Source organism: Cypionkella sp., assembly GCF_034376685.1.
Taxonomy (GTDB): Bacteria; Pseudomonadota; Alphaproteobacteria; order Rhodobacterales; family Rhodobacteraceae; genus Cypionkella.
In genome coordinates this window covers 1-57,007 of record NZ_JAXMJJ010000092.1, presented here as the reverse complement: position 1 = coordinate 57,007, position 57,007 = coordinate 1, and the positions used below count along the sequence as shown (strand labels likewise).

Here is a 57,007-nt window from a genome sequence, read left to right as displayed (position 1 = left end):
AAAGCGTGGTCCTCCCTTGCCCATCGCATTGGCCGCGGCCTGCGCTATGGGCTGGTGGATGCCGCCAAGACCACCTCAGGCGTCCCGCTTTTGCGTTGAAACCTCGCCCGCCCAGCGGTTCAGCCACGCCAATCCCGCCAAGCACAGACCAAGCCCCAAGAAGCTGACCACCCGTGTCAGGCCAGTCAGCCCTGCTGCATCCAGCAGGAACACCTTGGCAATCGTCAGGCCAATCACCGCCATCGCCACCCGCCGCAACGTGCCAGAGCGCCGCGCAATCGCTTGATACAAAAGCCCTGCCCCCAGCAGCATCAGCGCGAGGGTATAGCTGTAAAGCTCGCCCTGCACGACACCGTAAGCGCCCAGCCAATCGCCCTGCCAGAACCGCCGGATTTCCAGCCCGAGATACAACGCCAGCAGCGCCAGCCCCACCACAAGGAACGGCAAACGCAGCCGTCCCAGTCCCGGCAGCTTCCACACCGCCACAAGCAGCATCAGCCCCGGCACGCCGTAAGCCAACAGCAAGGTATCCAACAGCAACGGCCCCAGCACCAATGCACCGGTGGATTCGGCGGAATAGCTGAACAGCGGATTGAACGGCCCCACCGCCAGCGCCAAAGCCCCCGCGGCCAGCAGCCCCGCCACCAACGCAATCGCTTGGCGCAACCGCAGCAGCACCCCGCCCAACCGCGCGCGGTAAATCTGCATCAACATCAGCACCAGCCACGGCAGCGCATTCAGGCTCATTGACCAATAGGTGTCATAATTACCAAACGCGCCTTCCGGCAAAACCCAGCGCGTGATCAACACGTTGGCGAGGATCGCCCCCAACCCCGCCGCCGCCGATTCCAAGACACCCTTCGGCAAGATCCGCCCCTCGGGCAAGATCCGCAATGCCGCCAGCAGCGCCACAATCACGCCGACAAACGCCAGCACCACTTGCCCCAAAGGTGCCTCAAATGCCCAATCGAGCCCCGGATCGGCCAACAAGCGATAGCCCAGAACCGCCACAGCAACCTGAATGAACCAGCCCATTTCCGGCAGTTTGAACCGCCGATCCAACCCCGCCGCGACCAGCGCCAGAGCCGCCAAAGCCAAGGTCAGCGCGGTATGCGTGGTGACCAGAAACAGCGCCAAAGCGATCAGCGACAGCGCCGACAGCGTGGCATAGGCCGGGCGGCGGCGATCCGGCCCGCGCGCGAACAGCACCGCCAGCCCAACCATACCCACTGCCACCGCCATCACATGCAGCGCCCACGGATAGGCCCCGATCACCCGCTCGGGTATCCACAACAGCGCCAAAATCGCTACCGCCACCGGGGCCACCAGCGCCGCCGCCGCCCCGTGCAGCAGCGCGAGCACGCCTTCCTGACGCGATCTCCAAGCAAACGCCGCCGACATCAGCGCCGCCATCCCGACCAACAGCGTGATCGTCATCGGCGCGGCCACCTCGGCTGCCCGATCCGCCGCCCCCAGAAATTCCCAGAACATCGGCATCTGCGCCGATGCGATCTGCACCAGCATCAGCCAGAACCCCACCGCTGGCACAAAACCCAGATCGGCCAGCCCCTCGGCTTTCTCAGCCCACAAAACATAGGCCAGCGCCAACAGCGCAAGCCCGCCCAGTGCCAGCATCGCCTCGGCCCCGGTCGCGCCCGCCAACAGCACCAGCCCCAGTGTCGAGGCCAAAGCCGCCCCCGCCGCCAGCATCACCGGGAACGGCGGCCTGACTTTGCCCAACATCCCTGCCATCAGCATCGATGGCCCGTCTTGCCGAGGCACCAGCCCACGCTCTGGAATAGCCACCGCCAGCAATGCCAGCCCCAGCAACAGCGTCACCCAGCCCGGCACCCCCGCGCCCGCCACCATCGACATCCAGCCGCCCGCATAGCCCAACACCAGCGCCAGCACGGAAAGCCAAGCCCAGCGCCGCAAGGTGTCCACCCCCAGCCCCAAAGCCGCGATCAGCGCAAAATAGCCATACAGCCAAGGTGCCGCCTCTGCGCCGCCCGCCACCACAAACGGCGCCGCAAACGCGCCCAACAGGCCCACCGCGATCAGCAACGGCCCATAGAACCAGCCCAACACCAGCGCCAGCACCGCCGTCGCCACCAGCCCGGCAAACGCCATCTGCGGCCCGATCAGCCCATACATCAGCCGCGCCGACAGCACGGCGGCGAATACCGACACCAGCCCCGCCCCCGCGAAAACCGACGGCAGATAGGCGGTCGAGACATCCTCGCCATCGCCCGAACGCCGCCGCAGCCATTCCCCCGCGCCGATCAGGCACAGCCCAAAGGTGATCCCCGCCAGCACCCGCAGCCCCGGCGGCAACAGCCCGTTTTCAATGCCATATTGCACGAAAAATACCCCGGCCAACGCCAGCGAGGCCGCCGAGATCGCATAAACCCAATTTTCCTTCAGCCAATCCGCCAGCCGTGCAACCACGCTTGGCCCCGCAGGCATCCGCGCCGCCAGAGGCGCTGGTGCTACAGGTGTCGCGGCCACACCGCGCGCCGCCGCCGCCCGCTCCCACGGCGTCATCGGTCTGACGGATTCAACACCCGCAGGCGCATCCGCTTCGGCATCCACAACCGCCGCCTCGGCGTCAAACTCAACGGGCTCCGCTTCATTCAGAACCGGATCAACCGCCGCAGTCTCTGCGATCCCTGCGGCAAACCCGTCCGGCACCGGCGCTTGCGCCACATCCACCGCGCCCACCATCGCCTGCAAGCGCTTGCCCTGCTCGGCCAACTGCCGTTCCAGCACGCCCACCCGGCTGCGCAACCCACTTTGCCCGATCAGCAGCACGATAATCAGCACCGGAATGGCAAGCGCCACCAAGGCCAGCAGAACCAGCAACCCGTCCATCCGCGATCCCTCACACGTTTTCGTTACATTAGCCCCAGCAAGCCGCTCTGCACAGTGGGGAATATCGCACCCGATAAGGCCTTGCCGTCGCAGCAATTACCCGCACAAATAGCCGCATGAGCAGCCAATCCCGCCCGCTAACCATCGGCATCGTCGGCGCAGGCATCGGCGGTCTCGCCGCCGCCGCCCTCTGCGCGCAATCCGGCCATCACGTCACGCTGATCGAGCGTTTTGCCACCCCGCGCGCCTTGGGGTCCGGCCTTGTGCTGCAACCCGTAGGTCTGGCCGTGCTGGACGAAATCGGTGCCGATGCCCGCACCTTGGGCGCAAATATCACCCAAATGCTCGGCCATGCCGGACGACGCAAAGTGCTGGACGTTGCCTACAAACCCGACGCCCCCGGCCTTGCGATCCACCGCGCCAGCCTGTTTTCGCTACTGTGGAGCGCCGCCACCGCCGCAGGCATCACCTTGGAAACCGGGTCGGCCTGCATTGACGCGCCCCTCACCCACAACAAGCGCTTGATCATCCGAGACAATGCCGACCCGCTCGGCCCGTTCGATCTGGTGATCGACGCCTCGGGTGCAGGCTCGAAACTCTCCCCGATGCAGGCCCGCCCGCTGGGCTATGGCGCGGTCTGGGGCACCGTGCCGTGGCCGGACGATACCGATCTGCCGCGCGATCACCTCAGCCAGCGCTACCAAGCCGCCCGCCACATGGCAGGCGTGCTGCCAATCGGCCAACTTCCGGGCAACCCCACACCCCACGCCGCCGTGTTCTGGTCACTGCCCCGCGCGGCGCTAGACGATTGGCCAAACCAAGATCTGAGCCAATGGAAAGCCGAAGTCACCCAACTCTGGCCGCAAATGGCCTCGTTCCTGACCACACTGCACAGCCCTGCCGACCTCACCCCCGCCCGCTACAGCCACGGCACCCTGCGCCGCCCCTATACCGAAGCCCTCGCCTACATCGGTGATTCCGCCCACCGCGCCAGCCCGCAACTTGGCCAAGGCGCCAACATGGCGCTGCTCGACGCCTTCGCCTTGCGCGAAGCGCTAAAACTCCCGCTGCCCGAGGCCCTGCCCCGCTACGCCCAGATGCGTCGATGGCATGTCCGCGCCTATCAAGCCATGTCCGCCGCCTTCACGCCGATGTATCAATCCGGCAGCACCACTCTGCCCCTGTTGCGCGATCACCTGCTGGCCCCGATGGCCACGCTTTGGCCGATCAACCGGATGCTGACGGCACTGGTGTCCGGCACCATGCTGCCGCCTGTCGCCGGGATGCACTGGCCGCAAAGCGCTGGACAGCCCACGCCCAAGCGCTAGGTTAGCCCAAAAGGAGACCCGATGCGCGCCCCCTCCCTCAACGTGCTTGGCACCGAGCTGGAAAGCTGCTCGACCGCCCCCGTCACCGGGTTTTTCCGCGATGGTTGCTGCAACACCGGACCGATGGATCAGGGCCTGCACACCGTCTGCGCCCTAATGACTGCCGAATTTCTGGCCTATTCCAAATACTTGGGCAACGACCTTTCTACCCCGCGCCCCGAATACGGCTTCGCGGGCCTGAAACACGGCGATCACTGGTGCCTGTGCGCGGGCCGCTTCCTGCAAGCGCATGAGGAAGGCGTCGCCCCCAGAATCCGGCTGAAATCGACGCATCAGCGCACGCTGGATGTGGTGTCACTGCAAATCCTGCTGGACTACGCGGCAGACTGAGACACCGGCAACCGCAACGTGCCATCCTCATCGCGCATCAGATCTTCGATGAACAAAGACAACAGCTGCGAGCGCCCGCTGACCCCCGCCTTGCGATAAATCGCATTGGTCTGCGCCTTAACTGTGCCCTCTGATGTGTTGCGCAGCCCCGCGATCTCACCCGTTGTCATGCCCTTGATCGCGAACAGCGCCACATCCTTTTCCGCCGGCGTCAGCCCCCATTCGGCAAAGCGCTCTTCCAGCAGCCCCATGAACGCACCCGAGGCCCGCCGCAGCCGCGTCTCAGCGGTGCGACGGTCAACAATCGCCCGCCGCACCAGAATCGCCCCCAGCACCCCGCCGATGATCAACCCAATCGCCGCCCATATCTCCAGGATCTCGCGCAGCTCCCACGGCAGCGGCGTGGTGGTGATGCCGATGAAAGACGACAGAATATCCGACACGAAAAAAATCGCGCAAGCCGCCTGCAACAGAAAGATCGCAAAGACGAAAGCCGGATGTCTCACTTACGCTCCAAATTTCTCACGATAAATCATTCTGCACGGCCCCTGTATCAAGCCGCACGCCTCAGTCGTCGTCGCCACCGCTGCCCGAACCGCTGTTATCAGAATCGCCATGATCCGAGCCGCCATGGTCATCCGATCCGTCATCGCCCGAGTCATCATGGCCCGAGTTGTCATCATCTGAGTCATCATCATCCGAGTCGTCATTGTCGTCCGACCCATCATCCCCCGAACTGCCTTTGCCCGAATTATCACCACCCGCAATCTGCGGCACCACCTGACCATTCGCCGCCAGCAAGACATCGCGCAAAATCTCGCCGGTGCGCGGGTTCAGGATGATCTCGCGCGACCTCCCCCCGCGTGCAGCGACAATCCGCACCCGCCCCAGCAGCGTGCGCTCGACATTGATCTTCCGGTAGCCCTGTTTGCGCAGTTGCGCCACCACGGCAGTTTCATAACCGTCGGCCAATGCAGCGCCCGCCGCCAAGACAGAACTCGCGCCAGCAAGACCGCCAGCGCACAGGCGTAGAAACGATCTGCGGTCCATCCATCGTCCTTTGGGGGCCAAACTGCCCCGTCTGTGATACAGTATCACCGATGCCAAGCACCCCGACAAGGCTGACGTCAAAGCGGACGCCAAAGCCGAAGCGCTTGGCCTCATGGCAGCTTAATCGTCAGAGCTGTCGCCGCGGTCGCTGTCATGGCCGCTGCCATCATGACCGCTATCATCATGGTCGCTATCATCATGGTCGCTGCCGCCGTGATCATCGCCCGAGTCATGATCATCGCCATCATCCGAGCCGCTGTGATCGGAATCGCTGTCATCCGATCCATCGTCGTCCGACGAATCATCATCCATGCCGTCATGATCGTCATTGTCGTCGGTGAAATCGTCATCATCCGTCGAAATCTCAACGCCGCTGCCCCCGACGGTCGTGCCCACCGTCTCGGTCTCGCGCTTCACTTCGGCACCGCTGGCTTTGTCATAGACGACCTCCAGCTTCACGCCATCCTTAACCGCCTCAACCTTGATCTGAGTCGGGCCTTCCTTGACCTCGATATGGGTATAGGCCGCGTCCTGATAGGTGCGCACCACGTCCTGCACGGTGATCGCAGCCTGCGCCGTGCTGGCCCAAAGGCCAAACAAGGCGGTGATCATCAGGGGTTTTGCTGTCAGTTTCATCGGGTTTCCTTTGTGCTGTCATATGAATGCGCGCCAAATGCGGCGACGAGATCAGCGATGACAGGCCCGGCCCCACCAAGCTATGGGAGCAGAGTTTATACCCCACCACCTCGGCCCAGAGTTTGCGGCGCTAAGCCCCCAGTTTAGGCCAAATAGCCGCAAGTTTAAGACCTTGGTCCGAAGCTCTACGGCCAAAGTCTGATCATCGCGCGCCAAACAACCCAGCAAAAAGCCGCGCGACCTTGCGGCGGCGCGGCTTATCTCTGCGATCTGCCCCGACTCAGATCTTCATGTCAAAGCCAAGGTGCTTGGCGACGGTGAAAATATCCTTGTCGCCACGCCCACACATATTCATCACGATGATATGCTCGGGTGGCAGCGTCGGCGCGATCTTCATCACATGCGCAAGGGCATGCGAAGGCTCCAGCGCCGGAATAATCCCCTCCAGCTTGCAGCACAGCTGAAACGCCTCCAACGCCTCGGCATCGGTGATGCTGACATATTGCGCCCGGCCCATGTCGTGCAGCCAAGAATGCTCTGGCCCGATGCCCGGATAATCCAGACCCGCGCTGATCGAGAAGCCTTCCAAAATCTGCCCGTCATTGTCCTGCAACAGATAGGTCCGGTTGCCATGCAACACGCCGGGGCGACCGCCGGTCAAGCTGGCGCAATGCTGCATCCGATCATCCACACCCTTGCCGCCGGCTTCCACGCCAATGATATTGACGCTCGGATCGTCGAGGAACGGAAAGAACAGCCCCATCGCGTTCGAGCCACCGCCAATCGCCGCCACCACGGTATCAGGCAGACGGCCCTCGCCTTCTTGCTCCGCCAACTGCCAGCGCACTTCCTTGCCGATGATGCTTTGGAAATCGCGCACCATCGCTGGATAGGGATGCGGCCCCGCCACCGTGCCGATACAATAGAAGGTGTCGCGCACGTTGGTCACCCAATCGCGCAACGCATCGTTCATCGCATCCTTCAGCGTACCGCGACCGCTGGTGACCGGAATAACCTCCGCCCCCAACAGCCGCATCCGAAACACGTTCGGCGCTTGGCGTTCCACATCATGCGCGCCCATATAGACCACGCATTGCAGCCCGAACTTCGCGCAAACCGTCGCGGTCGCCACGCCATGCTGGCCAGCGCCGGTCTCGGCAATAATCCGGGTTTTCCCCATCCGCCGCGCCAGAATAATCTGCCCCAGCACATTGTTGATCTTATGCGCGCCGGTGTGGTTCAGCTCGTCGCGCTTCATGTAGACCTTCGCACCGCCCAGATGTTCGGTCAGCCGTGGCGCATAATACAGCGGCGAGGGCCGCCCAACATAATGCTTCCACAGATCATCCATCTCCGCCCAGAACGTCGGGTCGGTCTTGGCAAATTCGTAGCGTTCTTCCAGATCAAGGATCAGCGGCATCAGAGTTTCCGACACAAACCGCCCGCCGAACTTGCCGAAACGGCCCTGCTCGTCCGGCCCGGTCATAAAGCTGTTGATGCCGTCTTCCATCGCTGATCTCCCCTGTGTTGCACAGGGTGTAGCGCTGTTGGATGCCGGGGAAAAGGGGGCTGTCGGCCCCCCATAGGGTTTGGCCCGCCAAACCCCAGCCCCCCGAGGATATTTGAGCGCAGAGGATGGACTTAGAGGCTCTTTTTGTAGCCGATATGGCTGGGCGTGTAGCCCAAGCGATCATAAAACCCATGCGCCCGCAGTCGGGTCTTGTCGGTGGTCAGTTGGATCACCGATGCCCCCGCCGCACGCGCACGCATCTCGCATTCCGCCATCAAAGCCTCGCCAATCTTTTGCCCGCGCAAATCAGCCACCACCCGCACCGCTTCCACCAAGGCCCGCTTGGCCCCTTGCCGCGACAGGCCCGCGAGAATGGTCAACTGGCAGGTCGCCACAATCCGCCCGCCAACCTCGCCCACAATCACCTGATGCATCGGATTGGCCGCGATCTCATCAAACGCCGCCAGATAGGGTGCAATATCACCACTTTCCCGCGCCTGCCCCAACGGATCATCCGCCAGCATCGCGACCAATGCCGCAACATCCGCGCGGGTGGCATCGCGAAAGCTTACAGCCATTGCGCGCGCCCCTTGCCCACCGCCTCGGCCACGTTCGCATAACCCTCGCGCTCCAACAGCGCATCCAAGCCCCGCGCGATCTTTGCCGCGAGCGAAATCCCCTGATACACCATCGCCGTGTAGAACTGCACCGCCGAGGCCCCGACAAGGATCTTCACAAACGCCTCCTCAGCGCTGGCAATGCCGCCGACCCCGATCAGCGGCAGCTTGCCATCGGTCAAAACCGAAAGCTGCGCCACCACCCGTGTAGACTTTTCAAACAATGGCGCCCCAGAAAGCCCGCCGATTTCACCTTTGCTTGAACTTACCAAACCTTCTCGCGACAAAGTTGTATTCGTCGCGATGATCCCCGCCACCCCCGATGCCAGCGCAACCTCGGCAATCTCGGCCAACTCATCATCCGTCAAATCCGGCGCGATCTTCAGGAATACCGGGATCGGCTGCGCCAACTCTGCCCGTGTCTGCATCACCCCGGCGAGCAAAGCCGACAACGCCGCCCGCCCCTGCAGATCCCGCAGCTTTTCGGTGTTCGGCGAACTCACATTCACCGTCGCAAAGTCCACATGCGGCCCACACACCGCCAGAACCCGCGCAAAATCCAACGCCTTATCACCTGAATCCTTGTTCGCCCCAAGGTTCAGCCCGACCGGCACCGCCCCCCGCACCCGAGCCGAAAGCCGCGCCCCAATCGCCTCGGCCCCCTCATTGTTAAAGCCAAACCGGTTGATCGCCGCCCGATCCTCGGTCAGCCGAAACAAACGTGGCTGCGGATTGCCCGGTTGCGGGCGCGGCGTCGCAGCCCCGACCTCGACAAAACCGAACCCCGCGCGTGACAAAGGCCCAACAACCGTCGCGTTCTTGTCAAACCCCGCCGCCAACCCCACCGGATTGGGCAAATCCAACCCCGCCACTGTTGTCCGCAGCCGATCCGACGAGATCACCCCCGGCAACGGCACCAGCCCCGCCGCCAACGCCTTCAACGACAACCCATGCGCGCGCTCGGGGTCAAACCGATGCAGAACCGCCAGCCCCAACGCCTCAATCACGCTCAAAACACGCCCTCCGGGAAGATATGCCCCGCCGCGCCCAAGGGCAGCGATTTGTCCCACACCACATCCGCCAGAACCAGATGCCGATAGAGATGCGGAAACAGCGCCCCGCCGCGCGAGGCCTCCCATTTCAGCGCCGCCCCCAGCCGATCGGCATCGCAAGCCACCAACACCAGATCGGACAGATCGGCAAAATACTTCGCCGCCGTTTCCGCCAGTTGCGGGGCCGCTGAGAAATGCACAAAGCCGTCCGCCAGATCGACAGGTGCCCCCGCCGTCTGACCCGCCGCCCGGAAAGCGTCCCATTCGACGCGCAGGAATATCTTGTATATCAGCATGACCGCCTCATGCCCTGTGCCAAGCTTTCGGTCAAGCATCTGTCATCAGCGCGTCACCGCCAAGCGCAATTGCTCGGCAATCCGGGCTTTGACAGACTCAGGCTCAGGTTGCAGTGTACCCGCATCAACCCCGAAGTGGAGATCGCCATGCCTTTGTCGCAAAGCATCCGTGCCGCCCTGTTGTCCGCCACCGCCTTGATGCCGCTCAGCGCAAGCGCCGAAACCGTGAAACTCACCCTCTTGGGTGTCGGCGATGTCTATAACTTCACCGAGGAAGATGGCCGCGGCGGCTTTGCCCGCCTGAACGCCGTGGCCCGGGCCGAGCGCGCCGCCAACCCCAACACGCTCTATCTGTTTGACGGCGATATGCTGTCGCCATCGCTGCTGTCGGGCTTTGACAAAGGCCAAAACACCATTGATCTGACCAATATCGTGCCCTTCGATCTGGCCGTTCCCGGCAACCACGAATTCGACTTTGGCCCGGCGAACTTTCTCGAAAAGGTCAAAGCCTCGAAATACCCATGGGCCGCGATCAACATCACCAATGCCGATGGCTCTGCCTTGGAAGGCGTCGGCGGCGTGATGGTCAAGGAAGTCGCAGGTCTGAAGGTCGCGCTGATCCCGGTGGCGCAAGACACCACGCCATCCGTCGCCTCGACCGAGGATCTGGTCTTCCTGCCCACGGTTGAGACCGCTATTGAAGCCGCGAAAGCCGCCCGTGACGAAGGCGCGGATATCGTGGTCGCCGTGGTGCAGACCGATATGGACAACGACCGCAAACTGTTAAGATCGCACGCTTTCGATGTGATCCTGTCGGGAGATGATCATTCCTACGCCACTGCCTACGATGGCATCACCGCCTATGTGGAAACCTCGCTCGATGGCCAGTTCCTGTCGCCCATCGACCTCAACGTCGAAATCGGTGAGGCTGACGGCAAGCGCACCATCTCTTGGACCCCGGCCTTCCGTTTCATCGACACCGCCACCGTGCAGCCCGATCCTGAAACCCAGGCCTTGGTCGACAAGCTTGCCGCTGGCCTTGATGAAACCCTGAATGTCGAAATCGGCAGCACCGAAACCCCGCTCGATTCACGCCGCAACGTGGTGCGCGCCGAGGAAGCCGCGATGGGCAACCTGATCGCCGATGCGATGCGCGATGCCACCGGGGCGGATGTGGCAATCATGAACGGCGGCGGCATCCGGGCTGATCGCACCTATGACGCAGGCAGCAAACTGACCCGCCGCGACATCCTGACCGAACTGCCCTTTGGCAACGTCACCGTGCTGACCGAAATTCCCGGCAGCCAACTGCTTGGCACGCTGGAAAATGCCGTGTCGCAGGTCGAAAAAGGCGCAGGGCGGTTCGCGCAGGTCTCTGGCGTGACCTTCAGCTACGACGCCTCTGCCGAACCCGGATCGCGTGTGTCCGAGGTGATGGTGGGCGGCGCGGCGCTGAACCCTGATGCGCTCTACAAGGTCGCGGTCAACGACTTCATCCTTGGCGGTGGCGATGGCTACAGCAGCCTTGGCGGTGGCCGTCTGATCACCGACACCGGGGCGGGCAATCTCGTCGCCACCGATGTGATGCGCTATGTCGAAAAGCTCGGCACCGTGAAACCCGTGGTCGAGGGCCGCATCAAGAAGCTTGGCCAGTAAGATCGGGGCAATACTGATCACGAAAGCGTGAACAAACGGGGCGGCTGAAACTTCCAGACCCGCCGCCCCGTTTCCTTTTCATACGGCACGGACTCAACCGGCCGATTGAAAGGGAAGCTGTTATGAAAACCTCTGCTCTCGTCCTTGCCTTCGCACTGATCACTGGCCCCGCACTTGCGGAAAACCCGATGGTCGGCGGTGCCGCGATGTTTGAAAACAAGAACATCATCGAGAACGCGGTGAACTCGAAAGACCACACCACGCTGGTCGCCGCTGTGAAAGCCGCAGGTCTGGTCGACGCCCTGCAAGGGGCTGGCCCGTTCACCGTCTTCGCCCCGGTCAATGACGCCTTTGCCGCCCTGCCCGCTGGCACCGTTGACACGCTTCTGAAGCCGGAAAACAAGGACATGTTGACGAAGATCCTCACCGCGCATGTCGTGGCAGGCAAGTTCACCACCGCCGATATGGCCCGCAAAGCCAAAGCCTCGAAAGACGGCTATTTCAACATGGTCACCCTGTCGGGCGATAACCTGTCCGCCAAGATGAAGGGCGGCAGCCTCTATATTTTCGACGAATCCGGCAAAGCTGGCAAAGTCACCATCTCGGATGTTGAGCAGTCAAACGGTGTGATCCAGGTGGTCAACAAGGTCTTGCTGCCGAAGTAAGGCCAAGGGTTTTAGGCTGGCGTGTGTTTCGATTTTTGCTGGCCTCTGGGCGCGGTCTGTCCCTTGCAGATCGCGCCTTTTTTCAGTCAAACCGCCCGCTGCGCCAGATCCCAGCGGAGACAAGCGGCGGCACGCCGCGCAGGCGACCTGAAAACGATGCGGCTCTTGCCGCGCAATTTGAAAACCGTTGGTGGCGCGATCAGGCTGACAAGATCAACCGAGCCAGATCAAGCCCGCTTCAGCCGGATCACCACATCAACCCGGCTCACCGCCATGCCGTCCGGTGCCTCTGGCAAGCCCGCAATCACCAGCTCATCGGCGGGCGCATCGGTCAAAGCGTGGCTGTCTTCCCAATAGAAATGCGGATGATCATCCAGCCGCGTGTCGAAATAACTGCGCGCGCCGTCCACCACGACCTCGTTCAGCAGCCCCGCCTCACAAAACGCCCGCAGCGTGTTGTAGACCGTCGCCAAACTGACCTTCGCACCCGAGGCCCCGACCGCCGCATACAGGCTTTCCGCCGTGACATGCCGGTTCATGCCATCGCCCACCAACAGCCCCGCCAAAGCCAACCGCTGCCGCGTCGGGCGCAATCCGCCCCGCGCAAGCCATGTCGTGCTGCGTTGTTGTTCGCTGTAACTCATGCGCCACTTTCCAAGCCGGACCCAAGCCCGGCGCCTCTTTCTCCCTATATAGAGTAGAAAACCGGTGCTTTTCAAACGAAAACCCCAAACGCGCCGCTGCAACCCCGCCGCCCCACACTTGTTCGCCTTCCCGCTGGGTGTTACATGGGGAAAACGGCCAACCACTGGGGGGATTTCGAGGGCATGAGCGGTTTTCCAACTTCGTTCGACAAGGACGACCTGCTGAAATGTGCGCGCGGCGAATTGTTCGGCCCCGGCAACGCACAACTGCCCGCGCCGCCAATGCTGATGATGGACCGGATCACCGACATCTCCGGTGATCGTGGCGAACATGGCAAGGGCCATGTCGTCGCTGAATTCGACATCACGCCCGACCTGTGGTTTTTTGAGTGCCACTTCCCCGGCAACCCGATCATGCCCGGCTGCCTTGGCCTTGATGGCCTCTGGCAGCTGACCGGCTTCAACCTCGGCTGGCGCGGCTGGCAGGGGCGTGGCTATGCGCTTGGCGTCGGCGAAGTTAAGCTGACCGGCATGGTCCGGCCTGACCGCAAGCGCCTGACCTATTATGTTGATTTCACCAAGGCCATCCAGACCCGCCGCCTGACCATGGGCGTGGCCGATGGCCGGGTCGAGGCCGATGGCGAAACCATCTACCTTGTCAAAGACATGAAAGTTGCCCTGTCAGAGAATTAATCTGACAAAACTGGCCCGCAGATCCGTCTGACGCGCCTACTGCAAGAAAAAGGAGACCGCCATGCGTCGCGTCGTCATCACCGGGATCGGCATCATTTCCCCCATCGGCAACAACGCCACCGAGGTCGAAGCCTCTCTGCGCGCGGGCAAATCCGGCATCGTCTTCGCGCCGGAATATGCCGAGCATGGCTTCCGCAGCCAAGTCCACGGCATGCCGCAGATCGACCTTGCCGCCCATATCGACAAACGCGACATGCGCTTCATGGGTCCGGGGGCCGCCTATAACTTCCTCGCCATGCAGCAGGCCATCGAAGACTCCGGTCTGGAACCAAGCGACGTGTCAAACGAACGTTCCGGTCTGATCATGGGCTCGGGTGGCCCGTCGACCTCAAACTTCTTCCAAGCCTTTGATGCGGTGATCAACAAGGGCGCGCCGAAGAAAATGGGCCCGTTCATGGTCACCCGCTGCATGTCCTCGACCAACTCCGCCTGCCTCGCCACCCCGTTCAAGATCAAGGGCGTGAACTATTCGATCACCTCGGCCTGCTCGACTTCTGCCCATTGCATCGGCAACGGGGTGGAACTGATCCAGATGGGCAAGCAAGACGTGGTGTTCGCAGGCGGCGGCGAAGAACTCGACTGGACCCTGTCTTGCCTGTTCGACGCGATGGGCGCGATGAGCAGCAAGTATAACGACACCCCCGAAACCGCCTCGCGCACCTATGACGCCACCCGTGACGGCTTTGTCATCGCAGGCGGCGGCGGCGTTGTCGTGCTGGAGGAACTCTCGCACGCCCTCGCCCGTGGTGCGAAAATCTACGGCGAAGTCACCGGCTACGGCGCCACGTCCGACGGCTACGACATGGTTGCCCCCTCCGGCGAAGGCGGCGAACGCTCGATGAAACTCGCCGTCGCCACTCTGCCCGAAGGCCGCTCGGTCGATTACATCAACTCGCACGGCACCTCGACCGTGGTGGGCGACATCACCGAAATGGACGCCATCCGCCGCGTTTTCGGCAAAGGCACCACCCCGCCCGTCGCCTCGACCAAATCCCTCACCGGCCATTCGCTTGGTGCCACCGGCGTGCACGAAGCGATCTACAGCCTGCTGATGATGAACGGAGATTTCATCGCCGCCTCTGCCAACATCACCACCCTAGACCCCGCGCTCGACCCATCCGAAATCGTGATGACCCTGCGCGAAAACGTCAAACTCGACTCCGTCCTGTCGAACTCTTTCGGCTTCGGCGGCACCAACGCGACCCTGCTGATGAGCAAATATCTGGCCTAATCCGCCACTAACAGGAGTGCCAGTATGGCTGATCTGATGAAGGGCAAGCGCGGGCTTGTCATGGGCGTGGCGAACGAACGTTCCATCGCCTGGGGCATCGCCAAAGCGCTGGCCGCTGAGGGGGCCGAACTGGCATTTTCCTACCAAGGCGACGCCTTCGGCAAACGCCTCGCCCCGCTTGCCGCCACCGTTGGCAGCGAGTTGATGGTCGATGTTGACGTGACCAACGACGAAAGCTTGGACACCTGCTTCGCGACGCTGAAAGACACCTGGGGCACGATGGATTTCCTAGTCCACGCCATTGCCTTCTCGGATAAAAACGAACTCACTGGCCGCTTCATCAACACCAGCCGCGAGAATTTCAAAAACTCGCTGTGCATTTCCTGCTTTAGCTTCATCGACGTGGCGCGCCGCGCCTCCGAGCTGATGCCGAACGGCGGCAGCCTGATCACCCTGACCTATGGCGGCTCGAACCGCGTGACGCCGAATTACAACGTCATGGGCGTCGCCAAAGCCGCACTCGAATCCGCCACCCGCTACCTTGCGAATGACCTCGGCCCGCAGCAAATCCGCGTCAACGCGATCTCCCCCGGTCCGATGAAAACCCTAGCAGGGGCCGCGATTGGCGGTGCCCGCGCCACCTTCCGCCATACCGAAGCCAACGCCCCGATGCGCTCCAACGCCACGCTGGAAGCCATCGGCGGCACCGCCGTCTACCTGTGCTCCGACTTCGGCGCTTGCACCAGCGGCGAGATCATCCACGTCGATTCGGGCTATCATGTGCTGGGCATGCCGCAGCAGGAAAACCTGTAACGCCAAGTGCCTGCCCTCATCCTCTCCCTCGGCCTGATCGCCGTCACGGGCCTCGCCCTGCGCGGCGGTTTTGCGGGCGCAGGCTGGAACCGTGTCGGCTTTGATGTCAACGCCGCAGGCCTTTCCGCCGTGGCTGTGGCAGCGGCGGTCTGGTTTTTCGGCTGGCAATATGGTGCGGCCTTCATCATCGCCATCATGATCCACGAGATCGGCCATGTCGCGGCCTTCCGGGTCTGCGGCCACAAAGACGCGCAGTTCCGGCTGATCCCTTTGTTCGGCGGCGTCGCCGTATCCCGCAGTCTGCCCGCGAGCCATGACAAAGACCTGTTCATCAGCCTGATGGGCCCCGCGATCTGCCTCGGCCCGATGGCCCTGTGCTTTGCCCTGGCCAACCTGATCTTCCTGCAAGCCCCGGCGGTGGCAAGCTTTCTCTACATCCAAGGCCTCGTCCTCGGAGGCCTCAACCTGTTCAACCTGCTGCCGTTCTGGCCCTTGGACGGCGGCAAGATCGTGCGGCTGCTGACTTACACCTTCTTCCCCAAAGCCACCCGCGCGATGTCGATCCTGATGTCCGCCGCAGCCGCCGCGCTATGTGTGGCGACAGGCTCTTACATCCTGCTGTTCTTCGTGCTGCTCGGTTGGCAAGGCCTGATCCAGTCCGAACAACTGATCGAAATCCAACGCCCGATGCGCAAATCCACCGCATGGATTGCCCTCGCGGCCTATCTCTGCACCGCAGGCGCACTTTACTTGGGTGCCGCGCAATTCGTGCAAAGCCTGTTTTAAGCGACGAGAAGGCAATTCGATTTCGCGCGACACAGGGCCGCGCCCGACCTCGGGATGGCGCACAGAGGCCAGTTCTAGGCGCTTTATGCCTCAACTCCTCCCACAGAATTTCTGCTGGCACCGTTGCAAACGCGCCCTCCCGGCGGGAGGTCGGGCGCGGCCCGGCGGGCTTCGCCCTTGATTCCGGGCAAGGCAAACGACCGCAGCGCAATCGTTAATTCCTCGTGAATCCCAAGGGTTAACTCCCTGAAATCAAACAAAATAAAAAGGTCCCGAGCCGGGACCTTCAATTCTCAAACCAGATATTTGGAGCGGGCGGCGGGAATCGAACCCGCGTCTTTAGCTTGGAAGGCTAAGGTCTTACCATTACACAACGCCCGCGCTGCAGCCTTCTAGCACCCTGCGCCAGAAGGCTCAACACCCCTCACCCACATTTAGAATGCCCGCAATCATTGCAGGTCATGCAGCCCTCTTTCATCTGCAAGGCATAGCTGCCACAGCTTGGACAAGCCTTGCCGCGCGGAGCCTCGCCCACCGCCATCACCTGCATCTGCGGATCGGTTTTCAGCCCCATCCCCTCGCCCGCGATGAAACCAATCGAGACCAGATGCCGCTCGATCACCCCGCCAATCGCGGCCAAGATAGACGGAATATACCGCCCCTCCATCCAGGCCCCGCCGCGCGGATCGAACACCGCTTTCAGTTCCTCAACTACAAAGGAAATATCCCCACCCCGTCGGAACACCGCCGAGATCATCCGCGTCAAAGCCACCGTCCAGGCGAAATGCTCCATATTCTTCGAGTTGATGAACACCTCAAACGGCCGCCGATGCCCGGCAATGATGATATCATTGATGGTGATATAAAGCGCGTGTTCCGACCCCGGCCATTTCACTTTATAGGTCTGCCCCTCCAGCGCTGCCGGACGGTCCAGCGGATCGGTCAGATAGACAACCTCGCCCCCCGCCACCATCGCAGGCGCTTCCGCTGGCACCTTATCGGTGCTCTCCGAAACCGTCAGCACCGACCCCGTCACCGCATTCGGCCGGTAGGTGGTGCAGCCCTTACAGCCCTGATCCCAAGCGGCCATATAGACCTCTTTGAACGCCTCAAAGCTGATATCTTCCGGGCAGTTGATGGTCTTGGAAATCGAGCTGTCGATCCACTTCTGCGCCGCCGCCTGCATCCGCACATGGTCCAGCGGCGGCAGCGTTTGCGCATTCACAAAGTAGTCCGGCAGCGCCGTATCACCCTTCAATTCACGCCACAACCGCACCGCGTAATCGACGACTTCTTCCTCGGTCCGCGAGCCATCCTTTTGCAGCACCTTCCGCGTGTAGGCATAAGCAAACACCGGCTCAATCCCGCTCGACACATTCCCCGCATACAAGGAAATCGTCCCGGTCGGCGCAATCGAGGTCAGCAGCGCATTGCGAATGCCATGCGTGCGGATCGCCTCGCGCACATCATCATCCATCTGCATCATGTTGCCTGAAGCCAAGTAACCCTCGGCCTCAAACAGCGGAAACGCGCCCTTTTCCTTGGCCAGATCCACCGACGCCAGATAAGACGCCCGCGCAATCGCATGCATCCAATCCTCGGTCTGCTTGGCGGCCTCAACGGAGCCATAGCGCAAGCCGACCATCAGCAAAGCATCGGCAAGCCCGGTGACTCCCAAGCCAATCCGCCGCTTGTTCTTCGCCTCGGCCTCCTGCTCGGGCAAAGGAAACCGCGAGGCATCAACCACGTTATCCATCATCCGCACGGCCAGCCGCACCAGATCATCCAGCGCCACCAGATCCAGCTTGGCACCCTTGGTAAACGCCCCCGCCACCAGCGTCGGCATGTTGATGCTGCCCAGCAAACACGCGCCATAAGGCGGCAGTGGCTGCTCGCCACAAGGGTTGGTCGCCGCAATCGTCTCGCAATAGCCAAGGTTGTTGGCCTTGTTGATCCGGTCGATGAAAATCACACCGGGTTCGGCAAAATCATAGGTGTTGCGCATGATCTTGTTCCACAGATCGCGCGCCTGCAATGTGCGGTAAACCCGGCCCTGAAACACCAGATCCCACGCGCCATCAGCCTTGACCGCATCCATGAACGGATCGGTGATCAGCACCGAAAGGTTGAACATCCGCAGACGGGCAGCATCCTTCTTGGCCTCGATAAACGCTTCGACATCCGGGTGATCGCAACGCATCGTCGCCATCATCGCGCCACGACGCGAGCCCGCCGACATGATGGTGCGGCACATCGCATCCCAGACATCCATGAAGCTCAAAGGCCCCGAGGCATCCGCCGCCACACCCTTCACCTCAGCCCCACGCGGGCGGATGGTCGAGAAATCATAGCCAATGCCGCCGCCCTGCTGCATCGTCAGCGCGGCCTCTTTCAGCGCATCAAAAATCCCACCCATGCTGTCCGGCACGGTGCCCATGACGAAGCAGTTAAACATCGTCACATTGCGGCCAGTGCCAGCCCCTGCGGTGATCCGACCCGCAGGCAGATACTTGAAACCTTCCAGAGCGCTATAGAATCGCTCCTCCCACACCGCAGGCTCGGCTTCAACTTCCGCCAAAGCCCGCGCGATCCGCCGCCAGCTGTCCTCGACCGAACCATCAATCGGCGTGCCATCCTGCGCCTTTAGCCGATATTTCATGTCCCAAATTTGCTCGGCGATAGGGGCGGCAAAGCGCGACATGAGGGCGGTCCTTCCTGTGGGGGCATCATGCAGGCCGCGATGAAAACATCGAATCCCGGATGACGTTAGATTGATAAGACGCGACTGATAACGGCAACAGAGTGTGCGGGCAAGCCTTGAACCTACCAGATTTCGGGTTACCATGCACGACCAATCACTCTGCTGGGCAGGCAGGCCGGCGACGAGTCGCGCAGTCAGCCACACACGATGCCGCACTGTGCAAGGTCAGGAAACACGACGCATGCTCAACATCCTAAAACTCAGCGTCGGAACGGAATCGGTCGATGACCTCGCCCAATGGCACCGCGCCCATGCCCATGTCTGGGCTCCCGGCACCACCGAACACGTCACCCGCATGTGGCCGAAACGCGAGGATGAAATCCTCAACGGTGGCTCGCTCTATTGGGTGATCAAAGGCATGATTCAGGCCCGCCAACGCCTCGTCGGCCTCGCAGAACGCCGCGGCCAAGACGGCATCCTGCGCTGCGCGCTTGTGCTCGACGCAGAACTGATCCGCACCGAAAACGCCCTGCGCCGTCCCTTTCAGGGCTGGCGCTATCTCGACCCGGCCGAATCGCCGCGTGACCTGCCGAAAACCCGCGCGCAGGATGATACCCTGCCCCCAGCCCTCGCCGCAGCCCTCGCAGAAATCGGCCTGCGCTGACCCCTAAAACTTAGCTAAAATTGTCATCCTCTGTGCGCAAATATCCCACGGGGGAAGCGGGTTTGGCACAAACCCGCATGGGGGTGTGAAACCCCCAATAACATCGCATCCACCCTTCCCTTCGCCGCAGAACCGCGCCACAACCCAGATATGATCAAACGTCCGCTCTGGCTTGCCGCCGCCCCCGTGATCTTCCTGCTGCTGTGGTCGGCGGGCTTCGGCATCGCCAAGCTTGGCCTGCAACATGCCGAACCGCTCACCCTGCTGGCGCTGCGCTACACCTGCGTTCTGGCCCTGCTGCTGCCATTGGCGCTGATCCTCCGCCCACCGATGCCGAAAACCAAACGCGCTTGGGCCGATATCGCCATCACCGGCTTTCTGATCCAGGTGGTCTACTTCGGCCTCTGCTACATCGCGTTCAAATCCGGCGTCTCGGCGGGCGGCGTCGCGATCATCGTCTGCCTGCAACCGATTCTCGTCGCCCTCGCAGCACCCTACACGGTGAAAGAGGCCACATCGCGCCTTGGCTGGATCGGTCTTGGCCTTGGCCTTGCCGGGGCCGCCATCGCGATCCTGTCGCGCTCCAGCCTACAAGCCGAAAACCCGTGGGGCATCCTGCTGACCTTCGGCGCCCTTTTGGGCATCACCGGCGGCACGCTTTATGAAAAACGCTTCGGCACCGCACAACACCCGATCATCGCCAACCTGATCCAATACGGCATCGGAGCCGCCTTCACCCTGCCCGCCGCATACCTCACCGAGGGCATGGCTGTGCAATGGTCGCCCGCGTTCCTGTTGATCCTCGGCTACTTGGTGATCGGCAATTCCATCCTCGCGATCAGCCTTCTGCTGGCGATGATCCGCGTCGGGGAAGTCGCCCGCGTCTCCGCCCTGTTCTACCTCGTCCCCGCCCTGTCGGCGCTATTCGCATGGCCGCTGCTGGGTGAGGCGATGCCGCCGCTCGCATGGGCAGGCATGGCGCTGGCAGGCTTGGGGGTGGCTTTGGTCAGCAAAAAATCTGGGGTCAGCAAAAAATCCGCAACAAAGACCTAATCACCAGCCGCCCGGATTGCCCGGCTTGATTTTGCCATGGCCCTCTTCGCCCGCTTCACTCATCCAGATCACCTGCGCGCCATTGATCGCAACCGACCAGCACAGCTCGGGGTCCTGGCCATAGGTGAAGCACATCTTGTCGCCCTTCACCGCCCATTTTCCGGTGTAATCTGCGGCATGAAGGCTGCCATCTGGGGCATAGAACTCGGCATAGCCGCCAGAGGCCGCCATGCTGCCGGTCACGGTATTGCCGACCAACGCCGCGCGAATGGCATCGCCCGTCGCCAGATCCGCCGCCTGAACGGGCGTCGCCAACAGCAACAACGGCAGGATATAGCGCACGGAAGACCTCCTCGGTTCACCGCCAGAGTTAACCCTTCGCCCCTGAAGGTCAAGCCGCTTCACGCAGCCTCAGATCGGCGGCAGCGCCAGCCCCAGCTTTGCCGCCAACCGCTCCAGCACCGCCCGCGCCTGCGCCCAATCCGCCGATCTGCTGGCAAACAGCACCGCCTGACTTTGCAGGATCACCGAATCCGACAGGATCTTCAAATGGTTCGCGCGCAAGGTTTCCCCCGACGAGGTGATATCGGCAATCGCCTCGGCGGTCAGGTTCTTCACCGTGCCTTCGGTCGCGCCCTGACTATCCACCAACTGATAATCCGCCACGCCCTGCGCGGTCAGAAACTCCCGCACAAGCCGATGATATTTCGTGGCAATCCGCAACCGGAAGCCATGCGCCGCCCGAAACGCCGCCGCCGCTGCATCCAGATCATCCACCGTATCCACGTCAATCCAGCACGCGGGCACAGCGATGATCAGATCGGCATGGCCGAACCCCAGCGGAGACAATTCCGCCACCTGCACATCCCAATCCGCCAACTTGTCGCGCACCAGATCCGACCCGGTAACCCCCAAATGAATCCGCCCCGCCGCCAATTCGCGCGGGATTTCCCCCGCCGACAGCATCACCAGCTCCACGCCGTCAATGCCATCGACCGCGCCGGAATACTCCCGCTCTGCCCCGGTCTGCCGCATCATCACACCGCGCGCGCCGAACCACTCAAAGGTCTTTTCCATCAACCGGCCCTTCGAGGGCACCCCGATCTTCAACATCAGACCGCCCCCCGCAAAGCCGCGACAAGGTGAGGCCGAATGATCCCCCCCACCGCCGGAATAGACCGCCCCGCCCCCAACACCGCCGTCAGCGCATCATAGCGCCCGCCCGATGCCACCGCAGGCATCCCATCAGCATGGAACGAGAACACAAAGCCGTCGTAATATTCCATCGAGGTTCGCCCAAGGCTCGCCTCAAATGCCAGCGTCTCCACCGCGACGCCCCGCGCCCGCAACGCCTCTAGCCGCGCCGCAAACCGATCCACCGCAGGCGCAATCGCGGGCAACATCGGAGTGATCCCGCGCAAATGCCCCAAAGCCGCCTCAGCCGGAGCCTGCAATCCCAGCAGATCATACAAGAGCGCCGCTTCAGGTGCCTTGATCGGAGCCGCTTGCGCATCCTCGATCAACGCCTGCGCCCGCGCCGCAATATCTTCCGGCGCGCGCAGTCCGATGAAAGACCCCACTTGCGCGATCAAATCCGCAGGTGCGCCGCAGGCCAACCGCTGCAACAAAGCCGCCCGCGCGCCGGGCACCGCCGCCCGCCCGGCAAAGCGATCGAGCAGCGCCCGGAACCGCTTGGGTCGCCAAATATGCCGCAACAAAGCCGCCCGCCGCCGCTCGGTGGTCTCAAGTCCCCGCACCGCCGCCATCAGAATGCCGATGTCGCCGGTGACCGCGCGCACCGGCAACCCGCTCAGCATCCCCGAAAACAGCGCAAACACCTCCGCATCCGCCGCCTCGGGCGCTTCGCGGTCAAACACCTCAAAGCCGACCTGCATATATTCGCTGGCCCGATTGCCCAAGTGCTCCTGCTTGCGAAACACCTCGCCCATGTAGCAATAGCGCGCCGGGTCCGCGCCATCCGCCATATGCGCCTGCACCACCGGCACGGTAAAATCCGGCCGCAGCATCATCTCACCGCGCAGCGGGTCCGTGGTGACATAAGCCCGCGCCCGAATATCCTCGCCATACAAATCCAGCAGAGTCTCGGCCGGCAGCAGCAAATCCGCTTCGACCGGCACCGCCCCCGCCGCCTGAAACGCCGCAAACAGCCGCGCGGCCTCGGCCCGGATTGCCGCCTTGTTGCCCGGCTGCCCCCCCGCCGTGCTCATGCCCCCAGCATCTTCCGCACAGCTTCCACCAGATCGGCGCGCGGCACTTCCACCTGCGCAGGCTGGTCTTTCCATTCCTCCAGCGTCGCAGATTGCGCAATCTTCGCGCCCAAGATCAGGTCTTTCAGAATCACAACGCCCTTTTCGGCCTCGTTGCCACCCTGAATGATCGCAATCGGAGACTGGCGTTTATCGGCATATTTCAACTGGTTGCCGAACTGCTTGGGATTGCCGAGATAAACCTCTGCCCGGATCCCCGCCTGTCGCAAATCCGCGACCATCCCCATGTAATCCGCCATCCGGTCACGATCCATCACCGTCACCACGACCGGCCCCGCCGTATCGCCCGCCAGCCGCCCCTTAGCAGCCAGTGCCGCAAGCAACCGATCCACCCCGATAGAAACCCCCGTCGCAGGCACCGCCTGCCCGGTAAAGCGCTTGACCAGATCATCATAGCGCCCACCGCCCGCCACCGAGCCAAAAGACCGCTTGCGGCCCTTTTCGTCGAGGATTTCAAAGGTCAGTTCGGCCTCATAGACCGGGCCGGTGTAGTAGCCGAGGCCACGGACGACCGAGGGGTCGATGACTATGCGGTCGGAGCCGTAGCCTTGAGACTCAAGATAGGTAACAATCAATTCAAGTTCTGCCACGCCTTCCAGACCAGTTTGCGAACTGCCCACTAAATCGCGAAGATATTTGATCGCGTTGAGGTTTTGTGAAACTTTTCCAGTTGTGACAAACTCAAATTCGTTGATGTCGCCCATTGCTTCTTGGTTGCCGTAAAGAAAAGACATGATCTTTTCGACAGCATGTTCGGACAACCCCGCACCTTTGGTAAAATCACCGCTCTCATCCTTGCGCCCGGCGCCCAGCAGCGCACGCACGCCTTCCAATCCAAGGCGGTCCAGTTTGTCGATCGCGCGCAGAACGATGCCGCGCTCGGCCTCAAACTTTGACGGATCAGACGGGTCCAAAACCCCGGCGACTTCCATCACCCCGTTCAGCACCTTGCGGTTATTCACCTTCACCACATAATCGCCGCGCGGAATGCCGACAATCTCCAGCGCATCCGACAACATCGCGCAAATCTCGGCGTCAGCCGCCACCGAAGCCGACCCCACCGTATCCGCATCGCATTGATAAAACTGCCGGAACCGCCCCGGCCCCGGTTTTTCATTGCGCCACACCGGACCCATCGCGAACCGCCGATAGGGGCTCGGCAGATCGTTGCGATACTGCGCCGCCACGCGTGCCAGTGGCGCTGTCAGATCATAGCGCAACGCCAGCCAGTCGGCGTCTTCATCCTGCCAACCGAACACACCCTCGTTAGGCCGATCCACATCGGGCAAAAACTTGCCCAAAGCCTCAACGGTTTCCACGGCGGAAGTTTCCAGCGGATCAAAGCCATAGCGATGATAAACCTCGGCAATCTTGTCCAGCATCGCCTTGCGGGCGGTGACTTCCGCGCCAAAGTAATCGCGGAAGCCCTTCGGGGTTTCGGCGCGCGGGCGACGCGCCGCTTTAGCGCCTTGGGTTTTGTCATTTGCCATAGCTTACAGCCTTCGCTTTTTCTCGCGCTCCGTGTAACGGATGGGGGCATCCGCAGCAAGCAGGGGACGAAGATGGACCGCACCGAAGCCCTCGAAGAACGCATCGCTCATCTGACCCGCGCGGTGGAAGACCTGTCGGATGTGGTCGCACGGCAGTCGAAAGACCTCGATCGCCTGCTGCGCCTCACCCAGCTTCTGGCCGAGCGTGAGGCCGAACGCGAAGCCACCGGGCAAGCGCCCGAGGCCAACGTCCGCCCACCCCACTGGTGATTACATCGTGATCAATCGGTAAGCCGCCACGCCCAGCGCAAACACCCCCACCGCAATCGTCAACGGCTTGCGCGGTGCCATCTTCGCCAGATAGCCGCCAAAGAACGCCGCCGGCAAACCGCCCAGAACCAGCCCGAACACGGTCATCCGCACGTCGCTCCAGTTGGTTTCCTCGCCCCACCAGCCGAAATAATACGCAATACCCAACGCGGTAAACACCACGAAGCTGACAATAAACTCCGAGAAATTCGTCGAGCCAATCGCATAGCGCGACTGCACGCCCGAGCCAAGCAGCCCGGTGTTGACGATCGGCCCCCACGAGCCGCCAATGCCCTCGATCAAGCCACCCGCAAAACCAATCACCCGAAACCGCCGGGTTTTCACCAACTGCACCGCGATGCCGCGAAAGCCGCGATAGACGATATAGCTGCCCATCAGCACCAGATAGGCGTTCACCAGATACTGCAGCGCATCGCCCTTCAGCCCTGAAAGCAGCGTCGCCCCCAGAATACCGCCAATCGAGCCGAACACCGCCAAGGCCCCGACAATCCGCCAATCAATATTGCGATGATACAGGTTCGACAGCGCCGCCGTGCCCCCCGTCGGCAGCTTGGCCGCGTTGACCGAAGCCGAAACCAACGGCGGTGGCACGCCCTGCGCCAGCAACACAGCCGATGAGATCACGCCAAACCCCATGCCCAGCGATCCATCAATCAACTGCGCAATAAAACCGATCAGGACGTAATCCCAGATACTGTCCATGCTGATTCCGCCCTTTAATTACGACAATTCCCGTAGATATTTACCACTTTGAGGCAGCAAACAACTATTTTTTTCTCTTTTGCAGGAATTTGGCAGAGATTCGACCCTTCTGCTCACAAAAGCGTCATTGTCGGCGAGGTTTCGCGCGAGCTTGCAACCGGTTGACTGAAGGCCTGACATGGCGGTCTCAGACCTCTTCCACCATCACAACGCCCTGCATCGCCTTGATCGCGCCCTTGATCTGCGCCGTTACCGGATAGCTTTGCGGCAGCGTCAGGTCAATCTCGCGGCCCTGATCATCCGGCACACACAGGGTTATCTGCGCCTTGTTGCGGCCCTCAACCTTGCCGAGCAGCATCGCAATCGACGCCGCCGCCTCAGGCTTGTTCAGGTGGATCCGCAAGGCCTGCGCGCCTGCCGCATCCGCCACCTGATCAATTGGCTGCACCGCATTGGCCAGCAGTTTCAGCGTCTCGCCCTCCAGCTCTGCCTTCACCGTCAGCACCACATTGCGCCCCGGCTCCAACAGATCGCGCGCGGCTTCCAGCGTGTCGGAAAACACCGTGACCTCGTACAGCCCGGTCGGATCAGATAGCGAGACGAAGGCAAAGCGATTGCCCTTGGCCGATTTGCGCTCCTGCTTGCTGGCGACCGAGCCTGCAATCTTGGCAATGCACATGCCACGCTCGGCTTTCTGCGTCACTTCCGTCAGCGTCAACACATCCCGCCGCTTCAACGCCGACATGTAATCGTCCAGCGGATGCCCCGACAGATAGAACCCAATCGCCAGATGCTCCTGCGTCAGCCGTTCCACCGGCAACCAATCATCGCGATAGGCAAAACGCGGCTCAGGAATATCCGCCCCCGCCTCGCCGAACAAACTCACCTGATTGGACGATTTCGCCTCATGGATCGCCGCCGAATAGGCCACCAGCGCATCCAAAGCCTCAAACACCCGCGCCCGGTTGCCATCCAGCACATCAAACGCCCCGGCCCGCGCCAGCATCTCCAACGGCCGCTTGCCAACCCGCTTCATATCCACCCGCCGCGCGAAATCGAACAAAGTCGCGAACGGCTTCTCAGCCCGCGCGCTGACGATCAGCCCCATCGCATCCGCGCCGACGCCCTTCAGCGCGCCCAACGCATAGACCACCGCCCCATCCCGCACCGAGAACGTCGCCAAAGACGCATTGACGCAAGGCGCAATTGTCTTGATCCCCAGCTTGCCGACTTCGCGCTTATAGACCGCCAGCTTGTCGGTCAGATGAATATCGCAGTTCATCACCCCAGCCATGAACTCGACCGGGTAATTCGCCTTCAGATACGCGGTCTGATAGCTGACCACCGCATAGGCCGCCGCGTGCGATTTGTTAAAGCCGTAGTTGGCGAACTTCTCCAGAAGGTCGAACACCTCCCCGGCCTTTTTCACATCGACGTTGTGGGTCTTCTTCGCGCCCTCAACGAATTTGGGGCGCTCCTTCGCCATCTCCTCGGCAATCTTTTTGCCCATCGCCCGGCGCAGCAAATCTGCCCCGCCCAAGGAATACCCCGCCATCACCTGAGCGATTTGCATAACCTGCTCTTGGTAAACGATAATCCCTTGGGTTTCCGCCAGAATATGGTCAATCGTCGGGTGAATAGACTCCAAGTCTTTCAGCCCGTTCTTCACCTCGCAATAGGTCGGGATATTCTCCATCGGGCCGGGCCGATACAGCGCCACCAGCGCCACGATATCCTCGATGCAGGTCGGCTTCATCCGCCGCAAGGCATCCATCATGCCGCTGGATTCCACCTGAAACACCGCAACCGTTTTCGCCGCCGCATACAACTCATACGATGGCTTGTCGTCCAGCGGGATCAGCGAGATATCAATATCCACCCCGCGCAGCCGCAACAAATCCAGCGCATTCTGGATCACCGTCAGGGTTTTCAGACCCAGAAAGTCGAACTTCACCAGCCCGGCTTGTTCCACCCATTTCATGTTGAACTGCGTCGCGGGCATGTCCGACCGAGGGTCTTGATACAGCGGCACCAATTCGTCCAGCGGCCGATCGCCAATTACCACCCCGGCGGCATGGGTCGAGGCGTTGCGATACAGCCCCTCGATCTGCGCGCCGTAATTCAGCAGCCGCGCCACGACCTCTTCCTTAGCCGCCTCGCGCAATCTGGGCTCATCCGCCAATGCCTTGGTGATCGAAACCGGTTTCACCCCCTCCACCGGGATCATCTTCGACAGCCGGTCGACCTGCCCATAAGACATCTGCAACACGCGCCCCACGTCACGCACTGCCGCTTTCGACAACAAAGCGCCAAAAGTGATGATCTGCCCCACCTTATCGCGACCATATTTATCCTGCACATAGCGGATCACCTCCTCGCGGCGATCCATGCAGAAGTCGATGTCAAAGTCGGGCATCGACACCCGCTCGGGGTTCAGAAACCGCTCGAACAGCAAGGCATAGCGCAACGGGTCCAGATCGGTGATCGTCAGCGCATAAGCCACCAGTGACCCCGCGCCCGAGCCCCGCCCCGGCCCGACCGGAATGCCGTTTCTCTTCGCCCAGCCGATAAAATCCGCCACGATCAGAAAATAGCCCGGAAACCCCATCCGCTCGATGATGCCCAGCTCAAAATCCAACCGCGCCTGATATTCCTCCACCGTCACCGCATGCGGAATGATCGCCAATCGCGCCTGCAAGCCCGCATTGGCCTGCCGACGCAACTCGTTGACCTCATCATCAGCGAACTTCGGCAGGATCGGCGCGCGCTTGAACGCCGCAAACGCACAGCGCCGCGCTATCTCGACGGTATTCTCCACCGCCTCCGGCAGATCGGCGAACAAAGTCACCATCTCGGCCTCGGTCTTGAAATAATGCTGCGGCGTCAGCCTGCGCCGGGGCTGCTGCTGATCCACATAAGCCCCCTCGGCAATGCAGATCAGCGCATCATGCGCCTCATACATCGTCGCGGCGGGGAAGTAGACGTCATTGGTCGCGACCAGCGGCAGGTCCAACTCATAGGCCGTCTCAATAAACCAGCGCTCGGTGCCCGCCTCGGCATCCGTCAACCGCCCGCCCTCACCCGGATGGCGCTGCAATTCCACATACAGCCGCCCCGGATAAGCCGCCGCCAACCGCTCCAACAACGCCCGCGCTTTCGGCAGTTGCGCCGTCTGCACCAACCGCCCGAGCGGCCCATCCGCCCCGCCGGTCAAACAGATCAACCCGCCCGAATACCGCTCCAGTTCCTCAAGTTTCACCTCCGGCAAAGCCCCGCCCTTGTCGATATAAAGACAAGAGTTCAGCTTCATCAGGTTCATATACCCCGCTTCGTTCTGCGCCAGCAGAACCACCGAAGCCGCAGCCTTCAGCTTCTCCCCCGCCGCCCCCGGATCATAGGCCACCGAGACCTGACAGCCCACAATCGGCTGCACCCCAGCGTCCTTGGCGTAAACCGAAAACTCCAACGCCGCGAACATGTTATTGCTGTCGGTGACCGCCACCGCAGGCATCTCATGCTTGCCGCAAAGCTTGATAAGCGCCTTCACAGGCACCGCCCCCTCCAGCAAAGAATGCTCGGTATGGGTGCGCAGATGGATGAATCGAGGTGCTGACATGGGGGTAGACTATCGGGTTGTGAAGGCAGGGGAAAGGTGGACGGTTCGCTAGCACCACGTTGGCCAGCCCGTCGACAAATGCTAGACAATGACGTGCTACTTGCAGAGTAAGGGCGGCGACGATGGAACATCAAATCACACCCTTTGAAGGCGTTGGCCCGATAAAGTTTGGTATGACGCCAGAGCAAGTTTGGCGGACGCTAGGAAAAGTTCCCACGACATTTAGGCGATCGCCGCAAGCCGCATTTCCTTGTGACTATTTTCAGTCTGAAGGCACATTTTGCTATTATGATTCAGATGGAACACTAGAAGCCGTAGAATTCGGCCATCCGGCGCGACCCCTATTGGGAACAGTAAACCTTCTGGGGGCGGCGATGAACAATGCTGTAGCGGCACTGTCCGAACTTGACCCTACCCTCGCGGTCGAGGTCGATGGCGCAATAGCTCATCAGTTGGGTGTAAGCATCTTTGCCCCGCTATTAAAAGACAACGAGGCTGCAACTGTTGAAAGCCTTCTCGCGTTTCGCCGAGGGTATTTTGATTGACCAGTCGTAAGCCGTAGAGCGGCATTTATTGCGCCTCTTGCTGCGCCAAAATCTCTGGCACCAAAACCCCGCCCAACGCGCAATCCTTAACAAACTCTTAAACCCACCATCTCAACTCCTTGTTTCAAAACACATAAAAAAGGTCCCGAGTTGGGACCGCCCCTCATCCCTCTCAAAACCGACGCGCTCCACCGACTTTCCCGCAAGAATCCAGAAACTCCTTTCGCCAAACCGATCAATCTAACTCTTGCACAACACCCCAGTCCAAGGCTTCATATCACCCAAGGCAGCGCCCCCGCTTTCCGCCGCATCGGGCGGGCGCGCGACATGGCCAACGAAAAGACCGCGGCAGGATGAACCATGACCGACACAGCGTTTCTCTTGAACGGAACGCCGGTGCGCATCACAGGCGGCAGCCCGACGCGCACCCTGCTGGAATACCTGCGTGAAGACCAATCCCTCTGCGGCACCAAAGAGGGCTGCAATGAGGGCGATTGCGGTGCCTGCACCGTCATGGTCACCGACGCGAACGGCCCGAAGGCGCTTAACGCCTGCATATTATTCCTGCCGCAACTGCAGGGCTGCGCCGTCCGCACCGTCGAGGGCATCTCTGGCCCGAACGGCGAACTCCACCCCGTGCAAGCCGAGATGATCGCCCACCACGGCAGCCAATGCGGCTTCTGCACGCCGGGTTTCATCGCCTCAATGGCCGTAGCCCACACCCAAAACCGCACCGACCACGACACCACCCTCGCCGGAAACCTCTGCCGCTGCACTGGCTACGCGCCTATCATCCGCGCCGCCATCGCCGCTGAATCCACACCCGTCCCCGATTGGATGCAGACCGACAATGTCATCCTCTCTGCTCAAATATCCTCGGAGCGGTTCGGGGAGGCAGACAGCCTTCCCGGCGTATTCCGCCCAACCAACAGCGATGATCTCGCCGACTGGTATCAGCAAAACCCCGATGCCACCCTGATCGCCGGTGCCACCGATGTCGGGCTCTGGGTGACCAAACAGCTGCGCGACCTCGGCCCCATCGCCTTCCTGAACGCCATCACTGACCTGCAACAAATCGAACACTCCCCCGGCCACCTTCACATCGGCGCAGGCGTCACCATCACCCAACTCCGCGAGGCCCTGCTGCCGCACCACCCCTCCTTCGCCGAACTGCTGCGCCGCTACGCCTCGGAACAGGTCCGCAACGCCGCCACCATCGGCGGCAACATCGCCAACGGCTCGCCGATCGGCGATGGCCCGCCCGCCCTGATCGCGCTGGGGGCCACCCTGCATCTGCGCAAAGGCGACGAGATCCGCACTATCCCGCTGGAATCGTTCTTCATCGAGTACCGCAAACAAGACCGCCACCCCGGCGAGTTTGTCGCAGGGCTAACCATCCCCTCAACCGCCCCAAACTTGCGCTGCTACAAACTGACCAAACGCTTCGATCAAGACATCTCCGCCGTGCTCGGCTGTTTCAATATCTCCACCGAGAACGGCCAAATCACCCAAGCCCGCATCGCTTTCGGCGGCATGGCAGGCATCCCCAAACGTGCCACCCATGTCGAAAACGCGATCCTGAACAAACCCTTCACCCTGGAGACCCTGCAAGCCGCGCTCCCCGAATTCGGCAAAGACTTCCAACCGCTGACCGACATGCGCGCGTCCTCAGCTTACCGCCTGACCACCGCGCAGAACCTGCTGATCCGCTACTTCCACGACCTGAACGGCACAAAAACCAACGTGCTGGAGGTCTCGCTATGACGATGGGCAAACCCCTCCCGCACGACTCTGCGCCCCTGCACGTCACAGGCCAAGCCCGCTATATCGACGACATTCCCCTTCCCGCAGGCACCCTGCACGCCGCCTTCGGCCTAAGCACCTGCGCCCACGGCAGCATCACCGCCATCGACCTTTCCGCCGTCCGCGCAGCCCCCGGCGTGATCAAAGTCTATGCCAGCGCCGACTTCGCCGAGATGCCCGATTGCTCGCCCTCCACCCATGACGAACCCCTGCTCGCCGTGGATAAAGTCCATTACGCGGGCCAACCGGTTTTCCTCGTCATTGCCGACACCCACCTCAACGCCCGCAAAGCCGCCCGGTTGGGCAAAATCACCTACGCCGAACTTCCCGCGCTGCTGACCGTCGACGACGCCCTCAAAGCCAACTCCCGCTTTGAACAAGGCCCGATCATCTGGGCGAAAGGCGACGCCGCAGCGGCCATCGCCACCGCCCCGCAGATCATCGAAGGCACGATGGAGGTTGGCGGCCAAGAGCACTTCTACCTCGAAGGCCAGATCGCCGCCGCCATCCCGCAAGAAGACGGCATGCATGTCTATTCCTCGACCCAGCATCCCACTGAAATCCAACACAAAGTCGCCCACGCCCTGCATCTGCCGATGTCCGCCGTAAGGGTCGAAACCCGCCGCATGGGGGGCGGTTTCGGCGGCAAGGAATCCCAAGGCAATGCCCTCGCCATCGCCTGCGCCATCGCCGCCCGCGACCTGAACAAACCCTGCAAAATGCGCTACGACCGCGACGACGACATGATGATCACCGGCAAACGCCACGACCTGCGCGTCACCTACCGCGCCGGGATCGACGTCGCGGGACGTATCTTGGGGATAGATTTCACCCACCTCGTCCGCTGCGGCTGGGCGCAAGACCTGTCGCTTGCCGTTGCCGACCGCGCCATGCTGCACGCCGACAACTGCTACCACCTGCCCGATGTTCGTATCGAAAGCCATCGGCTAAAAACCAACACCCAATCCGCCACCGCCTATCGCGGCTTCGGCGGCCCGCAAGGCATCATCGGGATTGAACGGGTGATCGACCATATCGCCCATACGCTGAAAAAAGACCCTAATGAGATCCGCAAACTCAACTACTACCGCGCCGCAGGCCTCACCGGCCCCGGCACCGGCCACCGCATCGGCTCCACCTATTCCCCCGCCAATTCTGCCCCGCAATCCACCCCCTACTTCATGGAGGTGGAAGATTTCATCGGCCAAGACATCCAAGACGCCTTGGAGAAATCGAGCAATTACCAAGCCCGCCGTGCCGAAATCACCGCTTGGAATAGCACAAACCCGATCCTGAAACGTGGGCTGGCCTTCACCCCGGTCAAATTCGGCATCTCCTTCACCCTGACTTGGCTGAACCAAGCGGGCGCGCTGGTGCATGTCTACCAAGACGGCTCGATCCACCTCAACCACGGCGGCACCGAGATGGGTCAGGGCCTGAACCAAAAGGTAGCCCAAGTCGCAGCCTCGGTATTTGGCGTTGACACCTCGCAAATCAAGATCACCGCCACCGACACCGGAAAAGTCCCCAACACCTCTGCCACCGCCGCCTCCTCTGGCGCCGATATGAACGGCATGGCCGCGCAAAACGCGTGTCAGATCATCCGCGCCCGCATGGCCGATTTCCTTGCCGACAAACTCGGCAGCCACCCTAACGAAGTCCGCTTCGAGAATGGCAGCGTCCGGGCGGGCGGAGAAACCTACCCCTTCGCCCAAGTCGTTGCATGGGCCTACCAAGCCCGCATCTCGCTCTCCTCAACCGGCTTCTACGCCACCCCCAAGATCAACTGGGATCGCGTCAAAGGCAAAGGCCGCCCGTTCCTGTATTTCGCCTACGGAGCCGCCGTCACCGAAGTCGTCATCGACAGCCTCACCGGCGAAAACCGCATCCTGCGCACCGACATCCTGCACGACGCCGGAACCAGCCTAAACCCCGCCCTAGACATCGGCCAGGTCGAAGGTGCCTATGTGCAAGGCGCAGGCTGGCTGACCACTGAAGAACTGGTCTGGAACGCCAAAGGCGCTTTAACCACCCACGCCCCCAGCACCTACAAAATCCCCGCCTGCTCCGACCGCCCCCCTGTTTTCAACGTCGCCCTCTGGGATAAACCCAACCGAGAAGACACCGTCGGCAAGTCCAAAGCCGTGGGCGAGCCGCCGTTCAACCTCGGCATCTCTGCCTTCCTCGCGCTGTCAAATGCCATCGCCGCCTGCGGAGACGGCAGCCGCTACCCAAGCCTAGACGCCCCCGCCACCCCCGAACGCATCCTCGCCGCCGTGCAGGATCAGCGCCATGTTTGACCTGACCCAACTCGCCCAATCCGTCGCCCAACACGGCCCCACCGCCCGCGTGGTCATCGCCGCCCACCAAGGCTCCTCGCCGCGCGAGGTCGGGGCCGCGATGCTGGTCTGGGCGACAGGCCAATCCGGCACCATCGGCGGCGGCGCGCTAGAGCATCAAGCCACCGAACACGCCCGCGCCCTGCTGCTCACCCACGGAAAATCCCTCACCCACACCGCGCTTGGCCCCAAACTGAACCAATGCTGCGGCGGCGCTGTCACCCTGTTCACCGAGGTTTTCACCGCCGAAACCCTGCCAGACCCCACCCTCCTGATCGCCCGCCCCACCACTAACGCGCTGATGCCGCTTGCCGTCAAACGCCTGCTCGCATCGGCCCGCAACCAAGGCGCACTCCCCAGCCCGCACCTGCTGCAAGGCTGGATGATAGAACCCCTCGCCAAACCGCAACGCCAGCTCTGGATCTGGGGCGCTGGCCATGTCGGACGCGCCCTCGTCCACACCATCACGCCCCTCCCCGATCTCCACATCACCTGGATCGACACCGCCCCCAGCCGCTTCCCCACCGCCATCCCCGAAAACACCACCGCCCTCCCCGTCGCCGACCCCAGCAATGCAGTCCATCTTGCCCCCAAGAATGCCGAGCACCTGATCCTGACCTATTCCCACGCCCTCGACCTTGACCTCTGCCACCGCCTGCTGCTGCACGGCTTCCGCTCGCTAGGCCTGATCGGCTCACAAACCAAATGGGCCCGGTTCCAATCCCGCCTGCGTGCCCTCGGCCACCCCCCCCAAACCATCGCCAAAATCACCTGTCCGATCGGCGACCCCAGCCTTGGCAAACATCCGCAGGCTATCGCCATTGGCGTCGCTGCCCATCTGCTTCGCCCCGCAACACAGGCCACCCGCAGCCTGACAGCCTGACAGCCTGACAGCCACCGCCAATCCCGCAAACCTCCAAGGGGCACCCATGTTCGATCTGATCCTGCGCAACGCCAACCTCCCCGATGGCCGCAAGGGCCAAGACATCGCCATCTCCGCCGGCAAAATCGCGGAAATCGCCCCCCACATCCAAGCCACCGCCCGAGAAGAAATCGACGCCACAGGCCGTCTCGCCAGCCCGCCCTTCGTTGATCCCCACTTCCACATGGACGCGACGCTGTCGCTCGGCCTGCCAAGGATGAACCGCTCCGGCACCCTCTTGGAAGGTATCGCCCTCTGGGGCGAACTCCGCCCCACCCTGACCATCGACGCACTGGTAGACCGCGCCCTGCGCTACTGCGACCTTGCCGTCACCCAGGGCCTGCTCGCCATTCGCAGCCATGTCGACACCTCTGACCCGAAGCTCACCACGGTCGAAGCGATGCTAGAGGTGAAACAAAAAGTCAAACCTTACATAGACTTGCAACTCGTCGCCTTCCCGCAAGATGGCTACTACCGCACCCCAACCGGAGCCCAATCCCTCACCCGCGCCCTAGACATGGGCGTCGATATCGTCGGCGGCATCCCGCATTTCGAACGCACCATGGCCGAAGGCCAAGCCTCAGTCGAAGCCCTCTGCCGCCTTGCCGCAGACCGCGGCCTGCCCGTCGACATGCACTGCGACGAGACCGACGATCCCAACTCCCGCCATGTCGAAACGCTCGCCCAACAGACCATCCGCCACGGCTTGCAAGGCCGCGTCGCAGGCTCGCACCTGACCTCGATGCATTCGATGGACAATTACTACGTCTCAAAACTGATCCCGCTGATCGCGGAATCCCAGATGAACGTGATCCCCAATCCGCTGATCAACATCATGCTTCAGGGCCGCCACGACAGCTATCCCAAACGCCGCGGCATGACCCGCGTGCCGGAACTGATGCAGGCTGGCATCAACGTCTCATTCGGACATGATTGCGTGATGGACCCGTGGTATGCGATGGGCTCGGGCGACATGCTGGAGGTTGGTCACATGGCGATCCATAGCGCCCAAATGAGCAGCCTTGAGGATAAAACCAAGATTTTCAACGCCCTGACCATCAACTCCGCCAAAACCATGGGGCTGGAAAACTACGGGCTGGAAAAAGGCCGCAACGCCGATCTGATCCTGCTGCAAGCCCGCGACCCCGCCGAGGCGCTCCGCCTGAAAGCCACCAAACTGCTGGTGATCAAAGCGGGCAAGATCATCGCTCGCACTGCACCCCGCATAGGCGCGCTGTTCCTCGAAGGTCGACCCTCTGAAATCGACCCAGCACTGGGCTTCGCGCCAGATTACTAACGGAAACTCCCGCACGATCGGGAGTTAGCTTCCGGCTAGCCTGTTTGGAAAGCCAAACCGGCCTGAGTATTTAAAAATGACCAACTGCCGGAGAATTGCTCTTTCCCAAATACTCACTTCTATTCTGGCTCTGAACCGCTTCCCTCCGCCAGAAAGCCGCTCAACAGGCAGGTCAAGGCCGCGACAGCCTTCGGCAGAATCGTCTGCGGCGCGTCACTTGCGGCAACCCACAAGGCGGCGTTCAACGCAGCGCCATTGATCAACCGCGCGGCGGCCTCCACATCAACCGGCTTCAGAAGGCCCTCTGCCTGCAGCTGACCAATCTTCTGCCGTGTCGCCGCCAGACACGCATTTTGACTGGGCCATTGCGACGGATCGCCCAAAAACGCAGGCCCATCCAGCAGCACGATCCGCTGGATTTCGGGGTCCAGAGCCAGATTGATATAGGCGCTGCCCTCTGCCAGCAGGCCCTCCCACAACGATCCGGCATCCGCTGCCGCGGCCTGTGCCCGCGCCGCCATCTCGCCGTCAACCTGTGCCACGACCGCCGCCAGCAGACCCTTCTTGTCGCCGAAGTTGTGATAAAGCGCGCCGCGCGTCAGACCCGCCCCAGCGGTCAATTCATCCATCGAGGCTGCGGCAAAGCCCTGTTCGGCAAAGGCTTTTCGCCCCGCTGCGATCAGCTTGGCGCGGGTTTCTTCCATCATCTCACTACGACGTTTTGCGGCCATTTCACCCTCGCTCACATACGCGACGTATTTAAATTGACATACGGAGCGTATGCACAATATATAACATACGCTCCGTATATAAATCTTTGGGCAGAATGTGTAGCCGCTTCTGACGCGGGTTTTCGCGCACGGCAGCCCAACCAACCCAAAAGGACTTCCCCATGACACAGCGCAGCGCCGTCTTCCCGGCCAACCGTCACGCGCTTTACGAGGCGCATGGCTATTCCGCCGCCATCCGCTCGGGCGATCTGTTGTTCGTCTCGGGCCAAGTAGGCAGTCGCGCCGACGGCAGCCCCGATCCTGATTTTGAGACCCAGGTCCGGCTGGCGTTTTCCAATCTGAGTGCCACACTTGCAGCCGCTGGCTGCAGTTTTGACGATATCGTCGATGTGACCACATTCCACACCGACCCCGAGAACCAGTTCCCAACCATCATGCAGGTGAAAAATGAGATCTTCACCGCCCAGCCCTACCCAAACTGGACAGCGCTTGGAGTGACATGGCTGGCGGGCTTCGACTTTGAAATCAAGGTGATCGCGCGTATTCCCAACTGAACGAGAGCAGCCTGCGCCGCCTCCGCTTCCGATCTCGAACGACGCAAAAGGCGGTGCAGGCGGCACCTGAGAAAACGTTGCCTGCGCCGCAGCTGCTGATTTATGGCTTCATAAATCGTCACGATTTATGCTCTTCATAAATCGCTACCCCCAGACCCCCTGATGCACCACAGCCGCCTCATCCTCCAGCATCGGCCCGATCACCTCGACCTGCCGCTGCCCCGCTTCAAACACCACCCGACATGGCAAGTCCAAAGTCGGATTCTCGGGATGATTGCCGGTGATTTCCTTCAACTGATGCTCTGACATGCCGTAAACCACGCGCTTCAACCCGGTCCAATAAATCGCCCCCGCGCACATCGCGCAGGGTTCGGCCGAGGTGTAAATGGTGCATTCCCGCAGCAGCTCCGCAGGCAGCGAGGTCGAGGCCCGTGTCATCAACACCCGCTCAGCATGGCCGGTCATATCGTGATCCGGCATGTAGGCATTGTGCTGCGTCATCAGCACCTCCCCATCCGGCCCGACCAGAATGGACGCAAACGGATGCACCCCGGCCAGCTTGGCCTTTTCTGACTCCGCAATCGCCAGCCGCAGCAGTGCCACATGATCCAGTTCCGCCATCGCTTGCTCCTATTCCGCCCAATCCGTTGGCAGCAGAGTCGCGCCTTCCCAGCCGTCAATCAAGCCAAGTTTCACCCTGAACCTGCATCAAAAAACCGCAACTGCTTCTGCCTGCGCCTGATAATCAAGCAGCTCCGCGCATCCACCCTGACCGACACCCGCACAGAATACCCGCTACAGCCTTGATATATCGGTAATATCCCTACCCTTGCTCATGTCATAATTCTCACCCATCCCCCGAGCCAATGCTTGCGAGCCTGCCGCCATCCGGTCTAACCTTGCCCAGCCCATCCGCGCAAAAATCGGGCATCTGCCGTCTGCTGGGAAACCCCTGAAACCATGCCGCTTTCAAGAAAAACCACGGCCATTACCCCCGGAAAACTTGAAAGTCTTTCAAGTCCATTCCGCATAGCCACCGCCCCGCCCGCCAGTGTCCACTACGCCACCATCCCCCAGCCTTAAGGACCAAGCGCCCGATGCAAAGCCCCCCCCGCCTCGATCTTTCGGGCATCACCAAACGCTTTCCCGGCGTGCTTGCCAATGATCAGGTCAGCTTTGCGGTGCAACCCGGCGAAATCCATGCGCTGCTGGGCGAAAACGGCGCGGGCAAGTCAACGCTGGTGAAGATGATCTACGGCATCATGCAGCCCGACGCGGGCGAGATCCGCTGGAACGGCCAGCCCATCACCATTCAAAACCCCAAAGCCGCCCGCAAACTTGGCATCGGCATGGTGTTTCAGCATTTCTCGTTGTTCGAGGCGATGACGGTGCTGGAAAACATCGCCCTTGGCATGGACGCCAAAATCCCCGCCCGCGATCTCGAGGCGAAAATTATCGCCGTGATGCAGCAATACGGGCTAAAGCTGGAGCCCCACCGCATTGTCTCCACCCTCTCGGTTGGCGAGCGTCAGCGCATCGAAATCGTCCGCGCGTTGCTGTTAAACCCCAACCTGCTGATCATGGACGAGCCCACCTCGGTGCTGACCCCGCAAGAGGTGGAACAGCTGTTCGTCGTGCTGCGGCAACTGGCGTCTGAGGGCTGCTCGATCCTGTATATCTCCCACAAACTGCATGAGATCAAAGCCCTCTGCCACACCGCCACCATCCTGCGCGGCGGCAAGCTGGTCGATACCTGTGATCCCGCCGTTGAAACCTCGCGCTCGATGGCCGAAAAAATGATCGGCGGCAGTCTGAAAGACATCACCCGCGGCGAGGGCCGTGCCTTGGGCAGCGCCAAGCTGATCGTGCAGGGCCTCAGCGTTCCGAAAGACGGCCCTTTCGGCGTCGCTCTGAAAGACATCAGCTTTTCGGTCAAAGCCGGCGAAATCTTCGGCATCGCCGGGGTTGCGGGCAATGGCCAGAACGCGCTGCTGCTTGCCCTCTCCGGCGAAATTCCCGCCATCAGCGCCACGGCAATCCATGTCGACGCCACGCAGGTCGGCACCCTCAGCGCCAAGCAACGTCGCCTTGCCGGCATGGCAAGCGTGCCAGAAGAACGCAACGGCCACGCCGCCGTGCCCGATTTCAGCCTGTCCGACAACGCCATCCTGACCGCGCGCGACCGCATGGGCATGGTGTCGGGCGGCATGGTCAACGCCCGCGCGGCCCGCACCTACGCGGGCGAAGTCATTGCCGCCTTCTCGGTCAAAGCCACTGGCCCCGGCGCGATGGCGGACTCGCTCTCGGGCGGCAACCTGCAAAAGTTCATCATGGGCCGCGAGATCATGCAGAAACCGCAGGTTCTGGTGGTCAGCCAGCCGACATGGGGCGTTGATGCAGGCGCTGCCGCCGCCATCCATCAGGCCTTGGTCGATCTTGCCGCCACCGGATCGGCCATCGTGGTGATCAGCCAAGATCTGGATGAACTGCTGTCGCTTTGTGACACGCTTGCGGTGATCAACGAAGGCCGCCTGTCGCAACCGATGCCCGTCGCCGGGGCGAATATCGAGGAGATCGGCCTGTTGATGGGCGGCGTCCACGGTGATCCCAACGCGCCAACCCATATCTCGCCGGAGCTTGCCCATGCATCTTAAGCTGGAAAAACGCCCCGCCCCCAGCACCTTCATGCTGATCGCCACCCCTATCGCCTCGGTCCTATTAACCATGCTGATCGGCGTCATCGTGTTCGACGCCATCGGCATCGAGGGCGAGCGCGCGGTGATCGACATCTTCCTCACCCCGATCCTTGCCAGCTACAAATGGCAGGACGTGGCGGTGAAAGCCGCCCCGCTGATCATCATCGCGCTGGGTCTTTCCATCGGCAACCGCGCGCAGATCTGGAACATCGGTGCCGAAGGCCAGTATGTCATCGGCGCGCTTTCTGCCGCAGGTGTCGGTCTTGCCGCTGGCCCCGAGGCTGGCGCGTTTACCATCCTGTTGATGATCCTTGCGGGCATCTTGGGCGGTGCGGCTTGGGCTGGCATCCCGGCGCTGTTGAAAACCCGCTGGGACGTCAACGAAATCCTGACCTCGCTGATGCTGACCTATGTCTCGTTCCAAGTGCTTGGCTACCTTGTCGGTGGCCCGTGGAAAGACCCCAATGGCCGCAATTTCCCCGGCACCGCCCCGCTGCCCGACAGTCTGACCCTGCCCATCCTGTTCCCCGGCACCACGGTTCACTTGGGCGTTGCCATCGCCCTGATCCTGCCCTTCGTGTTCTGGCTGATCATGTCGCGCTCGGTGTTCGGCTTTCAGGTCCGGGTTGTCGGCTCCGCCCCGCATGCCGCCCGCCACGGCGGCTTTGACGCCAAGCAAACCATCTGGGCCGCGCTGCTGATCGGCGGCGGCATGGCGGGCCTCGCGGGCGCGCTGGAGTTCACCGGCAGCCTGAAAGCCATCAACCTCGGCTTTGCCTCTGGCTACGGCTTCACCGCCATCATCGTCGCTTTCCTCGGCCGCCTGCATCCCATCGGCTGCCTGATCGCGGGTTTCGTGCTGGCCGTCACCTATGTTGGCGGTCAGGTCGCGCAAACCACCGTGCATATCCCGAATTCCACCGCAGGCATCTTCCAGGCCATGATGCTGTTCTTCATCCTCGCCTCGGATATCCTGATCCGCTACCGCGTCCGCATCGTCAAACCCACAGGAGCGCGCGCATGAGCCCGGAATTTCTGATCGCCGCCATCGTCACCATCGTCGGCCTTACCACCCCGATCCTGCTGGCGGGGTTGGGCGAGTTGATCACCGAGAAATCCGGCGTGCTGAACCTTGGCGTCGAAGGCATGATGCTGATGGGGGCTGTTTCAGGCTTTGCCATCACCGCCTTCACCTTCAACCCGTGGCTGGGCGTGCTGGGGGCTGCCGCTGGCGGCGCGTTGTCGTCAATGCTGTTCGCGGTGCTGGTGCTGCAACTGAACTCCAACCAGGTCGCCACCGGCCTTGCCCTGTCGATCTTCGGCACCGGCCTGTCGTCGCTGATCGGCCAATCCTTCACGGGCCGCATCGTGCCGCAATTCGGCTCGATCTTCCCCGATGTGCTGGCGAAAGACCCGATCCTGAAACTGGTGTTCGGCTATTCGCCGCTGGTGTATTTCGCTTTGATCATGGTGCCACTGACCGCATGGTTCCTGAAATCCACCCGTGCCGGGCTGATCCTGCGCGCGGTCGGTGAAAACGACCATTCCGCCCATTCCATCGGCTATTCGGTGATCGGTGTGCGCTACGCCGCCATCGCCTTCGGCGGCGCTATGGCGGGCATCGGTGGTGCTTACTTCAGCATGGTGATCACCCCGATGTGGGCCGAGAAAATGACCGCCGGTCGCGGCTGGATCGCCCTCGCCCTCGTAGTCTTTGCCGGATGGCGCACCGGTCGGCTGTTGCTCGGCGCGTATTTCTTCGGCATCCTGATGGCACTGGAACTTTACGCCAAAGCCGCCGGATTTTCCTTCATGCCATCGCAGTTCTGGGCCGCAATGCCCTTCGTTATGACCATCGTGGCGCTGACCATCATCTCATCGCGCGGCAATGTCGGTGCCTCGGCCCCGGCCTGTCTCGGCAAGCCTTTCCTCCCCTCTACCTAAACCCAACAGGAGAATAAAATGACGACACTCAACCGTCGCAGCCTGATGAAAGCCGCAGGCGCTGCTGCCACGCTTTCACTGGTCGGCACCACGGCCCATGCCGCAGACAAAGTGAAAATCGGCTTCGTCTTCCTCGGCCCTATCGGCGATTATGGCTGGACCTGGGCGCATAACAAAGGCCGCGAGGCGGTGGATGCAGCGCTCGGCGATAAAGTCGAAACCGTCTATGTCGAGAACGTCGCCGAAGACGCCTCCGCCATCCCGGTGATGCGCGATCTGGCCCAGCAGGGCTGCAAGCTGATCTTCACCTGCTCGTTCGGCTACATGGATCAAACCCTTGAAGTCGCCAAAGAATTCCCCGATGTGAAGTTCGAACACTGCACTGGCTTCAAACGTGCCGACAACGTCGCCACCTACAACAGCCGCTTCCACGAAGGCCGCGCCGTCCTTGGCACCATCGCGGGCAAAATGTCGAAATCCGGCACCTTGGGCTATCTCGGCTCGTTCAAGATCCCCGAAGTCGTGCTTGGCGTGAACGCATTCGCGCTGTCCGCCCAGCGCCAGAACCCCGCCGCTGTGGTCAAAGTCGTGATGATCGACAGCTGGTTCGATCCGCCGAAAGAAGCTGCCGCCACCGAGACCCTTGTGAACCTCGGCTGCGATTTCGTCACCACCCACACCGATAGCCCGGCACCGCTGCAAATCCTTGAGCAAAAGGGCCTCTACGGCTTTGGCCAAGGCGCTGACATGTCGGCCTTCGCCCCCACCGCCCACCTCACCGCGATCGAGGATATCTGGGGCCCCTACTATATCCTGCGTGCCCAAGCCATCGTCGACGGCACCTGGGCTTCGACCGACACCTGGGATGGCATGATCGACGGCACCGTGGTGATCTCGCCCTACAACGCCGCGGTCACCGCCGAGGCCGTGGCTTTGGCGGATGAGGTCAAGGCAGGCTACATGGCCGGCACGTTTGACATCTTCACCGGCCCGATTTTCGATCAAGACGGGGTCGAGAAAGTCAAAGCCGGCGAAGTGATGACGCTGGAACAACTCGCCACGATGGATTGGTTCGTCAAAGGCGTCGAAAGCGCGTCCTAAGCGCCTGCTAAGCCGATCCTTGCCACTCTCGAAGGCCCGCGCCCCCTGCGCGGGCCTTTTGCTTGCTTTGCGCGCGATCCGGTGAAAAACTACCTTGAATTCAATGCAAACTGGAAAGGCCGCTCTCATGGCTAAAATCGCCAAAAACACCATCTGCATCTGGTATGACAAAGACGCCGAAGCCGCCGCCAACTTCTACGCTTCCGTCTTCCCCGACACCAAAGTCAACGCCGTCTTCCGCGCCCCCGGCGACTACCCGTCCGGCAAGAAAGGCGACGTGCTGACGGTTGATTTCACCGTCTGCGGCATCCCCTGCATGGGCCTAAACGGCGGCCCGATCTTCCAACATAGCGAAGCGTTCTCGATGCAGATCGCCACCGACGATCAGGAAGAAACCGACCGTTACTGGAATGCCATTGTCAGCAATGGCGGGCGTGAAAGCGAATGTGGCTGGTGCAAAGACAAATGGGGCATCAACTGGCAGATCACCCCGCGCACCCTGACCGAAGCCATGACCGCAGGCGGTGCCGAAGCCGCGCGCGCCTTCGCCGCGATGATGACGATGCAAAAGATCGACGTCGCCAAAATCGACGCCGCAAGGCGCGGCTGACAGATTGCTAGGGCACACCCGATGAGCCATCCCTATTTCGACTGCTACCTGATCCCCGTCGCAACCGCGAAACTGGCCGCCTACAAGCGCTTCTCGCAGCAGATGATGGCGGTCTATGTCGAATATGGTGCTGTCCGCATCACCGACTGCATCCTTGATCCGGCGACGACCGATGGCACGCAGTTCCACGCCGAAGCCGCGCAGGATCGGCTGCAAGCCAGCACGCTGCGCGATTTCCCTACCGCCGCGGCCACGCAAGCCGGTGAGACGGTGATCCTGTCATGGACAGAATGGCCCAGCAAAGCCATCCGCGACGCAGCCCTGCCCCGCGTGCTCGCCGATCCACGCGTCCAACCCAAACCGGGGGAAGACATGATCTTCGACGGCAGCCGCCTGATCTCGGGCGGCTTCTTTCACTTCGCAAGCTTAGGCCGCGTCGATACCACGCAAAATGGCTGAAACTGCAACGCATTCTGCCAACACCCTCTTGCATTCCGCTTGGCTCTGACAACCAATCGCCCGCAACAACACGGGGGCAGATATGAGCGCGGATTTCCTGATCATCGGTGGCGGCATTGCAGGCGTTTCCGCCGCAGCCCGCCTGTCACGGCACGGCCAAGTCACCCTGCTCGAGGCCGAATCCAACCTCGCGCATCACGCCTCCGGTCGTTCTGCCGCGCTCTATGAACCCCGCTACGGCCTTGCCCCCGTGGTCGAACTTTCGCTCGCCTCGGGCGATTTCTTCCGCGCCAGCGCCAATGTCCTGTCCCCGCGCGGCCTGATGATCCTCGGTCGCCCCGGCGAAGACGCCACGTTCGAGCGCGACATCGCTGACATGCACCTGCCCGAAGTGCCGTTCGAACAGGCCCGCGCCCTCGTCCCCATCCTGAACCCGGCCACCGTCAGCCGCACCGCCCTCGCAGATCACGCATGGGACATAGACACCGACCTGTTGCTGCAAAACTTCGCCCGCGCAGCCAAATCAAACGGCGCACAATTCCACCTCAACGCCCGCGCCAGCGCCATCACCAAAACCGCCAAAGGCTGGCGCGTCAGCACCGCCAGCGGCGATCACGAAGCCGCCATCCTGATCAACGCCTCGGGCGCTTGGGTCGATCACACCGCCGAAATGGCAAGCATCAAACCCTTGGGATTCCAACCCAATCGCCGCTCGATGGCCCGCATCCCCGCCCCCGGCGGCCATGATGTGACCCACTGGCCGATGATGTTTGGCTGTGGTGAGACTTGGTATGCCAAACCCGATGCAGGCGCTTTGATCGTCTCGCCCGCCGAAGAACACGCGATGGACCCGCATGACGCCTGGGCCGACGATATGGTGCTGGCCGAGGGCCTCGCGCGCTACGAAGAATGCGTCACCGAACCCGTCACCAAACTGCTGTCAAACTGGGCCGGTCTGCGCACCTTCTCCCCCGACCGCGTGCTGGTGATCGGCCCCGACGCCGCTGACCCCACATTCTTCTGGCTGGCAGGCCAAGGCGGCTACGGCTTTCAATCCAGCCCTGCCGCCAGCCAACTGGCCTGCGATCTGATCACCGGCACCCCGCCCAGCGCCAGCGCCGCGCTGATCGCCGCCCTCTCCCCCGCCCGCTTCGGATAAAGCCACGCGGGGGATTCCGCTTAGATGCAAATTTCCCCCGCTGACAAAACGCCCCGGCTCTGGCATTTTGCCAGCATGCGCCACGCCATAGCCCTCGCCCTGATCCTCAGCCTCGCCGCTTGCGGCGGTGGGCGTCGTGAAACCCACCAATCCACCACCTCACCCACCGCGACCCCCAGCCGCGCCAATTTCGGCGATGTGCATCCGCAAGATTTCGGCTCGACAGCACCGCAAGACCACCGCATCCACGGCATTGACGTGTCAAAATTCCAGCCCGCCGTGGATTGGCAAACCGCACAAGCCAATGGCGTCAGCTTTGCTTTCATCAAGGCGACCGAAGGCGGCGATCAGGCCGACCCGTTGTTCCGCCAACACTGGCAAGCTGCCGCCCGCGCCGGTGTGCCGCGCGGCGCTTACCACTTCTACTACCACTGCCGCCCCGCGATCGAGCAAGCCCGCTGGTTCATCGATAACGTGCCCCGCACCCAAGGCGCTTTGCCCCCGGTGCTGGATATGGAATGGACGCCAACCTCACCGACCTGCCGCATCCGCAACAGCCCGGACCATATCCGTGCCGAGGCGCAGATCTTCATCCGCGCGCTGCAATCGCATTACGGCCAGCGCCCGATCCTCTACACCGCCATCGACTTCTTTGAAGACAACCAGATGTGGAAAGTTCAGGGCGTCGATTTCTGGCTGCGCTCGGTCGCAGCCCACCCGCGTGATCTTTACGCAGGTCAGCACTGGACGTTCTGGCAATACAGCGGCACCGGCCAGGTTCCCGGCATCGCCGGTAAAGTCGATCTGAACGCCTTCGCAGGCAACGCCCGCGACTGGCAAGCCTGGCTCGCTGCCAGCCAACGCTAAACGCGCGCCTACCAGTTCCTAAAATTTGTCTAAAATTTTCGCCGCCTAAGCGCCGCACGCCGCCCTGCCATTTCACATTGGCTCAAATATTCCACGGGGGTCTGGGGGGTGTGAAACCCCCAGCGGTCAGCCATAAAAACTAAGGGCGGCAGGATCACTCCCACCGCCCCCAATCCTTAACGATCCGTAAACGCCCAAACCCAACCCTTTGCTCCCAAAAGATTAGTTCCAGCGTCCACGCGCGGACAAATCAGCCATCCACCCGAATACGCGCATTGCTCGGATCAAACGGAGAATCCTCAACCACCACCGCATCCCACAACTCGCGATTCATCCGAACCTTCAGCTTGGTGCCGACCTCCGCCAGATCAGGCCGCACATAGCCCATCCCAATCTGCTTGCCGAACGCCACCGAATAGCCGCCCGAGGTCAACCGCCCGATCTTCACCCCATCCAGCAAAAGCGCCTCTTTGCCCCAAGGATCGGTATCGCTCGGCCCGTCAATCAGCAGCGTGCAGCACTTCGACCGAATCCCCACATCCAGCATCGCCTGCTTGCCTTGGAAATCCTTCTTCAGATCGACAAACCGATCCAAAGCCGCCTCCAACGGCGTCGCATCACGGCCCAACTCGTTGCCGAAGGCGCGGTAAGATTTCTCCTGCCGCAGCCAGTTCTGCGCCCGCGCGCCGACCAGCTTCATGCCATGCTTGGCCCCGGCGGCGATCAACTGATCCCACAGATAGCGCTGCATCTCGATCGGATGGTGCAATTCCCAGCCCAACTCGCCGGTATAAGCCACCCGGATCGCATTCACCGGGCACATCCCCAACTCAATCCGCCGCGCCGACAACCACGGGAAACGCTTGTTCGACAGCGCAGTTTCCGGGTTCTCGTCCTTGATCAGCTCCGCCAAAATCTTCCGCGCGTTCGGCCCCGCAATCGCGAACACCCCCCATTGCGTGGTGACATCGTGGATCTCGATATAGCCGAACTCCGGCGCTTTATCCTCGGCACATTTCCGCAGATAATCCGCGTCATAAGCCGTCCAAGCCCCGGCGGAGACGAGGTAGTAATCATTCTCGCCATTGCGCACGATGGTGTATTCCGTCCGCGTCGTCCCCGCAGGGGTCAGCGCATAGGTCAGGTTGATCCGGCCCACTTTCGGCAAAGCATTGCAGGTGAACCAATCGAGAAAAGCGGTCGCCCCCGGTCCTTTCACCACATGTTTGGTGAACGCCGTCGCATCAATCAGACCAGCGGTTTCACGGATCGCCTTGGCCTCATCCACCGCATATTGCCACCAAGCCCCACGCCGGAACGACCGCGAGTTATGGTCGAAATCCTCTGGCGCATTCAGCGGCCCGTAGTAAATCGGCCGCTCCCAGCCATTCACCTGACCAAACTGCGCGCCCAAAGCCTTCTGGCGATCATAAACCGGCGCAGTCCGCAGCGGGCGGCAAGCTTCACGCTCTTCATCCGGGTGATGTAGGATGAAGACGTGATCGTAGCATTCCTCATTCTTGCGCGCCGCATATTCCGTCGTGATCCAAGACCCATACCGACGCGGATCGAGCGAGGCCATGTCGATCTCAGCCTCACCATTCACCATCATCTGCGCGAGGTAATAGCCGGTGCCGCCAGCCGCCGTGATGCCAAACGAGAAGCCTTCCGCGATCCACATATTGCGCAAGCCCGGCACCGGGCCAACCAGCGGGTTGCCATCCGGCGTGTAGCAGATCGGGCCGTTGAAATCGTCTTTCAAACCAACCACTTCCGACGACGGCAGGCGATGGATCATCGCCATATATTCCGCCTCGATCCGCTCCAGATCCAGCGGGAACAGATCGGCGCGGAAGCTGTCCGGCACCGAATATTCAAACCGCGCAGGCGCACCCTTTTCATACGGCCCCAAGATCCAGCCGCCACGTTCTTCCCGCACATACCATTTCGCATCTGCATCGCGCAGAACCGGGTGTTCCGGGTTGTTCTTGCGGTATTCGACCAACATCGGATCAGGCTCGGTCACGATGAACTGATGTTCCACCGGAATCGCCGGGATCTTCACGCCCAACAACCGCGCCGTGCGCTGCGCGTGGTTACCCGTCGCCGTCACCACATGCTCGGCCCGGATTTCAAACTTGTCATCCGAGGCGACCAGATTGCCGCCCTGCTCGACCATCCGGGTGCACGAGACAATCCACTCCGACCCGGTCCACTTATAGCCGTCCACCTGCACCTTACGCTCAATCGTGACGCCATGCTGCCGCGCGCCCTTGGCCATCGCTTGGGTCACATCGGCAGGGTTAATATAGCCATCCTGCGGGTGATACAGCGCCCCAACCAGATCATCGGTGCGCAGCAGCGGCCAACGCTCTTTCATCTGCGCGGGCGTCAGGAATTCGTGGTAAACCCCTGCGGTTTCCGCCACCGATGAATAGAGCATATACTCATCCATCCGCTCCTGATGCTGCGCCATCCGCAGGTTGCCGACCACCGCAAAGCCCGCGTTCAGCCCGGTTTCAGCCTCCAGCGATTTGTAGAAATCCACCGAGTACTTGTGAATATGCGTCGTCGCATAGCCCATGTTGAACAGCGGCAGCAGCCCCGCCGCGTGCCAGGTCGACCCAGATGTCAGCTCATCCCGCTCCACCAGCATGGTATCCCATCCGGCCTTCGCCAGATGATAGGCAATGCCATTACCAACCGCACCACCGCCCACAACCAGCGCCTTCACATGAGTCTTCATCGAGTCTCTCCGAATGGAATTTGCACCATATGTGCCGCAAGCCGCCCCGCACGGGCAAGGCCAGCCGACATATGGCGGATAAAAACGACATGGGTGTCAAAAAGCGGCATGAACATCCCTGTTTGAAACCGTCTGATGGACCTTCTAGTGGAAGGTTCATCGGCTTCATTGCGCATAAGGCCAAGGCCGTTGCGCAAGGGGCGCCGTGCCGCAAACCGAACTTGCCAATCTGCCAATTCCTTACCCGCGCCGCATCCGTCCAAACACCGCGACCACCGCGAAAATCACTGCCGCCGCCGACACAATCGACGGCCCCGCAGGCGTGTCCTGCCACAGTGACAGCCGCAGCCCCACCAAGCAGGCCAGCACGCCGAATCCCACCGCATAGGCCGCCATCGCTTCCGGAGTCCGCGCCAAGCCCCGTGCCGCCGCCGCCGGGATGATCAACATTGCCGCGATCAAAAGCGCGCCGACGATCTTCAGCGCCACCGCCACCACCAGCGCCAGCGCCAGCGTCAAAACCAAACGCTCGCGGTCCGGGTTCAACCCCGAGGCATGGGCGAGGTCTTCATTCAACGTCGCCGTCAGCAAAGCCTGCCACCGCCAGACCAGCAATGCCACCACCAGCAAAGACCCGCCCCAGACGAAGGCGAGATCCGATTTCGACACCGCCAGAATATCGCCGAACAGATAGCTCGACAAATCCGCCCGCACCCCCGGCACATAGGAAATCGCCACCAGACCAAACGCCAAAGCCGAATGCGCCAGCACCCCCAGAGTGGTATCCATCGCCCATCCGCGCGCGGCCAAGGTCGACACCGTTGTCGCCATCGCCAGCGCCACAATCAGCGTGCCAATCCCAATCGGCAGATGCAGCGCCAGCGCCAAGGCCACACCCAATATCGCTGCATGGCTGGTGGCATCGCCAAAATACGCCATCCGCCGCCAGACCACGAAAGACCCCAAAGGCCCGGTCGCCAAGGCCAAACCCAGCCCGGCCAAAGCCGCCCGCACCAAAAAATCATCAAGCCCCAACAGGTTATCAAGCATGATTGTGCCCATGATGCGGGTCCGACGGCAGACGACCATGCGCGTCAACCTGATCGGGTTCGTGGCTGTGATCATGCTGGTGCTGATACAGCGCCAGCGCGCCCTGCGATCCCAGCCCAAACAACGCCCGATACTCCGGCGCATTCGACACCACCACGGGCGAGCCCTGACAGCAAATATGCCCGTTCAGACAAATCACCCGATCCGACGCCGCCATCACCACATGCAGATCGTGGCTGACCATCAAGATCGCCGCCCCGGTTTCCCGCCGCACTTCCTCGATCAGCCGATAAAACCCCGCCTCACCGGGCTGATCCAACCCCTGCGTCGGCTCGTCCAAAATCAGCAGTTGCGGCGCAGACAACAGCGCCCGCGCCAAAAGCACCCGCTGAAACTGCCCGCCCGACAGCCCCGCCATTTGCCGCGCCTCCAGCCCCGGCAAGCCAACCCGCGCCAGCGCCTTCGTAGCCTCGCCGTCACCCACCCGCACCGGCAGCGACAAAAACCGCCGCACCGTCATCGGCATTGACCGATCTATGCTCAGTTTCTGCGGCACATAGCCCAGCCGCAGCCCGACAGCGCGGCTGACAGACCCCGCAGCCAACGGCAAAATCCCCAGCAACGCCCGCAGAAGCGTTGATTTACCCGAGCCATTCGGCCCCAGAATCGTCACGATCTCGCCCGGCTCAATCGCCAAAGACACGTCTGACAGCACCGCCTCGCCGCCAAACCGCACGGTGATATTCTGCGCCGCAAGCAGGCTCATGCCGCCACCTGACAGCTTGGGCACAGGCCAAGCGCCTCAATGGTAGAGCGTTCAATCACAAAGCCGCTTTGCCCGGCCGCCACCTGCAACGCCGCCATCACCGGCGCTGCGGGCGCTTCAGCCACCACATTGCAGCCGCGACAGATCAGGAAGGCAGGCGCATGGGCCTCACCCGGATGCATGCAGGCAGTAAAGGCGTTCAGGCGGCGGATACGATGCGCAAGCCCTTGTTCCTCAAGGAAATCCAGTGCGCGGTAGGCCACAGGCGGCTGATTGCCAAAGCCCTCGGCGGCCAGCCTGGTCAGCACATCATAGGCCCCCAAGGCCCGATGCTCCTCCAGCAGAATCTCCAAAACCCTGCGGCGCACCGGCGTCAGCCGCAGCCCCTTTTCCGCCACCAAAGCCTCGGCCCGGCTCAACGCATCCGCGCTGCAATGCGCGTGATCATGCGCCGCGAAAGCCAGATCCGGGGCTTCGCAGCCGGGGCAAGCGTCAGAATGAGTATGCGCCATGCGGCCCCCCTTGACATGTTATACTATAACAATCATACCGCCCCTCGTCGCCAAACAAAAGGCCCTCCCGATGCGTTATATCATATCTCTTGCCCTTGCCAGCCTGCCCACCGCAGCCCTCGCTGAAGTACCGAATGTCGTGACCGACATCCCCCCCGTCCACGCCCTTGTGGCGCAGGTGATGGGCGATCTTGGCACGCCGGTTTTGCTGCTGGAAAAAGGTGCGGATGAGCATGATTTCCAACTCCGTCCCAGCCAGATGCAAAGCATCGCTGACGCCGACACGGTGATCTGGATCGGCCCCGAGCTGACCCCCTGGCTCGACCGCGCGATGACCGACAGCAAAGCAGTCTCGCTGGCTTTGCTGGATGCGAAAGGCACGCAGACCCAAGCCTACCCGGCGGGTCAAGCCGAAGAGGAAGAGCACCACGATCATGACGAGGCCGATCACGCAGAGCATGTAGATCACGCGGGCCACGCCGACGAGGCTGAACACGCGCACAGCCATGACGGCACCGATCCCCACGCATGGATGAACCCCGCCAATGCTGCAACTTGGGTTGATCTGATCGCTGCCGATCTGTCCACGCTGGATCCCGAAAACGCCGCCACCTACGCCGCCAATGCCGCCAACGCCAAGACCCGCATTGCCACGATGGATGCCCAGATCACCGCCCAACTCGCTGCAATCAAAGACAAACCCTTCGTCACCTTCCACGCCGCCTATGGCTATTTCGCCGCCCACTACGGCCTCGGCCATCACGGCTCGCTGGCCTTGGGCGACGCCACCACCCCCGGCGCGGCCAAGCTGACCCAGCTGCAAGCCGAGCTGAAATCCGGTGCCTACACCTGCGCTTTCCCCGAAGTGCAACACGATCCCGCGATGTTGACGCAGTTGATGCAGGGCACCGCGACCAAACTGGGCCAGCCACTTGACCCCGTCGGCTCCTCGCTCGATTTTGGCCCGGATGCCTATGACAATCTGATGCGCGGCATTGCCAACTCCCTCAGCGCGTGCCTGAACGGCTGAACCCGCTTGACCTCCCTGCGGCGATGGGTCCTCATCGCCGCAAACAGGGGGCGCAGATGGCATATTTCGGCACAACGGCGGCGGGCGAAACCGTCGAGAAAATCACCCTCAGCGCAGGCGATCTCAGCGTCGCGATTCTGACCTGGGGCGCTGTGATCCAATCGGTGCGCCTCAAAGGCATTCCCTACGATCTCACCCTAGGCTCCGAAACCCTCGCCGATTACGAAGGCCCGCTGCGCTATCACGGCTCGATCATCGCCCCCGTGGTCAACCGTCTGACCAACGCGCAAGCCGCTCTCCACGATCAAACCCTCAACTTTCAAGTCAATTTCAACGGCCAGCACACCCTGCACTCCGGCGATGCAGGCACCCAGCTCAAGGTCTGGAACCTTGTCCACGCGACGGGAACCGAGTGCCTCCTCGCCCTGATCCTGCCCCACAATGAAGGCGGTTTCCCCGGCACCCGCCGCATCACCGCGCTGTTCCAGATCGCAACCCCCGCCAGCCTGCGCCTGACCATCACCACCACAACCGACGCCGACACCATCCTGAATGCCACCAATCACAGCTACTGGAACCTTGACGGCACTGCCGATTTCACCGGCCACAGCCTGCGGATCAAGGCCGATCACTACCTCCCCGCCACGCCCGAATTCATCCCGACTGGAGAAATTCGTCCCACCACCGATATGTTCGATTTCCGCAAATCCAAGCCCATTGGGCCCAATACCCCCGACCTCGATAATTGCTTTTGTCTCAGCCAAGCCCAGCAGCCGCTGCGCGATGTGCTCACTCTGACGGGCCAATCCGGTACCGAAATGACCGTCGCCACCACCGAACCCGGCATCCAGATCTACGATTGCCGCCACGACCACTACAAAGGCCTTGCGATTGAGGCGCAAGGCTGGCCCGATGCTCCCAACAAACCCGGCTTCCCGCCAATCACGCTGGCAAAAGGCGAAACCCTGACCCAGATCACCGAATGGCGCTTCACGCCGGGCGATAAAAATCCACAGCCCTGAAATCAGCCTACCAAATCGGCCCCCGCCTGACACAGTTGAAACAAAAGGTGCGGCTCCCCCCCTTTCCCTTACCCGCGCCAGACCCTAAGCCTGTCAGCGCTAACGGGAGGGCGCGGATGCAGCAAATACAAACCGGACGCTGGGCAGTGGCGGCAATGTTCGCCGCGAATGGCTTTGTGATGGGGGCTTGGGCGCCGCAAATCCCGCTGCTGCTGACCCGCCACAATATCAGCAACACCACCTTGGGTCTGCTGATCCTCGCGCTCGGCCTTGGTGCGGTCGGGGCCATGCTGTTCGCGGGCCGCCTGATCCAGAGCTTTGGCTCGCGCAGCATCGCCCGCGCTTTCGGCCTCGCAACCGCGCCGACCCTGCCGCTGGTGGTGTTTGCCCCCACCCTTTGGCTGCTCACCCCCGCGATGGCGCTGATGGGCGCGCTGATCGGCTCGATGGATGTGGCGATGAACGCCAATGCCGTCGAGGTCGAGCGCCGCATGGGCCGCGCCATCATGTCCTCCAGCCACGGATTCTGGAGCCTTGGCGGCTTTGTTGGCGGCCTTGGCGGCAGCTATGTCATAGCACTATGGGGTGCCGAGACTCAGGCCCTGCTGGTCGCGGGCATCACTTTGATCACCGTGCTGCTGGCCAGCCCGCACCTGATCACCGACGCCCCACACCCCACCGCCGAAAAGCCCATCCCGCATGCGCTGTTCCCACGCGATGCCAGCCTGTGGATCTTAGGTTTCATGGCGCTGTTCTGCATGGTCCCCGAAGGCGCCGTGCTGGATTGGGCGGCGATCTACCTCAGCCGCGAGCTTGGCTCCGACCTGTTCCGTTCCGGCCTCGGCTTTGCCGGATTCGCGGGCGCAATGGCGGTGATGCGCTTTGCAGGCGACCGTTTGCGTAACCGGTTCGGTGCGGTGAAAACCCTGCAAATCTCGGGGCTTATCTCTGCCGCAGGCTTGCTGGGCGGCGCGTTCGCTCCGAATGACATCGTGGCCATCGCCAGCTTTACCTTCGCTGGCCTCGGCGTGGCAAACATGGTGCCGATCATGTTTTCCGCCGCAGGCAACCACCCCGGCATGGCCGCAGGTGCGGCAATTTCCACCGTGACGATGGTGGGCTATGCAGGCATTCTGGTAGCCCCGTCCAGCATCGGATTCATCGCTGACCACATTGGTTTTCGTGCCACCTATGCAGCCCTTGCCGTCGTGCTGCTGATCGTCACGGCGCTGGCCCACCGCACCGCCGCCGCCGATGGGGTCAGGCATCTTTAGGCGGCAAGCAGCCTTCGACCCGTCAGAAAACGCTCCAGTGGAGCGTTTTCCGGGTCGTTGCTCATAAGGCTGAAAGCCGTTGAGCAAGGGGCGTTATGCCATAAACCGTCCTTCTGGAAATCGGGGCGCGCCTGTCTGGTAGGTGCGTGAAAACGCGCCTGCCGGGGCAGGCAGGCGCGGCCCGATTTGTCGCGGGACAAATCGGGCAAAAAACCCCGTCGCAGCGCCCGTTAGCTCGCCACCTGCGTTAAAATCTCATTCACCGATGCAATTTGCGCGAACTCGCCGTCCAGATTGGCCAACGTCAGCGCCAGCACATCGCCCGCCGCCATCTCGCGGCCATCCCGCAGCTTCTGGCGGAAATTGATCAAGGCATCCCCCACCACGGTGGTGGCATAGCCCAAATTCCCCGCCATCCGCGCGGTGGATTCCACACAGTAATTCGCAGCCCCGCCAACAATCACCAACCCGGTGATGCCCTCTGCACTTAGATGATCCGCCAGCCCGGTGCCAATAAATCCCGACGAGCCGTGTTTGATAAACACCGCCTCACCGGGCAGCGGAGCCGCCAGCGGCTGCACCGCCGATCCCGGCTGATCGGCGTGAAAGCTGTCTTCCGGGTTGGGGTCATTGTGATGCACATGCAGCACCGGCAAGCCTTTGTCGCGAAAGGCGGCAAGCAGGGTGGCGATGCTGGTCTCGGCGTCAGGGTTGCCCCAGACCATGCCGCGATCACGCCGCGCGACAAAATCCATCTGCACGTCGATCACCAGCAAAGCCGTTGACATCATCATGCTCCCAGAAAGTCGGTCTTACCCACTTCAACGCCATTGGCCCGCAGGATATTGTAAGCTGTCGACATGTGGAAATAGAAATTCGGCACCGCGTAGCCGTGGTAATATTCCACCGCCGGGAAGGTCAACTCGCGCGGCCCCGCCTTGACGCTGATGCTGCGCGTCTCGGCCCCGTCAAACGCCTCTGCCGGGATGGTGGCGATGAACGCAATCGTCTTGGCGATGCGCTCTTTCAACTCCGCCAGAGTGGTTTCGGTATCGGCGAAACTCGGCACCTCCAGCCCTGCCAACCGCGCAGGCGCGCCTTTGGCATGGTCACAGGCAATCGTCACTTGCCGCCACAGCGGCAGCATATCCGCGATCAGGCGCAACTGCGGGATCACCTCGGGCTTCAGCTTTTTGGCTTCTGCAAAAGCCTCGGCCTTCTCAAGGATCTTCGACAAAGCGGTCAGCGAATGGATGAAGAACGGAACCGGGTTTTGCATGGGGGCAGCCTTTCAGGCGATGTTGTCTGGCCGACAGATGGCCGCACAAACCCCGAAGATGCAAGGGGCGCAATCTTCGCCCGCAAGACCAGCGCAGGTTAACAAAACCATAACCCGCGCTGTCTAAGCTATTGATTCATATAAGGCCGCCTCAGTGTCCACACGTGGACACCAAAACCCTCAAACCCCCAGACACCAGCGCATCACCGCTTTTTGAGCATGCAGCCGGTTCTCGGCCTCATCAAAAATCACCGAATGCGGCCCGTCCATCACAGCCGAAGTCGCCTCATCATTGCGGTGCGCAGGCAGGCAATGCATGAACAAAGCGTCGGGCTTGGCATGGGCCATCAACGCCTCATTGACCTGATAAGGCCGCAACTGATTGTGACGGCGTTCCTTCGCGGATTCCGGGTCGTGCATCGACACCCAAGTGTCCGTCACCACCAGATCCGCCCCCGCCACCGCCTTGACCGGATCGCGCTCGATCATCACCCGGCTGCCCTTGCCGCGCGCAAAGCCGACGAAATTACCCTCGGGGTCCAAAGTTTCCGGCCCGGTGAAGGTGAAATCAAAACCAAACTGCCCCGCCGCATGAAGGAAGCTGCCGCAGACATTGTTGCCGTCGCCCGCCCAGACCACCTTCTTGCCCGCAATCGGCCCGCGATGCTCTTCATAGGTCATCACATCCGCCATGATCTGACAGGGATGCGTCCGGTTGGTCAGCCCATTGATCACCGGCACCGTGGCGTGTTCGGCCATCTCGAGCAAAGTCGCCTCTTCAAAGGTGCGGATCATGATCAGATCGACATAACGCGACAAAACCCGCGCCGTATCGGCAATCGTCTCGCCATGCCCCAGCTGCATTTCCTTGCCGGACAGCACCATGGTCTGCCCGCCCATCTGGCGCACGCCCACGTCGAACGACACACGAGTCCGCGTTGAAGGCTTCTCAAAAATCAGCGCCACCATGCGACCGGCCAAGGGCTGGTCATCATCCGGCGTGCCTTTCGGGCGGTTGTTGCGCGCGGTTTTCATCGCCAGCGCCGAGTTGATCATATGCCGCAAATCAGCGGCATCGGTTTTGTGGATATCAAGGAAATGTTTCATTTAGCGTCTCTTGTTGGCCGAGGATTGGGGGTTTTACACCCCCAAACCCCCG

At 61.8% G+C, this 57,007-nt stretch carries 54 protein-coding genes and 1 tRNA gene (1 of these 55 cut by a window edge); 29 read left to right on the top strand and 26 right to left on the bottom strand.

The features are described 5' to 3' along the window. On the top strand, window positions 1-99 hold the end of the coding sequence (locus tag U1A24_RS17515; protein ID WP_322323273.1) for a group III truncated hemoglobin. 306 nt of this gene lie to the left of the window's left edge; the window shows 99 of its 405 coding nt (coding positions 307-405); its start codon lies off the left edge, out of view; the stop codon is at window positions 97-99. Here U1A24_RS17515 and U1A24_RS17510 read toward each other — a convergent pair. Continuing rightward, window positions 76-2,871, bottom strand: a complete 2,796-nt coding sequence (locus U1A24_RS17510) for a DUF2339 domain-containing protein (RefSeq protein WP_322323272.1) — start codon at window positions 2,869-2,871, stop codon at window positions 76-78. The genes U1A24_RS17515 and U1A24_RS17510 overlap by 24 nt on opposite strands. Window positions 2,872-2,987: 116 nt before the next feature. Here U1A24_RS17510 and U1A24_RS17505 point away from each other — a divergent pair, with 116 nt between their 5' ends. Continuing rightward, entirely contained in the window at window positions 2,988-4,199 is a 1,212-nt protein-coding gene (locus tag U1A24_RS17505; RefSeq protein WP_322323271.1) for an NAD(P)/FAD-dependent oxidoreductase, read from the top strand. A 21-nt stretch (window positions 4,200-4,220) separates the two neighbouring features. After that, window positions 4,221-4,589 carry a DUF2237 domain-containing protein gene (locus U1A24_RS17500; protein WP_322323270.1) on the top strand — a complete coding sequence of 123 codons (369 nt, stop codon included), beginning with the start codon at window positions 4,221-4,223 and terminating at the stop codon, window positions 4,587-4,589. Here U1A24_RS17500 and U1A24_RS17495 read toward each other — a convergent pair. The 7 genes from U1A24_RS17495 to U1A24_RS17465 all read right to left on the bottom strand — a co-directional run bounded on the left by U1A24_RS17495 (window position 4,574) and on the right by U1A24_RS17465 (window position 9,750). After that, a complete protein-coding gene (locus U1A24_RS17495; protein ID WP_322323269.1) occupies window positions 4,574-5,095 on the bottom strand; it encodes a helix-turn-helix transcriptional regulator in 522 nt (173 codons plus the stop codon). The genes U1A24_RS17500 and U1A24_RS17495 overlap by 16 nt on opposite strands. Window positions 5,096-5,156: 61 nt before the next feature. Next, window positions 5,157-5,639: a hypothetical protein gene (locus tag U1A24_RS17490; RefSeq protein WP_322323268.1), complete on the bottom strand. Its 483-nt coding sequence runs from the start codon at window positions 5,637-5,639 to the stop codon at window positions 5,157-5,159. Between the two features lie 120 nt (window positions 5,640-5,759). Continuing rightward, the gene (locus tag U1A24_RS17485; protein ID WP_322323267.1) at window positions 5,760-6,275 is read right to left on the bottom strand and encodes a PepSY domain-containing protein; all 516 of its coding nucleotides are present in this window, start codon (window positions 6,273-6,275) and stop codon (window positions 5,760-5,762) included. A 280-nt stretch (window positions 6,276-6,555) separates the two neighbouring features. Next, the gene (gene trpB, locus U1A24_RS17480) at window positions 6,556-7,785 is read right to left on the bottom strand and encodes a tryptophan synthase subunit beta (RefSeq protein WP_322323266.1); all 1,230 of its coding nucleotides are present in this window, start codon (window positions 7,783-7,785) and stop codon (window positions 6,556-6,558) included. 131 nt (window positions 7,786-7,916) lie between these two features. Continuing rightward, complete coding sequence (locus U1A24_RS17475) at window positions 7,917-8,363, bottom strand: GNAT family N-acetyltransferase (protein WP_322323265.1); 447 nt, start codon at window positions 8,361-8,363, stop codon at window positions 7,917-7,919. Then, entirely contained in the window at window positions 8,354-9,415 is a 1,062-nt protein-coding gene (locus U1A24_RS17470) for a quinone-dependent dihydroorotate dehydrogenase (protein ID WP_322323264.1), read from the bottom strand. The genes U1A24_RS17475 and U1A24_RS17470 overlap by 10 nt, the downstream gene beginning before the upstream one ends. Next, entirely contained in the window at window positions 9,412-9,750 is a 339-nt protein-coding gene (locus tag U1A24_RS17465) for a DUF952 domain-containing protein (RefSeq protein ID WP_304924618.1), read from the bottom strand. Before U1A24_RS17465 ends, U1A24_RS17470 begins: the two co-directional genes overlap by 4 nt. A gap of 108 nt (window positions 9,751-9,858) precedes the next feature. Between U1A24_RS17465 and U1A24_RS17460 the strand changes: the two genes are divergently transcribed. After that, on the top strand, window positions 9,859-11,406 hold the full coding sequence (locus U1A24_RS17460; RefSeq protein ID WP_322323263.1) for a bifunctional UDP-sugar hydrolase/5'-nucleotidase: 1,548 nt from the start codon (window positions 9,859-9,861) through the stop codon (window positions 11,404-11,406). 122 nt (window positions 11,407-11,528) lie between these two features. Next, window positions 11,529-12,071, top strand: coding sequence for a fasciclin domain-containing protein (locus U1A24_RS17455; protein ID WP_322323262.1), 543 nt, complete (start codon window positions 11,529-11,531; stop codon window positions 12,069-12,071). A 227-nt stretch (window positions 12,072-12,298) separates the two neighbouring features. Here the strand turns inward: U1A24_RS17455 and irrA are convergent, their stop codons facing one another. After that, a complete protein-coding gene (gene irrA / locus U1A24_RS17450; RefSeq protein ID WP_322323261.1) occupies window positions 12,299-12,715 on the bottom strand; it encodes an iron response transcriptional regulator IrrA in 417 nt (138 codons plus the stop codon). 183 nt (window positions 12,716-12,898) lie between these two features. Here irrA and fabA point away from each other — a divergent pair, with 183 nt between their 5' ends. The 4 genes from fabA to U1A24_RS17430 all read left to right on the top strand — a co-directional run bounded on the left by fabA (window position 12,899) and on the right by U1A24_RS17430 (window position 16,298). Then, the gene (gene fabA / locus U1A24_RS17445) at window positions 12,899-13,408 is read left to right on the top strand and encodes a bifunctional 3-hydroxydecanoyl-ACP dehydratase/trans-2-decenoyl-ACP isomerase (RefSeq protein ID WP_322323260.1); all 510 of its coding nucleotides are present in this window, start codon (window positions 12,899-12,901) and stop codon (window positions 13,406-13,408) included. Between the two features lie 61 nt (window positions 13,409-13,469). Beyond that, window positions 13,470-14,699: a beta-ketoacyl-ACP synthase I gene (gene fabB, locus U1A24_RS17440; RefSeq protein WP_322323259.1), complete on the top strand. Its 1,230-nt coding sequence runs from the start codon at window positions 13,470-13,472 to the stop codon at window positions 14,697-14,699. A 24-nt stretch (window positions 14,700-14,723) separates the two neighbouring features. Continuing rightward, window positions 14,724-15,512: an enoyl-ACP reductase FabI gene (locus tag U1A24_RS17435; protein WP_322323258.1), complete on the top strand. Its 789-nt coding sequence runs from the start codon at window positions 14,724-14,726 to the stop codon at window positions 15,510-15,512. 6 nt (window positions 15,513-15,518) lie between these two features. Continuing rightward, window positions 15,519-16,298, top strand: a complete 780-nt coding sequence (locus U1A24_RS17430) for a site-2 protease family protein (protein WP_322323257.1) — start codon at window positions 15,519-15,521, stop codon at window positions 16,296-16,298. 307 nt (window positions 16,299-16,605) lie between these two features. Here the strand turns inward: U1A24_RS17430 and U1A24_RS17425 are convergent. After that, a tRNA-Gly gene (locus U1A24_RS17425) sits at window positions 16,606-16,679 on the bottom strand. Window positions 16,680-16,722: 43 nt separating this feature from the next. Beyond that, window positions 16,723-18,999 carry an adenosylcobalamin-dependent ribonucleoside-diphosphate reductase gene (locus U1A24_RS17420; RefSeq protein ID WP_322323256.1) on the bottom strand — a complete coding sequence of 759 codons (2,277 nt, stop codon included), beginning with the start codon at window positions 18,997-18,999 and terminating at the stop codon, window positions 16,723-16,725. A gap of 241 nt (window positions 19,000-19,240) precedes the next feature. Between U1A24_RS17420 and U1A24_RS17415 the strand changes: the two genes are divergently transcribed. After that, the gene (locus U1A24_RS17415) at window positions 19,241-19,663 is read left to right on the top strand and encodes a DUF1489 domain-containing protein (protein WP_322323255.1); all 423 of its coding nucleotides are present in this window, start codon (window positions 19,241-19,243) and stop codon (window positions 19,661-19,663) included. Between the two features lie 150 nt (window positions 19,664-19,813). Then, window positions 19,814-20,716: a DMT family transporter gene (locus tag U1A24_RS17410; RefSeq protein WP_322323254.1), complete on the top strand. Its 903-nt coding sequence runs from the start codon at window positions 19,814-19,816 to the stop codon at window positions 20,714-20,716. Here U1A24_RS17410 and U1A24_RS17405 read toward each other — a convergent pair whose 3' ends face one another. The 4 genes from U1A24_RS17405 to hisS form a co-directional block, all read right to left on the bottom strand. Continuing rightward, window positions 20,717-21,058: a hypothetical protein gene (locus tag U1A24_RS17405; RefSeq protein ID WP_322323253.1), complete on the bottom strand. Its 342-nt coding sequence runs from the start codon at window positions 21,056-21,058 to the stop codon at window positions 20,717-20,719. Window positions 21,059-21,127: 69 nt separating this feature from the next. Further along, window positions 21,128-21,832, bottom strand: a complete 705-nt coding sequence (gene hisG / locus U1A24_RS17400; RefSeq protein ID WP_322323293.1) for an ATP phosphoribosyltransferase — start codon at window positions 21,830-21,832, stop codon at window positions 21,128-21,130. Beyond that, window positions 21,829-22,944: an ATP phosphoribosyltransferase regulatory subunit gene (locus tag U1A24_RS17395; RefSeq protein ID WP_322323252.1), complete on the bottom strand. Its 1,116-nt coding sequence runs from the start codon at window positions 22,942-22,944 to the stop codon at window positions 21,829-21,831. The genes hisG and U1A24_RS17395 overlap by 4 nt, the downstream gene beginning before the upstream one ends. Next, window positions 22,941-24,494 (bottom strand): histidine--tRNA ligase, encoded by a 1,554-nt coding sequence (gene hisS / locus U1A24_RS17390; protein WP_322323251.1) that lies wholly within the window; start codon window positions 24,492-24,494, stop codon window positions 22,941-22,943. The genes U1A24_RS17395 and hisS overlap by 4 nt, the downstream gene beginning before the upstream one ends. A gap of 72 nt (window positions 24,495-24,566) precedes the next feature. Here hisS and U1A24_RS17385 point away from each other — a divergent pair, with 72 nt between their 5' ends. Continuing rightward, window positions 24,567-24,764, top strand: a complete 198-nt coding sequence (locus tag U1A24_RS17385) for a SlyX family protein (RefSeq protein ID WP_322323250.1) — start codon at window positions 24,567-24,569, stop codon at window positions 24,762-24,764. On the opposite strand, the gene U1A24_RS17380 is transcribed toward U1A24_RS17385, so the two are convergent. Next, window positions 24,765-25,526, bottom strand: a complete 762-nt coding sequence (locus U1A24_RS17380) for a sulfite exporter TauE/SafE family protein (protein ID WP_322323249.1) — start codon at window positions 25,524-25,526, stop codon at window positions 24,765-24,767. It lies immediately after the preceding gene. Window positions 25,527-25,713: 187 nt separating this feature from the next. Beyond that, window positions 25,714-29,142: a DNA polymerase III subunit alpha gene (gene dnaE / locus U1A24_RS17375; protein ID WP_322323248.1), complete on the bottom strand. Its 3,429-nt coding sequence runs from the start codon at window positions 29,140-29,142 to the stop codon at window positions 25,714-25,716. Window positions 29,143-29,264: 122 nt separating this feature from the next. Between dnaE and U1A24_RS17370 the strand changes: the two genes are divergently transcribed. From U1A24_RS17370 to U1A24_RS17350, 5 genes are all read left to right on the top strand, one after another. Next, a complete protein-coding gene (locus U1A24_RS17370) occupies window positions 29,265-29,687 on the top strand; it encodes a hypothetical protein (protein WP_322323247.1) in 423 nt (140 codons plus the stop codon). Between the two features lie 360 nt (window positions 29,688-30,047). Further along, entirely contained in the window at window positions 30,048-31,451 is a 1,404-nt protein-coding gene (gene xdhA, locus U1A24_RS17365) for a xanthine dehydrogenase small subunit (protein ID WP_322323246.1), read from the top strand. Continuing rightward, complete coding sequence (gene xdhB / locus U1A24_RS17360) at window positions 31,448-33,790, top strand: xanthine dehydrogenase molybdopterin binding subunit (RefSeq protein WP_322323245.1); 2,343 nt, start codon at window positions 31,448-31,450, stop codon at window positions 33,788-33,790. Before xdhA ends, xdhB begins: the two co-directional genes overlap by 4 nt. Then, window positions 33,783-34,712: a xanthine dehydrogenase accessory protein XdhC gene (gene xdhC / locus U1A24_RS17355; protein ID WP_322323244.1), complete on the top strand. Its 930-nt coding sequence runs from the start codon at window positions 33,783-33,785 to the stop codon at window positions 34,710-34,712. The genes xdhB and xdhC overlap by 8 nt, the downstream gene beginning before the upstream one ends. A 46-nt stretch (window positions 34,713-34,758) precedes the next feature. After that, complete coding sequence (locus tag U1A24_RS17350; protein ID WP_322323243.1) at window positions 34,759-36,048, top strand: amidohydrolase family protein; 1,290 nt, start codon at window positions 34,759-34,761, stop codon at window positions 36,046-36,048. 119 nt (window positions 36,049-36,167) lie between these two features. On the opposite strand, the gene U1A24_RS17345 is transcribed toward U1A24_RS17350, so the two are convergent. After that, entirely contained in the window at window positions 36,168-36,779 is a 612-nt protein-coding gene (locus tag U1A24_RS17345; protein WP_322323242.1) for a TetR/AcrR family transcriptional regulator, read from the bottom strand. A gap of 161 nt (window positions 36,780-36,940) precedes the next feature. On the opposite strand from U1A24_RS17345, the gene U1A24_RS17340 reads away from it, so the two are divergent. Next, a complete protein-coding gene (locus U1A24_RS17340; protein WP_322323241.1) occupies window positions 36,941-37,333 on the top strand; it encodes a RidA family protein in 393 nt (130 codons plus the stop codon). A gap of 144 nt (window positions 37,334-37,477) precedes the next feature. On the opposite strand, the gene U1A24_RS17335 is transcribed toward U1A24_RS17340, so the two are convergent. After that, window positions 37,478-37,954, bottom strand: a complete 477-nt coding sequence (locus U1A24_RS17335; RefSeq protein WP_322323240.1) for a nucleoside deaminase — start codon at window positions 37,952-37,954, stop codon at window positions 37,478-37,480. A 476-nt stretch (window positions 37,955-38,430) separates the two neighbouring features. Here U1A24_RS17335 and U1A24_RS17330 point away from each other — a divergent pair, with 476 nt between their 5' ends. The 8 genes from U1A24_RS17330 (at window position 38,431) to U1A24_RS17295 (ending at window position 46,169) form a co-directional block, all read left to right on the top strand. Then, window positions 38,431-39,987: an ABC transporter ATP-binding protein gene (locus tag U1A24_RS17330; protein ID WP_322323239.1), complete on the top strand. Its 1,557-nt coding sequence runs from the start codon at window positions 38,431-38,433 to the stop codon at window positions 39,985-39,987. Further along, the gene (locus U1A24_RS17325; protein ID WP_322323238.1) at window positions 39,977-41,053 is read left to right on the top strand and encodes an ABC transporter permease; all 1,077 of its coding nucleotides are present in this window, start codon (window positions 39,977-39,979) and stop codon (window positions 41,051-41,053) included. The genes U1A24_RS17330 and U1A24_RS17325 overlap by 11 nt, the downstream gene beginning before the upstream one ends. Beyond that, on the top strand, window positions 41,050-41,973 hold the full coding sequence (locus U1A24_RS17320; RefSeq protein ID WP_322323237.1) for an ABC transporter permease: 924 nt from the start codon (window positions 41,050-41,052) through the stop codon (window positions 41,971-41,973). The genes U1A24_RS17325 and U1A24_RS17320 overlap by 4 nt, the downstream gene beginning before the upstream one ends. A gap of 18 nt (window positions 41,974-41,991) precedes the next feature. Beyond that, window positions 41,992-43,074: a BMP family ABC transporter substrate-binding protein gene (locus tag U1A24_RS17315; protein ID WP_322323236.1), complete on the top strand. Its 1,083-nt coding sequence runs from the start codon at window positions 41,992-41,994 to the stop codon at window positions 43,072-43,074. Window positions 43,075-43,201: 127 nt separating this feature from the next. Next, a complete protein-coding gene (locus U1A24_RS17310; RefSeq protein ID WP_322323235.1) occupies window positions 43,202-43,684 on the top strand; it encodes a VOC family protein in 483 nt (160 codons plus the stop codon). A gap of 21 nt (window positions 43,685-43,705) precedes the next feature. After that, window positions 43,706-44,143: a DUF1428 domain-containing protein gene (locus tag U1A24_RS17305; protein WP_322323234.1), complete on the top strand. Its 438-nt coding sequence runs from the start codon at window positions 43,706-43,708 to the stop codon at window positions 44,141-44,143. 82 nt (window positions 44,144-44,225) lie between these two features. Then, entirely contained in the window at window positions 44,226-45,302 is a 1,077-nt protein-coding gene (locus U1A24_RS17300) for an FAD-dependent oxidoreductase (protein ID WP_322323233.1), read from the top strand. A gap of 75 nt (window positions 45,303-45,377) precedes the next feature. Next, a complete protein-coding gene (locus U1A24_RS17295) occupies window positions 45,378-46,169 on the top strand; it encodes a GH25 family lysozyme (RefSeq protein WP_322323232.1) in 792 nt (263 codons plus the stop codon). Window positions 46,170-46,419: 250 nt separating this feature from the next. Here the strand turns inward: U1A24_RS17295 and U1A24_RS17290 are convergent, their stop codons facing one another. The 4 genes from U1A24_RS17290 to U1A24_RS17275 all read right to left on the bottom strand — a co-directional run bounded on the left by U1A24_RS17290 (window position 46,420) and on the right by U1A24_RS17275 (window position 51,243). Continuing rightward, window positions 46,420-48,915, bottom strand: a complete 2,496-nt coding sequence (locus tag U1A24_RS17290; RefSeq protein WP_322323231.1) for an FAD-dependent oxidoreductase — start codon at window positions 48,913-48,915, stop codon at window positions 46,420-46,422. A gap of 240 nt (window positions 48,916-49,155) precedes the next feature. Then, on the bottom strand, window positions 49,156-49,965 hold the full coding sequence (locus U1A24_RS17285; protein WP_322323230.1) for a metal ABC transporter permease: 810 nt from the start codon (window positions 49,963-49,965) through the stop codon (window positions 49,156-49,158). Continuing rightward, window positions 49,958-50,731, bottom strand: a complete 774-nt coding sequence (locus U1A24_RS17280; protein WP_322323229.1) for a metal ABC transporter ATP-binding protein — start codon at window positions 50,729-50,731, stop codon at window positions 49,958-49,960. Before U1A24_RS17280 ends, U1A24_RS17285 begins: the two co-directional genes overlap by 8 nt. Next, entirely contained in the window at window positions 50,728-51,243 is a 516-nt protein-coding gene (locus U1A24_RS17275; protein WP_322323228.1) for a Fur family transcriptional regulator, read from the bottom strand. The genes U1A24_RS17280 and U1A24_RS17275 overlap by 4 nt, the downstream gene beginning before the upstream one ends. A 70-nt stretch (window positions 51,244-51,313) precedes the next feature. On the opposite strand from U1A24_RS17275, the gene U1A24_RS17270 reads away from it, so the two are divergent. From U1A24_RS17270 to U1A24_RS17260, 3 genes are all read left to right on the top strand, one after another. Beyond that, window positions 51,314-52,273, top strand: a complete 960-nt coding sequence (locus U1A24_RS17270; protein ID WP_322323227.1) for a zinc ABC transporter substrate-binding protein — start codon at window positions 51,314-51,316, stop codon at window positions 52,271-52,273. Between the two features lie 56 nt (window positions 52,274-52,329). Continuing rightward, window positions 52,330-53,295: an aldose epimerase family protein gene (locus U1A24_RS17265; protein WP_322323226.1), complete on the top strand. Its 966-nt coding sequence runs from the start codon at window positions 52,330-52,332 to the stop codon at window positions 53,293-53,295. Window positions 53,296-53,411: 116 nt separating this feature from the next. Beyond that, window positions 53,412-54,569 carry an MFS transporter gene (locus tag U1A24_RS17260; RefSeq protein ID WP_322323225.1) on the top strand — a complete coding sequence of 386 codons (1,158 nt, stop codon included), beginning with the start codon at window positions 53,412-53,414 and terminating at the stop codon, window positions 54,567-54,569. A gap of 230 nt (window positions 54,570-54,799) precedes the next feature. Here U1A24_RS17260 and U1A24_RS17255 read toward each other — a convergent pair whose 3' ends face one another. The 3 genes from U1A24_RS17255 to argF all read right to left on the bottom strand — a co-directional run bounded on the left by U1A24_RS17255 (window position 54,800) and on the right by argF (window position 56,955). Continuing rightward, entirely contained in the window at window positions 54,800-55,357 is a 558-nt protein-coding gene (locus tag U1A24_RS17255) for an isochorismatase family protein (protein ID WP_322323224.1), read from the bottom strand. A 2-nt stretch (window positions 55,358-55,359) separates the two neighbouring features. Then, window positions 55,360-55,848 (bottom strand): DUF1993 domain-containing protein, encoded by a 489-nt coding sequence (locus U1A24_RS17250; protein ID WP_322323223.1) that lies wholly within the window; start codon window positions 55,846-55,848, stop codon window positions 55,360-55,362. Between the two features lie 180 nt (window positions 55,849-56,028). Continuing rightward, on the bottom strand, window positions 56,029-56,955 hold the full coding sequence (argF, locus tag U1A24_RS17245) for an ornithine carbamoyltransferase (protein ID WP_322323222.1): 927 nt from the start codon (window positions 56,953-56,955) through the stop codon (window positions 56,029-56,031). Window positions 56,956-57,007 lie beyond the last annotated feature (52 nt).

Excerpts from the sequence above, each read along its gene's own strand:
- U1A24_RS17510 (WP_322323272.1), bottom strand. The coding sequence starts at position 2,871 with ATGGACGGGTTGCTGGTTCTGCTGGCCTTGGTGGCGCTTGCCATTCCG.
- U1A24_RS17505 (WP_322323271.1), top strand. The coding sequence starts at position 2,988 with ATGAGCAGCCAATCCCGCCCGCTAACCATCGGCATCGTCGGCGCAGGC.
- U1A24_RS17500 (WP_322323270.1), top strand. The coding sequence starts at position 4,221 with ATGCGCGCCCCCTCCCTCAACGTGCTTGGCACCGAGCTGGAAAGCTGC.
- U1A24_RS17490 (WP_322323268.1), bottom strand. The coding sequence starts at position 5,639 with ATGGACCGCAGATCGTTTCTACGCCTGTGCGCTGGCGGTCTTGCTGGC.
- U1A24_RS17485 (WP_322323267.1), bottom strand. The coding sequence starts at position 6,275 with ATGAAACTGACAGCAAAACCCCTGATGATCACCGCCTTGTTTGGCCTT.
- trpB (WP_322323266.1), bottom strand. The coding sequence starts at position 7,785 with ATGGAAGACGGCATCAACAGCTTTATGACCGGGCCGGACGAGCAGGGC.
- U1A24_RS17475 (WP_322323265.1), bottom strand. The coding sequence starts at position 8,363 with ATGGCTGTAAGCTTTCGCGATGCCACCCGCGCGGATGTTGCGGCATTG.
- U1A24_RS17465 (WP_304924618.1), bottom strand. The coding sequence starts at position 9,750 with ATGCTGATATACAAGATATTCCTGCGCGTCGAATGGGACGCTTTCCGG.
- U1A24_RS17455 (WP_322323262.1), top strand. The coding sequence starts at position 11,529 with ATGAAAACCTCTGCTCTCGTCCTTGCCTTCGCACTGATCACTGGCCCC.
- irrA (WP_322323261.1), bottom strand. The coding sequence starts at position 12,715 with ATGAGTTACAGCGAACAACAACGCAGCACGACATGGCTTGCGCGGGGC.
- fabA (WP_322323260.1), top strand. The coding sequence starts at position 12,899 with ATGAGCGGTTTTCCAACTTCGTTCGACAAGGACGACCTGCTGAAATGT.
- fabB (WP_322323259.1), top strand. The coding sequence starts at position 13,470 with ATGCGTCGCGTCGTCATCACCGGGATCGGCATCATTTCCCCCATCGGC.
- U1A24_RS17435 (WP_322323258.1), top strand. The coding sequence starts at position 14,724 with ATGGCTGATCTGATGAAGGGCAAGCGCGGGCTTGTCATGGGCGTGGCG.
- U1A24_RS17420 (WP_322323256.1), bottom strand. The coding sequence starts at position 18,999 with ATGTCGCGCTTTGCCGCCCCTATCGCCGAGCAAATTTGGGACATGAAA.
- U1A24_RS17415 (WP_322323255.1), top strand. The coding sequence starts at position 19,241 with ATGCTCAACATCCTAAAACTCAGCGTCGGAACGGAATCGGTCGATGAC.
- U1A24_RS17410 (WP_322323254.1), top strand. The coding sequence starts at position 19,814 with ATGATCAAACGTCCGCTCTGGCTTGCCGCCGCCCCCGTGATCTTCCTG.
- U1A24_RS17395 (WP_322323252.1), bottom strand. The coding sequence starts at position 22,944 with ATGAGCACGGCGGGGGGGCAGCCGGGCAACAAGGCGGCAATCCGGGCC.
- hisS (WP_322323251.1), bottom strand. The coding sequence starts at position 24,494 with ATGGCAAATGACAAAACCCAAGGCGCTAAAGCGGCGCGTCGCCCGCGC.
- U1A24_RS17385 (WP_322323250.1), top strand. The coding sequence starts at position 24,567 with ATGGACCGCACCGAAGCCCTCGAAGAACGCATCGCTCATCTGACCCGC.
- U1A24_RS17380 (WP_322323249.1), bottom strand. The coding sequence starts at position 25,526 with ATGGACAGTATCTGGGATTACGTCCTGATCGGTTTTATTGCGCAGTTG.
- dnaE (WP_322323248.1), bottom strand. The coding sequence starts at position 29,142 with ATGTCAGCACCTCGATTCATCCATCTGCGCACCCATACCGAGCATTCT.
- U1A24_RS17370 (WP_322323247.1), top strand. The coding sequence starts at position 29,265 with ATGGAACATCAAATCACACCCTTTGAAGGCGTTGGCCCGATAAAGTTT.
- xdhA (WP_322323246.1), top strand. The coding sequence starts at position 30,048 with ATGACCGACACAGCGTTTCTCTTGAACGGAACGCCGGTGCGCATCACA.
- xdhB (WP_322323245.1), top strand. The coding sequence starts at position 31,448 with ATGACGATGGGCAAACCCCTCCCGCACGACTCTGCGCCCCTGCACGTC.
- xdhC (WP_322323244.1), top strand. The coding sequence starts at position 33,783 with ATGTTTGACCTGACCCAACTCGCCCAATCCGTCGCCCAACACGGCCCC.
- U1A24_RS17350 (WP_322323243.1), top strand. The coding sequence starts at position 34,759 with ATGTTCGATCTGATCCTGCGCAACGCCAACCTCCCCGATGGCCGCAAG.
- U1A24_RS17345 (WP_322323242.1), bottom strand. The coding sequence starts at position 36,779 with ATGGCCGCAAAACGTCGTAGTGAGATGATGGAAGAAACCCGCGCCAAG.
- U1A24_RS17340 (WP_322323241.1), top strand. The coding sequence starts at position 36,941 with ATGACACAGCGCAGCGCCGTCTTCCCGGCCAACCGTCACGCGCTTTAC.
- U1A24_RS17335 (WP_322323240.1), bottom strand. The coding sequence starts at position 37,954 with ATGGCGGAACTGGATCATGTGGCACTGCTGCGGCTGGCGATTGCGGAG.
- U1A24_RS17330 (WP_322323239.1), top strand. The coding sequence starts at position 38,431 with ATGCAAAGCCCCCCCCGCCTCGATCTTTCGGGCATCACCAAACGCTTT.
- U1A24_RS17325 (WP_322323238.1), top strand. The coding sequence starts at position 39,977 with ATGCATCTTAAGCTGGAAAAACGCCCCGCCCCCAGCACCTTCATGCTG.
- U1A24_RS17320 (WP_322323237.1), top strand. The coding sequence starts at position 41,050 with ATGAGCCCGGAATTTCTGATCGCCGCCATCGTCACCATCGTCGGCCTT.
- U1A24_RS17315 (WP_322323236.1), top strand. The coding sequence starts at position 41,992 with ATGACGACACTCAACCGTCGCAGCCTGATGAAAGCCGCAGGCGCTGCT.
- U1A24_RS17310 (WP_322323235.1), top strand. The coding sequence starts at position 43,202 with ATGGCTAAAATCGCCAAAAACACCATCTGCATCTGGTATGACAAAGAC.
- U1A24_RS17305 (WP_322323234.1), top strand. The coding sequence starts at position 43,706 with ATGAGCCATCCCTATTTCGACTGCTACCTGATCCCCGTCGCAACCGCG.
- U1A24_RS17300 (WP_322323233.1), top strand. The coding sequence starts at position 44,226 with ATGAGCGCGGATTTCCTGATCATCGGTGGCGGCATTGCAGGCGTTTCC.
- U1A24_RS17295 (WP_322323232.1), top strand. The coding sequence starts at position 45,378 with ATGCGCCACGCCATAGCCCTCGCCCTGATCCTCAGCCTCGCCGCTTGC.
- U1A24_RS17290 (WP_322323231.1), bottom strand. The coding sequence starts at position 48,915 with ATGAAGACTCATGTGAAGGCGCTGGTTGTGGGCGGTGGTGCGGTTGGT.
- U1A24_RS17285 (WP_322323230.1), bottom strand. The coding sequence starts at position 49,965 with ATGCTTGATAACCTGTTGGGGCTTGATGATTTTTTGGTGCGGGCGGCT.
- U1A24_RS17280 (WP_322323229.1), bottom strand. The coding sequence starts at position 50,731 with ATGAGCCTGCTTGCGGCGCAGAATATCACCGTGCGGTTTGGCGGCGAG.
- U1A24_RS17275 (WP_322323228.1), bottom strand. The coding sequence starts at position 51,243 with ATGGCGCATACTCATTCTGACGCTTGCCCCGGCTGCGAAGCCCCGGAT.
- U1A24_RS17270 (WP_322323227.1), top strand. The coding sequence starts at position 51,314 with ATGCGTTATATCATATCTCTTGCCCTTGCCAGCCTGCCCACCGCAGCC.
- U1A24_RS17265 (WP_322323226.1), top strand. The coding sequence starts at position 52,330 with ATGGCATATTTCGGCACAACGGCGGCGGGCGAAACCGTCGAGAAAATC.
- U1A24_RS17260 (WP_322323225.1), top strand. The coding sequence starts at position 53,412 with ATGCAGCAAATACAAACCGGACGCTGGGCAGTGGCGGCAATGTTCGCC.
- U1A24_RS17255 (WP_322323224.1), bottom strand. The coding sequence starts at position 55,357 with ATGTCAACGGCTTTGCTGGTGATCGACGTGCAGATGGATTTTGTCGCG.
- U1A24_RS17250 (WP_322323223.1), bottom strand. The coding sequence starts at position 55,848 with ATGCAAAACCCGGTTCCGTTCTTCATCCATTCGCTGACCGCTTTGTCG.
- argF (WP_322323222.1), bottom strand. The coding sequence starts at position 56,955 with ATGAAACATTTCCTTGATATCCACAAAACCGATGCCGCTGATTTGCGG.